General features: G+C 60.5%; 62 protein-coding genes and 1 tRNA gene (1 of these 63 only partly in view). 23 read left to right on the forward strand and 40 right to left on the reverse strand.

Annotated elements, in window-relative coordinates; genetic code table 11:
• Window positions 1-39: 39 nt before the first annotated feature.
• Entirely contained in the window at window positions 40-423 is a 384-nt protein-coding gene (locus tag AC1DXM_RS09945) for a hypothetical protein (RefSeq protein ID WP_477232873.1), read from the forward strand.
• 968 nt (window positions 424-1,391) lie between these two features.
• Here AC1DXM_RS09945 and AC1DXM_RS09950 read toward each other — a convergent pair.
• Window positions 1,392-2,045, reverse strand: a complete 654-nt coding sequence (locus AC1DXM_RS09950; RefSeq protein ID WP_477232874.1) for a recombinase family protein — start codon at window positions 2,043-2,045, stop codon at window positions 1,392-1,394.
• Between the two features lie 91 nt (window positions 2,046-2,136).
• Between AC1DXM_RS09950 and AC1DXM_RS09955 the strand changes: the two genes are divergently transcribed.
• From AC1DXM_RS09955 to AC1DXM_RS09965, 3 genes are all read left to right on the forward strand, one after another.
• Entirely contained in the window at window positions 2,137-3,567 is a 1,431-nt protein-coding gene (locus AC1DXM_RS09955) for an ADP-ribosylglycohydrolase family protein (RefSeq protein WP_477232875.1), read from the forward strand.
• Window positions 3,568-3,628: 61 nt separating this feature from the next.
• A complete protein-coding gene (locus AC1DXM_RS09960; RefSeq protein ID WP_477232876.1) occupies window positions 3,629-4,324 on the forward strand; it encodes a uracil-DNA glycosylase family protein in 696 nt (231 codons plus the stop codon).
• A gap of 357 nt (window positions 4,325-4,681) precedes the next feature.
• Window positions 4,682-6,091, forward strand: coding sequence for an exonuclease domain-containing protein (locus AC1DXM_RS09965; RefSeq protein WP_477232877.1), 1,410 nt, complete (start codon window positions 4,682-4,684; stop codon window positions 6,089-6,091).
• Between the two features lie 522 nt (window positions 6,092-6,613).
• Here AC1DXM_RS09965 and AC1DXM_RS09970 read toward each other — a convergent pair.
• From AC1DXM_RS09970 to AC1DXM_RS09985, 4 genes are all read right to left on the reverse strand, one after another.
• Window positions 6,614-7,402 (reverse strand): M15 family metallopeptidase, encoded by a 789-nt coding sequence (locus tag AC1DXM_RS09970; RefSeq protein ID WP_477232878.1) that lies wholly within the window; start codon window positions 7,400-7,402, stop codon window positions 6,614-6,616.
• Between the two features lie 121 nt (window positions 7,403-7,523).
• Complete coding sequence (locus tag AC1DXM_RS09975; RefSeq protein ID WP_477232879.1) at window positions 7,524-9,947, reverse strand: tetratricopeptide repeat protein; 2,424 nt, start codon at window positions 9,945-9,947, stop codon at window positions 7,524-7,526.
• 3 nt (window positions 9,948-9,950) lie between these two features.
• Window positions 9,951-10,742 carry a hypothetical protein gene (locus AC1DXM_RS09980; RefSeq protein ID WP_477232880.1) on the reverse strand — a complete coding sequence of 264 codons (792 nt, stop codon included), beginning with the start codon at window positions 10,740-10,742 and terminating at the stop codon, window positions 9,951-9,953.
• Window positions 10,739-11,053 carry a hypothetical protein gene (locus AC1DXM_RS09985; RefSeq protein WP_477232881.1) on the reverse strand — a complete coding sequence of 105 codons (315 nt, stop codon included), beginning with the start codon at window positions 11,051-11,053 and terminating at the stop codon, window positions 10,739-10,741. The genes AC1DXM_RS09980 and AC1DXM_RS09985 overlap by 4 nt, the downstream gene beginning before the upstream one ends.
• Before the next feature lie 349 nt (window positions 11,054-11,402).
• Between AC1DXM_RS09985 and AC1DXM_RS09990 the strand changes: the two genes are divergently transcribed.
• A complete protein-coding gene (locus tag AC1DXM_RS09990) occupies window positions 11,403-11,675 on the forward strand; it encodes a hypothetical protein (RefSeq protein ID WP_477232882.1) in 273 nt (90 codons plus the stop codon).
• A gap of 140 nt (window positions 11,676-11,815) precedes the next feature.
• Here the strand turns inward: AC1DXM_RS09990 and AC1DXM_RS09995 are convergent, their stop codons facing one another.
• Window positions 11,816-12,007 (reverse strand): hypothetical protein, encoded by a 192-nt coding sequence (locus tag AC1DXM_RS09995; RefSeq protein WP_477232883.1) that lies wholly within the window; start codon window positions 12,005-12,007, stop codon window positions 11,816-11,818.
• 289 nt (window positions 12,008-12,296) lie between these two features.
• Window positions 12,297-12,707: an XRE family transcriptional regulator gene (locus tag AC1DXM_RS10000; RefSeq protein ID WP_477232884.1), complete on the reverse strand. Its 411-nt coding sequence runs from the start codon at window positions 12,705-12,707 to the stop codon at window positions 12,297-12,299.
• A gap of 389 nt (window positions 12,708-13,096) precedes the next feature.
• Here AC1DXM_RS10000 and AC1DXM_RS10005 point away from each other — a divergent pair, with 389 nt between their 5' ends.
• Window positions 13,097-13,618, forward strand: a complete 522-nt coding sequence (locus tag AC1DXM_RS10005; RefSeq protein ID WP_477232885.1) for a hypothetical protein — start codon at window positions 13,097-13,099, stop codon at window positions 13,616-13,618.
• Here AC1DXM_RS10005 and AC1DXM_RS10010 read toward each other — a convergent pair.
• Window positions 13,611-14,699 carry a hypothetical protein gene (locus AC1DXM_RS10010; protein ID WP_477232886.1) on the reverse strand — a complete coding sequence of 363 codons (1,089 nt, stop codon included), beginning with the start codon at window positions 14,697-14,699 and terminating at the stop codon, window positions 13,611-13,613. The two genes, AC1DXM_RS10005 and AC1DXM_RS10010, sit on opposite strands and share 8 nt — an antisense overlap.
• Before the next feature lie 311 nt (window positions 14,700-15,010).
• Between AC1DXM_RS10010 and AC1DXM_RS10015 the strand changes: the two genes are divergently transcribed.
• Together AC1DXM_RS10015 and AC1DXM_RS10020 are read left to right on the forward strand one after the other, a co-directional pair.
• Complete coding sequence (locus AC1DXM_RS10015) at window positions 15,011-16,090, forward strand: DOMON domain-containing protein (protein WP_477232887.1); 1,080 nt, start codon at window positions 15,011-15,013, stop codon at window positions 16,088-16,090.
• 316 nt (window positions 16,091-16,406) lie between these two features.
• A tRNA-Pro gene (locus tag AC1DXM_RS10020) sits at window positions 16,407-16,483 on the forward strand.
• 82 nt (window positions 16,484-16,565) lie between these two features.
• Here AC1DXM_RS10020 and AC1DXM_RS10025 read toward each other — a convergent pair.
• Entirely contained in the window at window positions 16,566-16,952 is a 387-nt protein-coding gene (locus tag AC1DXM_RS10025) for a CatB-related O-acetyltransferase (RefSeq protein ID WP_477232888.1), read from the reverse strand.
• Between the two features lie 543 nt (window positions 16,953-17,495).
• Here AC1DXM_RS10025 and AC1DXM_RS10030 point away from each other — a divergent pair.
• Entirely contained in the window at window positions 17,496-18,332 is an 837-nt protein-coding gene (locus tag AC1DXM_RS10030) for an FkbM family methyltransferase (protein ID WP_477232889.1), read from the forward strand.
• Between the two features lie 7 nt (window positions 18,333-18,339).
• Here AC1DXM_RS10030 and AC1DXM_RS10035 read toward each other — a convergent pair whose 3' ends face one another.
• The 3 genes from AC1DXM_RS10035 to AC1DXM_RS10045 all read right to left on the reverse strand — a co-directional run bounded on the left by AC1DXM_RS10035 (window position 18,340) and on the right by AC1DXM_RS10045 (window position 20,032).
• The gene (locus AC1DXM_RS10035; RefSeq protein ID WP_477232890.1) at window positions 18,340-19,128 is read right to left on the reverse strand and encodes a hypothetical protein; all 789 of its coding nucleotides are present in this window, start codon (window positions 19,126-19,128) and stop codon (window positions 18,340-18,342) included.
• Between the two features lie 49 nt (window positions 19,129-19,177).
• Complete coding sequence (locus tag AC1DXM_RS10040) at window positions 19,178-19,636, reverse strand: YbaK/EbsC family protein (RefSeq protein WP_477232891.1); 459 nt, start codon at window positions 19,634-19,636, stop codon at window positions 19,178-19,180.
• Window positions 19,637-19,750: 114 nt separating this feature from the next.
• Complete coding sequence (locus AC1DXM_RS10045; RefSeq protein WP_112561791.1) at window positions 19,751-20,032, reverse strand: helix-turn-helix domain-containing protein; 282 nt, start codon at window positions 20,030-20,032, stop codon at window positions 19,751-19,753.
• A 296-nt stretch (window positions 20,033-20,328) separates the two neighbouring features.
• Here AC1DXM_RS10045 and AC1DXM_RS10050 point away from each other — a divergent pair, with 296 nt between their 5' ends.
• Together AC1DXM_RS10050 and AC1DXM_RS10055 are read left to right on the forward strand one after the other, a co-directional pair.
• Window positions 20,329-20,943 (forward strand): hypothetical protein, encoded by a 615-nt coding sequence (locus tag AC1DXM_RS10050; RefSeq protein ID WP_477232892.1) that lies wholly within the window; start codon window positions 20,329-20,331, stop codon window positions 20,941-20,943.
• A 170-nt stretch (window positions 20,944-21,113) separates the two neighbouring features.
• On the forward strand, window positions 21,114-21,320 hold the full coding sequence (locus AC1DXM_RS10055) for a hypothetical protein (RefSeq protein ID WP_477232893.1): 207 nt from the start codon (window positions 21,114-21,116) through the stop codon (window positions 21,318-21,320).
• A gap of 229 nt (window positions 21,321-21,549) precedes the next feature.
• On the opposite strand, the gene AC1DXM_RS10060 is transcribed toward AC1DXM_RS10055, so the two are convergent.
• Window positions 21,550-21,753, reverse strand: coding sequence for a hypothetical protein (locus tag AC1DXM_RS10060; protein ID WP_477232894.1), 204 nt, complete (start codon window positions 21,751-21,753; stop codon window positions 21,550-21,552).
• Between the two features lie 223 nt (window positions 21,754-21,976).
• On the opposite strand from AC1DXM_RS10060, the gene AC1DXM_RS10065 reads away from it, so the two are divergent.
• A complete protein-coding gene (locus AC1DXM_RS10065; protein WP_477232895.1) occupies window positions 21,977-22,099 on the forward strand; it encodes a hypothetical protein in 123 nt (40 codons plus the stop codon).
• Between the two features lie 123 nt (window positions 22,100-22,222).
• Here the strand turns inward: AC1DXM_RS10065 and AC1DXM_RS10070 are convergent, their stop codons facing one another.
• Complete coding sequence (locus tag AC1DXM_RS10070) at window positions 22,223-22,525, reverse strand: hypothetical protein (protein ID WP_477232896.1); 303 nt, start codon at window positions 22,523-22,525, stop codon at window positions 22,223-22,225.
• 88 nt (window positions 22,526-22,613) lie between these two features.
• On the reverse strand, window positions 22,614-23,156 hold the full coding sequence (locus tag AC1DXM_RS10075) for a MerR family transcriptional regulator (protein ID WP_477232897.1): 543 nt from the start codon (window positions 23,154-23,156) through the stop codon (window positions 22,614-22,616).
• On the opposite strand from AC1DXM_RS10075, the gene AC1DXM_RS10080 reads away from it, so the two are divergent.
• Window positions 23,155-23,292, forward strand: a complete 138-nt coding sequence (locus AC1DXM_RS10080; RefSeq protein ID WP_477232898.1) for a hypothetical protein — start codon at window positions 23,155-23,157, stop codon at window positions 23,290-23,292. The genes AC1DXM_RS10075 and AC1DXM_RS10080 overlap by 2 nt on opposite strands.
• Before the next feature lie 75 nt (window positions 23,293-23,367).
• On the opposite strand, the gene AC1DXM_RS10085 is transcribed toward AC1DXM_RS10080, so the two are convergent.
• The 5 genes from AC1DXM_RS10085 to AC1DXM_RS10105 form a co-directional block, all read right to left on the reverse strand.
• Window positions 23,368-23,691 carry an integration host factor subunit alpha gene (locus AC1DXM_RS10085; protein ID WP_006201891.1) on the reverse strand — a complete coding sequence of 108 codons (324 nt, stop codon included), beginning with the start codon at window positions 23,689-23,691 and terminating at the stop codon, window positions 23,368-23,370.
• A 102-nt stretch (window positions 23,692-23,793) separates the two neighbouring features.
• Window positions 23,794-24,765, reverse strand: a complete 972-nt coding sequence (locus AC1DXM_RS10090) for a beta-ketoacyl-ACP synthase III (RefSeq protein WP_477232899.1) — start codon at window positions 24,763-24,765, stop codon at window positions 23,794-23,796.
• A 10-nt stretch (window positions 24,766-24,775) separates the two neighbouring features.
• Window positions 24,776-25,846, reverse strand: coding sequence for a phosphate acyltransferase PlsX (plsX, locus tag AC1DXM_RS10095; protein WP_477232900.1), 1,071 nt, complete (start codon window positions 25,844-25,846; stop codon window positions 24,776-24,778).
• A 144-nt stretch (window positions 25,847-25,990) separates the two neighbouring features.
• A complete protein-coding gene (locus AC1DXM_RS10100; protein ID WP_477232901.1) occupies window positions 25,991-26,539 on the reverse strand; it encodes a YceD family protein in 549 nt (182 codons plus the stop codon).
• A gap of 23 nt (window positions 26,540-26,562) precedes the next feature.
• Window positions 26,563-27,105: a ubiquinol-cytochrome C chaperone family protein gene (locus AC1DXM_RS10105; RefSeq protein WP_477232902.1), complete on the reverse strand. Its 543-nt coding sequence runs from the start codon at window positions 27,103-27,105 to the stop codon at window positions 26,563-26,565.
• Window positions 27,106-27,220: 115 nt separating this feature from the next.
• On the opposite strand from AC1DXM_RS10105, the gene AC1DXM_RS10110 reads away from it, so the two are divergent.
• From AC1DXM_RS10110 to AC1DXM_RS10120, 3 genes are all read left to right on the forward strand, one after another.
• A complete protein-coding gene (locus AC1DXM_RS10110) occupies window positions 27,221-27,736 on the forward strand; it encodes an outer membrane protein assembly factor BamE (RefSeq protein ID WP_477232903.1) in 516 nt (171 codons plus the stop codon).
• A 268-nt stretch (window positions 27,737-28,004) separates the two neighbouring features.
• Complete coding sequence (locus AC1DXM_RS10115) at window positions 28,005-28,526, forward strand: hypothetical protein (protein WP_477232904.1); 522 nt, start codon at window positions 28,005-28,007, stop codon at window positions 28,524-28,526.
• Window positions 28,527-28,582: 56 nt separating this feature from the next.
• Window positions 28,583-29,050: a hypothetical protein gene (locus AC1DXM_RS10120; protein WP_477232905.1), complete on the forward strand. Its 468-nt coding sequence runs from the start codon at window positions 28,583-28,585 to the stop codon at window positions 29,048-29,050.
• 94 nt (window positions 29,051-29,144) lie between these two features.
• On the opposite strand, the gene AC1DXM_RS10125 is transcribed toward AC1DXM_RS10120, so the two are convergent.
• The 8 genes from AC1DXM_RS10125 to ribH all read right to left on the reverse strand — a co-directional run bounded on the left by AC1DXM_RS10125 (window position 29,145) and on the right by ribH (window position 37,972).
• The gene (locus AC1DXM_RS10125) at window positions 29,145-31,301 is read right to left on the reverse strand and encodes a sodium-translocating pyrophosphatase (protein ID WP_192253273.1); all 2,157 of its coding nucleotides are present in this window, start codon (window positions 31,299-31,301) and stop codon (window positions 29,145-29,147) included.
• Window positions 31,302-31,562: 261 nt separating this feature from the next.
• Window positions 31,563-32,315 carry an ABC transporter permease gene (locus AC1DXM_RS10130; RefSeq protein WP_192253270.1) on the reverse strand — a complete coding sequence of 251 codons (753 nt, stop codon included), beginning with the start codon at window positions 32,313-32,315 and terminating at the stop codon, window positions 31,563-31,565.
• On the reverse strand, window positions 32,312-33,250 hold the full coding sequence (locus AC1DXM_RS10135; protein ID WP_477232906.1) for an ABC transporter ATP-binding protein: 939 nt from the start codon (window positions 33,248-33,250) through the stop codon (window positions 32,312-32,314). Before AC1DXM_RS10135 ends, AC1DXM_RS10130 begins: the two co-directional genes overlap by 4 nt.
• Window positions 33,247-34,410 carry an ABC transporter permease gene (locus AC1DXM_RS10140; protein WP_192253264.1) on the reverse strand — a complete coding sequence of 388 codons (1,164 nt, stop codon included), beginning with the start codon at window positions 34,408-34,410 and terminating at the stop codon, window positions 33,247-33,249. The genes AC1DXM_RS10135 and AC1DXM_RS10140 overlap by 4 nt, the downstream gene beginning before the upstream one ends.
• 286 nt (window positions 34,411-34,696) lie before the next feature.
• Complete coding sequence (osmF, locus tag AC1DXM_RS10145; RefSeq protein WP_477232907.1) at window positions 34,697-35,608, reverse strand: glycine betaine ABC transporter substrate-binding protein OsmF; 912 nt, start codon at window positions 35,606-35,608, stop codon at window positions 34,697-34,699.
• 155 nt (window positions 35,609-35,763) lie between these two features.
• Window positions 35,764-36,993, reverse strand: coding sequence for an MFS transporter (locus tag AC1DXM_RS10150; protein WP_477232908.1), 1,230 nt, complete (start codon window positions 36,991-36,993; stop codon window positions 35,764-35,766).
• Complete coding sequence (nusB, locus tag AC1DXM_RS10155) at window positions 36,990-37,481, reverse strand: transcription antitermination factor NusB (protein WP_192253254.1); 492 nt, start codon at window positions 37,479-37,481, stop codon at window positions 36,990-36,992. Before nusB ends, AC1DXM_RS10150 begins: the two co-directional genes overlap by 4 nt.
• Entirely contained in the window at window positions 37,478-37,972 is a 495-nt protein-coding gene (gene ribH, locus AC1DXM_RS10160) for a 6,7-dimethyl-8-ribityllumazine synthase (RefSeq protein WP_203280035.1), read from the reverse strand. The genes nusB and ribH overlap by 4 nt, the downstream gene beginning before the upstream one ends.
• A gap of 223 nt (window positions 37,973-38,195) precedes the next feature.
• Here ribH and AC1DXM_RS10165 point away from each other — a divergent pair, with 223 nt between their 5' ends.
• Window positions 38,196-38,843: a glutathione S-transferase family protein gene (locus AC1DXM_RS10165; RefSeq protein ID WP_477232909.1), complete on the forward strand. Its 648-nt coding sequence runs from the start codon at window positions 38,196-38,198 to the stop codon at window positions 38,841-38,843.
• Between the two features lie 12 nt (window positions 38,844-38,855).
• Here AC1DXM_RS10165 and AC1DXM_RS10170 read toward each other — a convergent pair whose 3' ends face one another.
• The 5 genes from AC1DXM_RS10170 to glyA all read right to left on the reverse strand — a co-directional run bounded on the left by AC1DXM_RS10170 (window position 38,856) and on the right by glyA (window position 43,329).
• Complete coding sequence (locus AC1DXM_RS10170) at window positions 38,856-39,473, reverse strand: riboflavin synthase (RefSeq protein WP_477232910.1); 618 nt, start codon at window positions 39,471-39,473, stop codon at window positions 38,856-38,858.
• Window positions 39,473-40,603, reverse strand: coding sequence for a bifunctional diaminohydroxyphosphoribosylaminopyrimidine deaminase/5-amino-6-(5-phosphoribosylamino)uracil reductase RibD (gene ribD, locus AC1DXM_RS10175; RefSeq protein WP_477232911.1), 1,131 nt, complete (start codon window positions 40,601-40,603; stop codon window positions 39,473-39,475). Before ribD ends, AC1DXM_RS10170 begins: the two co-directional genes overlap by 1 nt.
• A gap of 2 nt (window positions 40,604-40,605) precedes the next feature.
• Window positions 40,606-41,100, reverse strand: a complete 495-nt coding sequence (gene nrdR / locus AC1DXM_RS10180) for a transcriptional regulator NrdR (protein ID WP_023669351.1) — start codon at window positions 41,098-41,100, stop codon at window positions 40,606-40,608.
• Window positions 41,101-41,347: 247 nt separating this feature from the next.
• Window positions 41,348-41,935 carry a hypothetical protein gene (locus AC1DXM_RS10185; RefSeq protein WP_477232912.1) on the reverse strand — a complete coding sequence of 196 codons (588 nt, stop codon included), beginning with the start codon at window positions 41,933-41,935 and terminating at the stop codon, window positions 41,348-41,350.
• A gap of 80 nt (window positions 41,936-42,015) precedes the next feature.
• On the reverse strand, window positions 42,016-43,329 hold the full coding sequence (glyA, locus tag AC1DXM_RS10190) for a serine hydroxymethyltransferase (RefSeq protein ID WP_112562976.1): 1,314 nt from the start codon (window positions 43,327-43,329) through the stop codon (window positions 42,016-42,018).
• Between the two features lie 196 nt (window positions 43,330-43,525).
• Here glyA and AC1DXM_RS10195 point away from each other — a divergent pair, with 196 nt between their 5' ends.
• Window positions 43,526-43,687 carry a helix-turn-helix domain-containing protein gene (locus tag AC1DXM_RS10195; protein WP_477232958.1) on the forward strand — a complete coding sequence of 54 codons (162 nt, stop codon included), beginning with the start codon at window positions 43,526-43,528 and terminating at the stop codon, window positions 43,685-43,687.
• 73 nt (window positions 43,688-43,760) lie between these two features.
• Here the strand turns inward: AC1DXM_RS10195 and AC1DXM_RS10200 are convergent, their stop codons facing one another.
• From AC1DXM_RS10200 to AC1DXM_RS10220, 5 genes are all read right to left on the reverse strand, one after another.
• On the reverse strand, window positions 43,761-45,014 hold the full coding sequence (locus tag AC1DXM_RS10200) for a L,D-transpeptidase family protein (protein WP_477232913.1): 1,254 nt from the start codon (window positions 45,012-45,014) through the stop codon (window positions 43,761-43,763).
• A gap of 341 nt (window positions 45,015-45,355) precedes the next feature.
• Window positions 45,356-45,733 carry a hypothetical protein gene (locus AC1DXM_RS10205; RefSeq protein ID WP_477232914.1) on the reverse strand — a complete coding sequence of 126 codons (378 nt, stop codon included), beginning with the start codon at window positions 45,731-45,733 and terminating at the stop codon, window positions 45,356-45,358.
• Between the two features lie 187 nt (window positions 45,734-45,920).
• On the reverse strand, window positions 45,921-46,436 hold the full coding sequence (gene ldtR / locus AC1DXM_RS10210; protein ID WP_023672997.1) for a transcriptional regulator LdtR: 516 nt from the start codon (window positions 46,434-46,436) through the stop codon (window positions 45,921-45,923).
• Window positions 46,437-46,639: 203 nt separating this feature from the next.
• On the reverse strand, window positions 46,640-47,062 hold the full coding sequence (locus tag AC1DXM_RS10215; protein ID WP_477232915.1) for a DUF6163 family protein: 423 nt from the start codon (window positions 47,060-47,062) through the stop codon (window positions 46,640-46,642).
• Entirely contained in the window at window positions 47,059-48,096 is a 1,038-nt protein-coding gene (locus AC1DXM_RS10220) for an enoyl-CoA hydratase/isomerase family protein (RefSeq protein WP_477232916.1), read from the reverse strand. Before AC1DXM_RS10220 ends, AC1DXM_RS10215 begins: the two co-directional genes overlap by 4 nt.
• 188 nt (window positions 48,097-48,284) lie before the next feature.
• Here AC1DXM_RS10220 and AC1DXM_RS10225 point away from each other — a divergent pair, with 188 nt between their 5' ends.
• Window positions 48,285-48,782 (forward strand): pyridoxamine 5'-phosphate oxidase family protein, encoded by a 498-nt coding sequence (locus tag AC1DXM_RS10225; RefSeq protein WP_477232917.1) that lies wholly within the window; start codon window positions 48,285-48,287, stop codon window positions 48,780-48,782.
• A 78-nt stretch (window positions 48,783-48,860) separates the two neighbouring features.
• A complete protein-coding gene (hemB, locus tag AC1DXM_RS10230) occupies window positions 48,861-49,892 on the forward strand; it encodes a porphobilinogen synthase (protein ID WP_477232918.1) in 1,032 nt (343 codons plus the stop codon).
• 30 nt (window positions 49,893-49,922) lie between these two features.
• On the opposite strand, the gene AC1DXM_RS10235 is transcribed toward hemB, so the two are convergent.
• Complete coding sequence (locus AC1DXM_RS10235) at window positions 49,923-50,579, reverse strand: glutathione S-transferase family protein (RefSeq protein ID WP_477232919.1); 657 nt, start codon at window positions 50,577-50,579, stop codon at window positions 49,923-49,925.
• A gap of 112 nt (window positions 50,580-50,691) precedes the next feature.
• Between AC1DXM_RS10235 and AC1DXM_RS10240 the strand changes: the two genes are divergently transcribed.
• The gene (locus AC1DXM_RS10240) at window positions 50,692-51,900 is read left to right on the forward strand and encodes a polyhydroxyalkanoate depolymerase (RefSeq protein WP_477232920.1); all 1,209 of its coding nucleotides are present in this window, start codon (window positions 50,692-50,694) and stop codon (window positions 51,898-51,900) included.
• Window positions 51,901-51,964: 64 nt separating this feature from the next.
• Here AC1DXM_RS10240 and AC1DXM_RS10245 read toward each other — a convergent pair whose 3' ends face one another.
• Entirely contained in the window at window positions 51,965-52,291 is a 327-nt protein-coding gene (locus AC1DXM_RS10245; RefSeq protein WP_023693250.1) for a DUF1330 domain-containing protein, read from the reverse strand.
• A gap of 176 nt (window positions 52,292-52,467) precedes the next feature.
• Between AC1DXM_RS10245 and AC1DXM_RS10250 the strand changes: the two genes are divergently transcribed.
• Window positions 52,468-53,163 carry a winged helix-turn-helix transcriptional regulator gene (locus AC1DXM_RS10250; RefSeq protein WP_477232921.1) on the forward strand — a complete coding sequence of 232 codons (696 nt, stop codon included), beginning with the start codon at window positions 52,468-52,470 and terminating at the stop codon, window positions 53,161-53,163.
• Window positions 53,164-53,590: 427 nt separating this feature from the next.
• Window positions 53,591-54,164 carry the 5' portion of a dihydrofolate reductase family protein gene (locus AC1DXM_RS10255; RefSeq protein WP_203280047.1) on the forward strand. The gene runs 71 nt beyond the window's last position, so only the first 574 of its 645 coding nucleotides appear in the window; it begins with the start codon at window positions 53,591-53,593; the stop codon falls past the right edge of the window.

The raw sequence follows: 54,164 nt of genomic DNA on the forward strand, positions 1-54,164 counted from the left end.
CTCTATCCTATGCTGCGGTGGGCTGGTAGTTAAACGCACATGCGCGAAGAGATGGTCAAAGCCCTAAAAACTCTTGACGCCAGGATGGCGTCCAATCCCTCCGCGATGCTCGCTTATCCGCCTATTAGCGTAGAAATTCGCGAGTGGATCAGTCGTGAGCCAGACCTGATTTCAAAACTTACGAAAACGGACGGACACACCCCTACTTACGTCTGCCTGGCGGCAGTTAATGCCATCGTTGAGGAAGGCCTGACTTCCGGCGAAAACCATATTTATCGAGGAGTATTGAGCTCACACGGCCAAGCGCTAGATGCGATTTTTAAAGTGATCGCATTGGAACGTTTGCGACTGGGCTTCCTCAGCATTAACGGCCTTCGCGATGAACGACGCCAGCTTGATATTGCAATCGCGGAAGCTGGCTGAGTCCACCTCAATAAAGGACCATTCCCGACGCTATGTCGCCTGGGCGGAGTTGCGTTCGAAATTCTTCGACCACCACCGCGCACATGCTCCCTTCGCTCAGGAGTCGCACCCGACGCATTGACGGTGACACTCACTAAGATGTTGAATTGCGGCACGGCATTGTCATTGCCGGCCTGTGCAGCCTGCACAAAGCTGTTGCCGTCGAGCGCGCCACCGGACGCCAGCGCCGGCACAGAACCGCTGTTGGTGGAGCGCGCGGTTTGCGGGCCGTGGCTCGGCTAACCGATGCTGGCGGGATTGCAGCAAATACCATCCGGGCCTCTGGGTTGGGCGCGCCAAGGGAAATCCAGGAGGGCCGTCGTGAGCCGGGGCGTGAATTCAATCACTCAATTGCCGAATTCCTGACCACGGCTCTATCCGCTCACTCGCATAGGGACCGGTGCTCTTTGGTCATCGAACGTGCTAGGTGGGTGCTCCTCTCCATGCGATGGCTTGGTTGGGCCTTCATAGGAGGAAGCGTCTATCCGTCTCCGGTGCGCTCTGCGGTGCAGTCGTTGAATAGCTATTTAGCCCTTGAGCATTATAGCGTTGACTGCGTTACAAGACTCTCGGCGAAACTCCTGTCAGGGGCGAGCTGTAGAAGCTATCGGTTCTCTGGCCGCTGTCTGTAGACGTTGGAGTGTGTCGGCGCGCGCTGGTGCTGTGTCTGCGTCTGTTTTGGGTGCTGTTCGCGCTGGTTGCGCTCGATTCGATTTTTATTTTTCGGGTTGCAGGGGTCAACTTAATGTAAACTTAGGGTAAACTAGTTATCTTTGGACGGATGATGACTTAACAAGATTGGTTGCCGGAGCGTCAACCTGGCGTGGTGGGATGTGGACTATGCTTGGCCATATGTTGACCTGTTGGTTGCCGGAGTTAAGTGTGCTGACAGGCAATGCCTTTTGCGACCCTTTGGCAAAGGCGGACGATCAGTTGCGACTGAACGACATGAAGAACTTTTCAACGTTTGACTGATTCCACTCCTTCCCTCTTATCGTCAAAATTGATCGGTCGTTCAAATAGTTCGCGATGGCTTTCGGACGACCCCTGCCCTCAGGGACGCACAGCAATGCCTCTTCGAAGGCGTGCCTCACTCTGTTTACGTGTTCCTCCTTGCTGAGGAAATCGGTGGCCTGCCACTCTTGGAAATGCCTAATCGGATTGAAACCTGCCAGGCTCTCTGGGGGCAGAGCAATCGGTTCCAGCCCCAGTTCGGTCAAGCCGCTGTTCCTGAGAATTTCGCGCATTCTTATAGTGCGTCGAAGCGGCTGAACTTCCCCGAAATCGACATAGACCAACCAGCAGCCGTGTTGTTTGCACAAGTCAATCACAGGGACCAATTTTTTGTCGATCATGACCGGGGCTTGTTTAGGATCGTTGTCGATACAAACGAATTCCCGAAAAAATGCTCCTCCCTGCTGCCTCACGTAACCACGGACGGTTTCAACCTGGTATTTGATCGTCCTACTCAGTTTTGCCGCCTGGTTCACATCGGTTGGCAGCTCACGAAATCCCGCCCAGTTGACGCGCCTCGTCCAGTAAAAGCCGATATACTCCTCCAAGGGATCTCTTTCCTTTTCCATGCGATCCTATTTCGGAAAAACCCGGTAGATGAGAAAACTCGCCTAACGGAAATGGTAATGGTCGGTTTCCTCGCTGGAAAGGAAATACGACATGAAAGGCTCGTTAAGGATTGACGAAGTCGCCACTGCCGAAGGGGCCATAGGCATCACTTTGGCGCCGGGTAAGCGCGGTCCGAGCATCTACGGTGGTGTGCACGAGCGTGATCTCGGCGCCGATCTCGATGAAGTCTCTCGGTGGGGGGCCGCAGCGGTCGTCAGCCTGATCGAAGAGCACGAGTTCAGGGAGTTGCAGATCGAACGGCTCGGGGAAGAGGTGCGCCGCCGCCATATGGAATGGCACCACCTGCCGATCCCCGACGTTGACGTGCCTGACGCTCGGTTTGAACAGGCATGGCCCGCACATTCGGCCGCGCTTCGAGGCCTGGTCAAACGCAGAAACAAGGTGCTCATCCATTGTCGGGGCGGGATCGGGCGGGCCGGCATGGTTTCGGCGCGATTGCTAGTCGAACTGGGTATGGATCCGGAGGAGGCACTCGCGACGGTGCGCCAGGCGCGACACCCGAGGGCCGCGGAGACGAAAGCCCAGGAACGATGGATTGCTGGCGGACGACCGACCGACGACGCCAAGCCATCTCGGGAACTTGAAAGAGTCCGCGACCGCGCGATTGGTGCTTTGCTAGGTCTCGCGGTAGGCGACGCGGTCGGAGCAGCGATCGAATTCAGCAGCAAGCCGGAGTTCGCCCTGATCGAAGACATGATCGGCGGCGGTCCGCATGGCCTTGAACCGGGCCAGTGGACAGACGACACCGCGATGGCGCTGGCGTTGGCAGAGAGCCTGGACACTAATCCAGAGCTCGACCCAGGCGATCTTATGGACCGCTTCGTCAACTGGTGGAAAGACGGAGTCTATTCCTGCACGGGATCCTGCTTCGACATCGGCATCGCTACGCGTCGCGCCCTCGACCGCTATCGTCGCACTGGTGATCCCTACGCTGGATCTCCGGATCCAAGGGCCTCCGGTAACGGGGCCCTTATGAGGCTCTCACCGGTGGCGATTCGTCATTGGCGCAGTCTTGAGGCGGCGCTCGATGTCGCCCGGCGGCAGACGCGCACCACCCATGGCTCGCCACCGACCATCGACGCGTCTTGTGCTCTCGCGTGCCTGCTGGTGAAGGCGATAGAAGGCCACCCGCTGACAGAGCTCCTCACCGGGCCTGAGGCAGATGCGGTGGAAGGCGGTTTTCGCGGCGTGCACCGGAATGAAATAAACGGTTCCGGCTTTGTCTCAGAGTCTTTGCAGGCAGCGCTCTGGGCGGTCAATCGCACCACAGATTTTCGCTCGGCAATTCTGATCGCTGCCAATCTTGGTAACGACGCCGACACCACTGCCGCGATCGCCGGCCAGCTTGCGGGCGCCGTCTACGGGGCGTCCGGAATACCCGAGGATTGGCTGACTAAGCTTGCCTGGCGAGATCGTCTCGAATCCAGGGCCGACCAGTTATTCGAGGCTAGCCTCACCTAGTTAGCCACAGACGCTTCGTTTCCCACCGAGCTGCCTGAAAACCACGACCCGGGGAAGATCGATGACCAACCGCAGAAAGATTGCCCAAATAAGGGAACTCGTTAGAAAAAGGCGTGAGCCCTCTGCTGGCTCCCCTCTGTCCGGCTACACAGTTCCGTATAGTAAAATCGGCGATTTCCATGGAAGCGTCTTCGACTTTGATGACCATGTTGTGCCTTGGTCAAAAACTGCTTCCAATCTGTCACCTAGGATCATGTTGATCGCTCAAGATTGGGCATCAGAGGATTTTCTGTCTGGTGAGTTCGACCAAGACCAATTTGAGTTTGGATATACGCCTAGCCTGCCTTCAAACCAAAATCTTTTCCGACTCCTAAGAGAACACTTGCATACCACGTTTGAGGAAACCTTTGCCACTGACGCATTCGTTTTTATAAAACCTGGCAAGATGACTGAAATAATCAATATTAGAGATATGCGCAGAAGTGCCCTAGAGTATGCACTGCCACAGATAGAGATAATTAAGCCGCGCGTGGTCCTCTGCATCGGCTCATCAGCTTACAATGCAATACGATTTTCACAGGGATGCAGATACGCATCCATAGCCAGTTCTTTAGGAGAGGCGCCGCTTAGGGTGGGTTCAATCCCCGTATTTGGCGTTCATCACACAGGAGGTTTGGCGACCCTCTTTTCAGGCGGACCAGAGGCTCAGGATCGCCAATGGGCCCGCTTAGCCGCGATGATCCAGAAACTGTGCTGACGTAACCCACTTGGAGAGGCACTTCCGTTTTTTTGGTCTTGGTGGCGCCAAAAGGCATCCGGATAGTTGGACCGCGGTATTCCTAGGACTTCATGTGTGGGGCAGTTTGCACGTGTGAGGATGTTGGTTGGTTCCTGGGGATTCGGATTGGCATGTCCTCGCAACAGGGGCCGCGCAGGAATCGGCCCCCGCATTGGCTTGGAGCGTTCAGGGCGCGATTCATCAGATAGGTGAGCAACCACGGACAACGAACCGCCACACCGGTCCAGACAGGAACCAATGCACCTCGCGTCCCGTGCATTCGCCCTTGCTCCTTATGCGAATTGTCTTGCATGATCTGCCTCAAATGGGCTGCTGATGGCTTTTATCTTCTACGACACCGAGACCACCGGCGCTGACCGATGCTTCGATCAGATACTGCAGTTCGCAGCGGTTCTGACCGATGATGATCTGAAAGTCATCGACACTTTCGAGATACGTTGCCGGTTGCTCCCACACATCGTCCCCTCGCCTGGCGCCATGGTGGTCACTGGCGTGCGTGTTGATCAGCTGTTCGATTTGCAGATCCCCTCGCACTACGAGATGTGCAGGCGAATTCATGAGGTCTTGACGGCTTGGTCTCCCGCGACCGTGGTCGGCTATAACTCGATCATTTTCGATGAGGAGCTGCTTCGGCGGGCCTTCTATTCGAGCCTGCTCCCGATCTATCTCACGAACACCGGCGGCAATTCGCGGTTGGACATCATGCCACTTGCGATTGCTGCACACACGTTCGCGCCGGAAGGGTTCAATTGGCCCATCAATGAAAAGGGACGGACAAGCTTCAAGCTTGATCGGCTGGCTCCTGCCAACGGCTTTGAGCACGGCAACGCCCACGACGCTTTGGCTGACGTTTATGCCACCATCCATATCGCCCGGCTGATAAAGGACCGTGCCCCGGTGGTTTGGGAATCCGCCATTGCATACCGGTCGAAGTCCACCGCCACCCAATACGTTGAGCTGAATCCCGTCTTCGTAGCGACGCGCCTGCGCTTCGGCCTGTGCTCCTCCTTCCTGGTGACCGCCATCGGAACCAATCCGGACAATTCGGGCGAAGTCTTCTTGTTGGATCTCAGACAAGATCCCGCAGCCCTCTCCACGATGACCGACGAGGAACTGGCGGCACATATCAAAACGAAGCCGAGGCCTGTGTCCTCCTTGAAGCTCAACGCATCGCCTTTGTTCTTGCCGATCGAAACGGTTGGCGAAAAAGCCCGTGGATATGATTTGGGGATGGAGGAGATCACTCGCCGATCGGAACTGGTGCGCAGTGACGAAGGTCTGCGCCGGCGGCTGATCTCAGCTGTTTTGCAGGCTCGCTCTCCTTTCCCAGAGAGTCCCCATCTCGAAGAGCAGATATACGGCAGCTTCTACTCCCGGTCGGACCAATCGCGGATTGAAGAGTTCCGCGACGTGGGATGGCCGCGTCGGCTTGAACTTTCGGGGCAGTTTGAAGACCGGCGCCTCAGGGGGCTTTCGCGGCGACTGATCTACATTGATGCGCCTCATGTTATGCCCGCTAATATGCGTGCCGACTATGCCCGCGCCATAGCCGCCAGAATTCATTCGAGGACCGAGACAACTGGCCGTTGGACAACGCTTGAAGAAGCGATCGCAGACGCCCTGGAAATGCTGGCGGATGGTCCTCCGGAACGCGAGGCAATCCTTCGGGAACACCTCGCTAGGCTGGTTGGCTGGCGCGATGATGCCAGGCTGATTTTGGGCTGACGAACACTGCGGTTGAAACCCAATCACTCTAAACACCGAGTCAGCCCCTGGCTCCCTTTGTTCTGGGCAGTTTAAGGAAAAGCCAAGACTCCGCAGGCAGGCCATTTGGATGATCGGTTGCGCCTATCAGTTCTTGCGATTGCTGGGCTGTCGCAAGGTTCGATGTCGGGTAAAATTGCTCGCCAAGCAAATCGAATCTCTTTGCGGCGCGCCACCTCCGTTCAAACTTTTCCCATTGAAGCGGCGAAGACCTCATAGGGCAGTTTGAGCGGCCTGGCAGCGATCGATGATTGAGTCTGTCGACGAGAACTGCCGCAACAATACGCTGGGCCACGGCCTCGTCGGCATTGAGCCGCGCCTACCGCTATCCTTCGTCGCACCCAGATGGACCTAAGTCTGCGCAAGTGCCCGCGGGGAGTAGCGGCCGACGCCTTCGCCTATCGGCGGCTGCACGATTTCGAAGGCGCAGATGCTTTTTATCTGAGACGACACGCAGTGTGGTTCAACAATGACGCGCTCAAGTCATGCCTTCTTCAGATGCATAACCTTCGACACGTTGTCGAAGGAACTGTGATACCCCCCAGCCCCCGCCAATGGCGGAAGCGATGCATAAACTTGGTCGCCGAAGTGCCTCAACTCCGTTAGGGCGATGCCCATCTTGCCATGTGCGATGATGGTCGATTCAGACGCCGGCGACACATCGAGATCAAACAGGGTCTCTAGATCAGAAAGTTTGGCGACGACTTCGCCGAAGAGGTTCTTCGCCTCGAGATCGCTTGACTTCCCATCGATTGTCACGCTCACAGGGCTCGAAAGGGCCTTGGGATGGTCAATGAACGTCTTCACCTCGAAATGCATCGGATCGCTGAAGGCCTTACCCCATCGAAATCCAAGATTTTCAAACACTGGTGCGACTGGTGCAACGGAGGCGCCGAGTGACCCGTCATCTGCATTGAGATCAATAGCAATGCCAAAAGCATGGTTGGACGGCTCCTTGCTGAGCCTGCCAGATATTGGCTTCTTCAGGCGGAAATTCAGCGAGCCCGCGCATGTCTTGATGTGATGCAATAGTCCAAGGCGCTCGATCTCAGCGAAGGTCGCTAGCACTTGAGCATGCGCTCGTTGATGAAATTCCAGATTACCCCCATGTGTCCCGGGTATTTTATCCAATTGCGGTATGTGAACCTTCTGGATTTGTCTGACGTCAAATCCGCCCGTGAAGGTGATGCCGTCACCTCGCACCCACGTAGAGTGCTTTGTCTTAAAAGTAACAAGTCCAAAGAGTGGATGGTTGTAACTAGAAGTTGGCATTTCACCCTCCAAAGCAGGATTGCGTTCAGTTAAGAATAATTCTTAAACAACAATGCTGACTTAGCCCCGACAACCGAGATAGAATCAGCGATGATATCAATCGACGCAATATTTATATCTATCAGGCTATCATCATCACTTCGAAGTAGTCTTCCTCCGCCTCCGACGAATAATTCCCGTAATACTTTGCTGACGGCAATACCGTAAGGGCCGTGGCTTCTTCATTTGCGTGACCGAATAGCAATCTCTGCTCTATCGCCGTGCTCGTTAAAAATGGAAATCGCGAATACAATTTGTTTTTTATCTTCTCAAATGGAGACGATAGTAGAATCCATTCTATCCCTTGCGCGTCAGCTGAAACAGAAATTTTCTCTGAGTAAAAGCTACGTTTGTAGAAGGCGATTTGTTCCCTTCTGGCGATCACCAGAAGATTTTTCGCATTAAAATATTCCGCGCCGACCAGCCATAACCTAAGGGTCAACCAGGGAATTGAACGATATTGTGTCGACAAGTGTGGATCGGCAGCGAATGCGAACGCTCCGACTGCATTCGTGAGTTCTGCCGGCATCACCCTGTCGAATTGGCGAAATGGAGACTCTGTCTGGTAGGGCTGCACTATATGATCGACTCTTATGGTCGATGCCAGGACCCCATCGATAAAGACGCCGAAGATGTCTGAATTCTCATCACCTGGAAATTTTAACACACGGTCTGGCGAGGGCGAGATTAAATTCGCTGATAGAAAGGACTTGTATCGCAACCTTAATATACTCTCATAATCTTCGCTCCGGTTCATCAAACGATATTCTGTATGCTCTAATATATCGAGGATCAATCTAGTGAAGAGTGGTGACTTGGCGATTATTTCGCGGGTCTCGCTCGAACTGATGAGCGCCTTGGCATCGCGCAAGTGGCGACGGGAGCCAATGTTCGCAAAGGTGTGGGCCGCGTCGACGGCGATTGGGTAAACAGTAGCGCGCGTGAAGGGCGGGGGGAAATCGGCCGCCACTGCTGCCTGGCCGATCGCCACCCCCGCGATTTTTGCTTCTACCTCATTGCCGACTGCCAGGAATTCGTCACGCGCAAGCTGCAGTGGCTTCAAAGCATCCAGAGGATGGCCAGCTGCGAGCGCGGCAAGGCCTTGCTCGCGTAACACGCCGGCCTTGCCGAAGCGCTCGCCGATACTCGCGAAGGTGGCTGCAGCTTTGTTAAGTAAGGGCAGTGCTTTCTCGGGTCGGCCGAGCCGAATCTCACAGGCAGCGCTCCATAGCCAGCAATTCGCGCGGCCCGACTCACTGCCCCAGTCCGCGTAGCTCTTGAACGCCTCAGCCAGCACCTTCGAGGCATGCTCGTATTGCTCGTCCTCGAACAGGGCGACCGCACGGTTCTTAAGGCAGTTAGCAAGCCCAAGGCTGTGCCCTATCGCCTCATAGATACCGGTAGCGAGATCGATGTGTTGGCGCGCCGCGTCAAAATCGGCGCGTGCTGAGAGCAACTGAGCATAAACGACGCGCGTATTGGCCTCGCCGAGGTAGCCCGCAGTGGCGGTAAAATCCGAGAGTGCCCGCTGGAAAAGTGGCTCGGCATCGTTCCATCGGCCTCGGTAGAACTCGGTCTCAGCCAACGCCTTCACGCAGTGGGCGGACGAGACGGTTAGTCCAAGCGCATCAAACATACTACGCGCACTGACGAACAGGTCGCGCGCCTGCTCCAACTGGTCCGCGCGTAGCGATGCGCGGCCGAGCGAGCGCAGTGCATCAGCTTTCCCGCGCGCAACGCCGGCCTTTTCGAACAGCGCCTTGGCGACCTCAAAGAGATCGTATGCCTCGGTGGTGCCGCCGCGGGACAGAACCGCAAGGCCGAGCCGCAGCCGCAGCTCAGCTTCATAGAGATCAACAGCTGGCTCATGTTCCATCAACCGACGGAGGATCTGCTCCTCGGCGCGGGCGTTGTTCCCGGCATGCGGCAGATAAAGCGCGAGCAGTTCGACATATCGACCAGCACGCTCTGTTAGAAAGCCCCTTCGCTGCTGCTCGCGCGCGCCGGAGATAAGACGCTCAAGCGCATCGAAGGCAAACAGCGGCTCAGACTTCCAAGTGATGCCATCGGCCAGCAGAAGCTCGGCGCCGCGCTCCGGCTCGGCGGCGAGCCGGTGAAAGACGGACTCTGCATGATCAAACACATTGCCGCCATTGCGCGCCAGCGAATCGAATGTATCTGCGAACAATAAGCAGTGCCTACGATAGGCCTGCGCGTCAGTCGTAGCGTCGTCTAACACCAGTTCGCGCACCGGCGTAAGCACGGCAAGAGCGCCGTCGCTCCAGCGCTCAATGAGACCCCATCCCATCGAGTCCCTGGCCTCGGCGGCAAGCTGAGCATCGATTTCCCCCTCGGCGACCAGCCGCTCTAGGATGGAGTTGTCAAACCAATGCGGAAACGAGAGGGTCTCCAGCACTTTGCGCGCTGGGCCGGGTAACCGCTCAAGCGTGCGCTGCAGTAGCACCCGTTGGCCGTTATCCTTTTCGGAAGGAGGTTCGGTCGGCATAGCTCACAACGTTCTGAGATGAGCGACGATGAGCCCCGGCGCGCCGTTGAAGGCCGCGACGATACCGCGCAGATATCCGGCGCGGCTCCCTTCGTCATCTCCCGGCAGGTGGCACTTGAGTGCGGCGATAATCTGCATCCACTCCTGCTCATCAGCCACGCCCTTAAGGGGCACCTCAATGAACCGTCCGGCTGGAGTTCGCCGTTTCACGGTGGTGGATGGCACTTGGCGACCACAGACGATGAGCCGCGCGTGCTCGATACCACATAGGCCCTCAACAAGGACGCGGTCGAACCAGCGATCGATCAGGGATGCGCTTGCGTCATAGCCGTCAAAGGCAAGGATCAGCGGACGCAACATCTCCGGCAGAGCACGCAGATCCTCGAGGAAGGCGCCGGTGAGACGGATGGCGGCGAGTAAGCGATCGTCCTCGCTTTCCTGCGCGATGGCCTGCACGTTTACATAGCTACCCTCAACCGAGACGTTACTGACACTGGCTTGGATCGGTCGCTGCTGCGCCTGCATCGCCCCGTCAAAACTAGGGAAATGCTGCCAGCCGAGGAGGGTGGCGATCTCGGCCAAAAGCTCGCGTGGGGCTGGCACGACACGGCGCTTATCAAGCGCAACAAGGATAACCCGAGCGCTCACCTCGGACTTGAAGCATTCGAGCAGGAATGTCTTGCCGTAGTGTTCGCCGCCCTCCACGAATACAGCGCTGAACGGACAGTCCGGCGCGGCGAGCGCCCGCAGCTTGCCGCGTGGCTCCACATAATTGGCGATCAGAAGCTGATTCAAGACTTAGGACCTGCACTATCGTCCTGGGACCCCTTCTCGACAGGATTCGGCGTCGTGCTGGCACTAATGTTTATGCCGCTGCCTTGAGCTCGGGTTTTCTCCACGAGAGAGTTGGTGCCAGTAGCCGCAACCGAGATGTCCTTGCCTTTGGCAGTGACCTCGCTGACGCGCGCTTCCTGTTTGCCCTGGAGTTCCGCAGACAGGTTACCGAATCGAAGGCTACCTCTGAGAAAGCGCCGGCCCATGATAAGCGCCCAAATAACGACGACCGCCAACGCGGCACCGATGACCCAAGCCAGTGTGCTGCTCATGTCGCTCCCCCTTTTGCTTCGCGCCCCACTTGAAAAGCTTTTAGATTTGGCGCCAACGTCACATAATGCCGCAAGTTTTAGTTATCGGCAAATGGAAATGAAGAAGAGCGAGCTCGGCATACGAGCAGTTACGGCTGCTCCCCGATAGGTGAACACCGAGAGAGGGGCGACAATGAAGAAAACGCTGGTTATGGCAATTGGCGTCATCTTGCTTGTTATCTTGCTTCGCCTAGTCATTGTCGATGCTCATAGGGTAGCGCCGGCGAGTGTAGATTTTGCACCGGCGGGAGATGACGAGCCATATCGACAGTGATGATGTGAAGCTAGATAAGCACGGGATATGTCAAACATGGCGACAAAGGACTTTTATGCCATCGACCTGGAAGACGCGGAAGCTATGGCGGTCCGGCTGCGCAAGCGTGGCTTTAGGGCGGAATTCACCAAAGTTGCCAATAGCGGCTATGTTGTCTCCGCAAGTGGCGGTTCGCAGGACGAACTCACCTCGGCAGCGCAAAGTGTTAAGCACCCGAAGGACCACGCGGAACACGACGACAACCCGGACGAGCCGAATGCGCCACCTGCTGGCTATGCGACAGACGCCGGTGACGACGAGCCGTATTAACGAGCGATATCACAGAGCGGGCGTGCAGACATCCGTTTCGACAAAGGCAAGTCCAATTGGAGGTTCAATCCCTAATGGTTGAATGTCTGCTATCGATTTCTAAATTCCGGAAGCCGCAAATCCGCTTTGGTCAGATTGGGTCATCTCTCGCCCATTCGGCGGCGCTTCTCGTTGAGCCGCTTCTCCGGCGGCCATGCAGTGATGATACGCTTGCCATCTGACAGCACATAGACCCGTTCGCCCAGGCGGTCGATCCTAACGGAGTAGATGGCTGTCTTCTTTGATCGCTTCTCAATCACCTTGGCGTAACCAGTCTTGATGTCGTGAACCATGTCAGAGAACTCACCGGGTCCGAGGACGATCCCATAGCGGATTAAGAGTTGCCGATGAAAATGCCAGTGCCGTTCTGGGATGGAAGCTCCGTCCCAACGCGGATTGAAGTAGGGCCCTTTAGACATCAGTTAGCGGCTCGATATCGGAAAATTTGCTGGAGTCGCTGAACTCGGCCCAACGTCGGGGCCGGGTCGGTGTCGCGGCTCGCCAGCCTGATGAACTCAATCCAGGCGATTTCATTTGGCGTTATCGCTATGTCCAAGATGACTTTGTCTCCGTCGGCGCCGGTCATTTGCCGAAGATCCCGCGGAGAACAGCCCTCGACCTGGACGTGAGGCTCGGATCTGAATAGTCGGACGCTTTGCGGATTTCCTCCAGCCAGGCCGTCTCGTTTTCGGTAACGAGGGTCCCGAAGATCTTGCGGATGGCCAACTCCGTCGTGTCTCCGCCGAGCTGCTCGACGGCCATCATAAAAAGGAGGGCCGGATCTACCTCGAGCGCCTTAGCCAGAGCCGGAACACGGTCAAGCGGCAGCTTGCTATTGCCGAGCTTGATGTTCGTGAGCATGTTGTGTTGCGAGAATCCGGCCTCACTGGCGATAGTCGACTGCGTCTTTTTTGCCTTCAATTCGAGAATTCGCCTTTCAACAAATTTCGCTAGGCGTGTATTGGCATATGGTCTTGTCTCGGTATTTCTCATGATATACTGCCTCGTCGTTCAAGTCTTCGATAATGTTCTATAGATTTTATAGCGACTTGAAGACGGCGAATTAGGAGGGGAACAAGGCAAAGCGCTGTAAGCGCAATTTCGCCGATATGGCTCGTGTTTTCGACGGCAAAGACCGAATGCCCGCCCTCATCGCGACACCAGTTGGCACTCTCCGTGACAATAGCTCGTCGAAGCGAGACACGCCCTGTTGCTTCCCGGGGGAATATTGGCATTCTGGCCATGCAATGGCTTGGGGGCGGAGAATGGGGCGTAGAGGAACCGCTAGCACGCGGTCGAAGGTTTCCAATTCAGCAGTCGCGGGATTCGGTCTGTCTGCCGGCCGTGACGTCTGGAATACGACGAAGCGAAACGGCGGGCTCTTGCTTTTCCTTGCCGTTGTTCTGGCCGCTGCGGTCCTGCCATTTTATGGTGTGCGGGGAATGGTCAGAGGACATGACCGAAGCCGCTGGGGGACAATCCTCAATACGGTGTTGGGCAACCTTGCGATCGCGACGGGCGGGGCGTTGATCGGTGGTGCAACAGTGGCGTTCGCAGGCCTGATATTCGGCCCAGCCACATGCACCCTGGCGACCACGGCTGCGGTTGCTCTGTCCCTGATTGGGTCGCTTGCTGGGCTGATGACGGGCCTTGCGGAAAGGCGGTCGCGGCTCGATTCGATTGCGGTAAGGAAGACCAATGAGCGCTTCTTGGACAGCGCTGGTGTGTGGGAGACAGGCGAAGAAGACGTTACCCACTACGACGCGGAGGGCAACGCATTACGGCTGGTTGAGGTCGGCTCTGAACGCCTTGTCTTTATGGCGGTCGGCCGCCGCGGGAAAAGAGCCTACATTCGGCTCGCGCCGTCAGGCGAGATGATTTCGTATTCCGGAATTGTCAGCTAGCGATCGCTTTAGGACGCGGTTTCAGGAGACGCAGTGTGAAGCGAGCTACTCTGAACACAAAATAGGCTGCGCCGAGCAGCCAAAGAAGCCCAGACGCGGTCCAAGCGACCATCGAAACCAAAAAGCCACCAGTGGCGACGCCAAGAGCTAGCAGACCGCGAAACCCCTTGGGGAATTTCTCCGACAGTTTCCCAGCTCGTCCAATCTCCCGAGTGGATTGGGCCGTCTCCAACGTCTGGATGGTTGCACGGTAGCCTTGGCTTTTCGCGATAGTGCCAAGGGATTTGGCACTATCCGCCAATTGATCAATCGCCTCCCTGCGGACAACCTTCTTGCCGGCTCGGATGAAGCCGTCCCAGTCCAGCTTGCGTGCAAGCCCCGAAAGGGAGCTCAACGCATCCGTGTCGATTGCCTTGCTGGCGATTTGCATAAGGTCGCCCTCGAGTCTGGGGCTAAGCTTTCTCATTTTTTTCGCAGTCTTCAGGATAGAAACGCCCACCTTCTCGGGTGCAACCATAGCGACTGATGGCGCAGCAACACCACCAGTCAGAATGCTCGCCGCGATTGTTGCGGCTGTCACCCCTGTAAGCACCACCCCAGTCCCCGCGAGTGTGACCACAACAGGATCATAGTCAGGATATGCGGTAGCCTGTTGGATAAGATCACGGATATCGCCAATCACCAGGAAATCAGAGACAGTAGCAGCTGCAAAGCCTGGCCAGCTTTCGGCCTTGCCGGTCGTCGCTCCGACCCAAACATCCTGGATAGTGGACTCGTTTGGTGTCGACTTGTCTATTTTTGCGACTACGTCTGCAGGAAGATAGATACCCTGATCTTCTGCTAAGGACTTGAGGCTTGTCGCCAGTTCGAAATCTGACTCTGAAAGCGCCTTATCGATCAGGCGTTCGTATTCGCTTTTCGGAACTTTTTTCAATCGATATTCAGCAGTGACGACCGGGTCATCTTGAAGCCAATAGGCCTTTGCCGATTCGAATGCGTCGGGCAATACCGCGTAGCCGGATGCTGCGATAATCAACGCGCCTAAGAACGCGAACGTGACCGCCCGAACGCCACCTGCCAAGAGAGCCCCCTTCTCTGCCCAGAATCGGTTTTATGTGGAAGCCACGCGATTGGATACCAATATCGTCACAATTCCAATACGGCACTGCTGTCCCGCCCACCTCGCTTAGATCGCCGTGGTGACTCGGACCGCGATTGAGGCGGATAGGTATTCGCCGCCTTCCTTTCAGGCCAGATCATGCGGCGGAACATCGCCGTCCTTGTTCCGGCTCATGAAACGCGCTCCACCCGCTGTGTTCCTTGATTTGAGAGCCTAACCGCATGGCAACCGTTACCCGCACTTACCTCCATGACCTAGTCTGGACGAAAATGATGGACGAGGTCGCCGCTGACCTCGGTAGTTCGGCCGGGACGATCGTCGCGATCTGCCGAGCAAACGATATACCAGTTCCGCCTCCCCACTATTGGCGAAAGATCGCCAATGGCAGTCCGCCGAAGCGCCGGGCGCTGCCGACAGATAGATTCAAGCGAAATCAGACCGTGCTCATAGGCGACCAAGTGGAACCGGTTATCAATTACCAGGGGCTTACGAGCTTGGACGCCGGCTCCGAAGAACTCCTCCGGGTCGCAGTTGCGGTCGAAGTAACCGATCCGGTAGCAGTTGCAATTCAGAAGGACTTGAGGCGTTCGTCGTCGGCTGGCGAAGTCCGGCAAAGATCAGGCTTCATACGAGTAGACATAGGCCTGGATAGCCTCCCTCGTGCTGCGAATCTCATTGCCAGCATAAAGGCTGCCATTTTGGAGCGGTCATGGAGTGTCTCTGTAGATGCCAAGCGTGGCGCGGTAGTTGATGGTGAGAATGTCGAGTTGGCCTTATCCGAACGATACGCGTCGATCCCGCATACGCCTACCACAGCAGATATCCGTGACTATCGGAGCTACGGTCGACCTATTCCCGAGCACGATCAAGTGCGGTCCGGACATTTGCAGCTGTCGATCACCAATGCGGCCTACCTCGGTGTCCGCCAAAAGTGGGCTGACGGCAAACGTCAACGGCTCGAGGATATCTTAACGAGCTTTGTCGACGGGATCGAGCGCGCTGCCACAGCCTTGAAGCAGTTGCGCATTGAGCGCGAGGAGCGAGCGCGTAGATGGGCGGAAGAGGAGAAGCGTCGAGAGGAGCGAGAGCGGCTGGAAGCGATTGATCGAGTTCGGGGCGCAACTTTCAGAGAACAGGCAACCGCACATCAACAGGCTCGTGAACTCCATGCTTATATCGAAGCTGTGAAGAGCCGGCTCGCTCGAGGATCCGAGCGCGACGCTCAAGTTTTGGAATGGATCACTTGGGCAGAGAACTACGTTGCGCAAAAGGACCCGCTCAATGGTGAGTTGCCTGTCCTTCTCAGCGAGGAAGACGCACTCAGAATGAGGTGGCAGTATCCCGACAGGTAAAAATTTCGGCCCCGGGATCGTGCCGTTGAGCGAGACACACAGGGATCCCATCAAGCTCAGCTTGGGGCTTTCCCGGGAGCAAGCCGGTGAGCCGGCCAGCCACCCCAACTCAGGGGAAGGCTGGCCGTATGCGGAAGGCCCGCTGCGCCTGGCGCGGACAATCCAAACGGACAAATCATGAACATCCGGTGTGATTTTCGGTGTGACTTTTGGTCTCGAAATCCACACCAGGACACCATTTGTTCTAATTTCGCCGATTTTGTTCCGACAAGGCTCTTGCGCTACACCCATTGAGATTATAGGGCTTTGCGCGGTCCGGAGTGTAGCGCAGCCCGGTAGCGCACTTGACTGGGGGTCAAGGGGTCGTCGGTTCGAATCCGGCCACTCCGACCAAACAACACAGGCGTTTAGCTGCTTCCCCCAAGTGGCCACGCGATTTCTCAGCCGCATTGCAGCCACTCGCAAAATACGTTTCTTACGGCGTCACGCCTGCGTGACGCTCCACGAAAGGCTCGATGGGGCCTGTAAGAAGAGCAGCCTCCTGCTTGATCTTCTCGTCGCTCCATTCCCACCACCGGATCGCCAGCAATTTCGCAATGACGTCCTCCGAAAACCGATAGCGGATAAGCCTGGCCGGAACCCCGCCGACGATCGCATATGGCGGCACATCCTTGGTGACAACGGCGCCGGCAGCAACGATGGCGCCATCGGCAATGTGGACGCCTGGCATGATCATCGCATGACGGCCGATCCAGACATCGTTGGCGATGGTAATGCCGACGGGTTTGCCACCGTGCGCATTGGGGTCGGTCGAGTCCATCATGCGGCTGTGGATCGGAAAAGTGGTTGCAGCCCAAGGCACGTGGCTTCCCCCGGAACATTCAAAGCTGACGTTGCCGGCGACCGAACAGAACGCTCCAATGGTCAACGGAGTGGCGTCAGACGCTCCAAGCACCTTCTTCCGGCTCACGCCATAGGTGTGACGTCCGAGGGTCACGCTTGAGGGCAGCTTGGATCGAAACGGGTTTTTCAGGTGTAGCCACCCGATCACAGTGGCCTCCCATCCCGCTGCCACAGGCTCACACGGGCTCCCGACAAACAATATCGAGCCCTTGCAGCCCATAGCCCATCGCGATGGCAAAGCCCATTCTCGCTGTAGGCGATGTAATCAAAAACGTCGGTAGATCGGACCATCCGTTCTTCTATCCGCCCAATGCCCGCGACCTCAAGAGGCTTGCCATGAGTCGCAGCCGCGCGGGCGCCAGCAGCGGGTCTAGACAGCAGTTTGCTACCGGCCTTGTCGCTCTCGGCCTCACCGATGGGCAGATCGGCACCATCAAAAAAGCTACCGCTGCAAAGGCTGGAGAGCCTTGCTATATGGCAGATAGGAGCCAATAAGGGCTGAATGAAATTTTTCCTGCCAGTCGAAAAAGCGGCGCATCACCTCCGCAGCAAACTGTTCGCAAAGCTGATGTCATTCCGCTGGTTTCGCTCTATCAGTCTACTGACGATGAAGGAAGACATCCTTCTCGTCACGAGGCAATTTGAGGACCACAAACTTACTTTTTCGCCGCACGAAACCATTGGTCGGGACTTGTTCCGAAAGGGGCACTATCAGCGCGAGTTGGCGAACAGGGTTCTGGAGCTGATCGGGACACCGCCCGGGAAGACTTTGCTGGAAATCGGCGCCAACATCGGCACGCATAGCGTCTATCTGATGCTCAGCGGGAAGTTCGATCGAGCAATCTGCATTGAGCCAGATCCACGCAATTTCAAGCTTTTGAAGCAAAACCTGGAGCTAAACGACCTTTCGAGTGCGGTGAGCGCCTTTCAATATGCCGCTGGCGACCGCGAAGGATCGATAGACCTCTACTTCGGCGATGAGAATTTCGGTGCCAGTACGGTCATCAAGCCAACGGAAACATCACGTTCTGTCCCGGTGCAGCTTCGGCGTGTCGACAGCATCATGGCTGAAGCTGGCGTCAGCCCCGATGACATCGGTCTGGTGTGGATGGATATCGAAGGCGCGGAGCCGGAAGCCTTAAGCTCGATGGCCGAATTGGTGCGGCGTCAGGTTCCCATCCTCATGGAATACAGCCCGCAGCGATATGACCCGGCCAAGACCCGCGAAATAGCCAAGTACCTGGCCAATGCCTACCGGCGCTGCATCGTCTTCGGCAGGTCCGAAAACGAGATGGATATTCGCAGCGTAACTGAGCAACGCGACATCCTGCTTCTGTAGAACCCGGTCACGGCGACCTCCTACGCTTCTGGCGCCATAAATCCAAAGGCGTCCGCCACAGCCGATATCGACCGGCTTTTGCAACCTGCTGGCCGACTGGCACCTCGCCACAAGCGTTAAAGAACGCATGAACACGCGGCTCAGCAAACTGCTTTTTGCCGCGGGTGTTGTAGTGTCGGATCGGCAGGCCGTGAGGGCTGATGGTTCGGCCGTTTTGAGAAAGGGCTACCCCGAGGCAGAACTGTTCTGGCGCCCACGTGTCGGTCACCTCATAAACGGCCTTGATAGCTGCGAAGGCGTCCACCATGGCACTGAGATTGTCGCGGTGGATTCCTACGATTCCACTGTTCCACATCGGTTCCCGGCCGCTCAGGATCTGGCCACCGATGCTGATGCTCTTGCCCGGCAGCGCGCTCTGATAGATGCGATGCGGCCCTTCGCACAGGCGCATAAAGGAATGGGTCGCAGAGATCGAGCGGAAGCCTTTCGACGGGTCCCCCACCGGGTACATGTCGGTGTCCATGAAAAGGAGCCGATTTGCTCGCTGCAAAAGCTCACGCATAGCACCGGCCTTGATGCCGAAATGGTAGCTTCCTCCGAAAGACCACTGCTCTTTCTGCTCAGCCGTTATGAGCATTGTCTCAACAGGATAAGCGCGAAAGAGTTCAGCCCTGTCAGTTGCGACGACTATTCTAGCGGTCGGGCAATGGTGCAAAAGCTTGAGGGCGCTGAGTAGCGCACCGCGATGGTAAAGCTCGTTCTCACCATAGGCGATGTAACCAAAAACGTCGTTCATTCCATCACGTATAGTGAGTCGCCCAATCTTCTACCAGCCGCTCAGCTCGCTACTGGCACACATCGACCCATTCGGCGTTGACGATCTCGGCCATGCGCTGCGGGCTGAGCCGTACGGCGGCGTTGGTGGCGCCGGCCGCGGGCACGACTTCATCGAAGGCACGCAGCGAGACGTCGGCATAGACCGGCAGCGGCGCCGGCAGGCCGAATGGACAGACGCCGCCGACAGGATGGCTTGTGGCGGCGACAACCTCGTTGGCGTCAAGCATGCGCGGCTTGCCGCCGAAGCGGTCCTTGAATTTGCGGTTGTCGAGCCTCGACGTGCCGCCGGCCACGATCAGCATGGTCTGCTCTCCGACGCGCAGGCAGATGGTCTTGGCGATCTGCGCCGGTTCCACGCCATGCGCTGCCGCTGCCAGCGCCACGGTTGCCGAACTGGCATCGGTGACTAAAACTTCGACATCGGGCGCACGGGCAGCCAGAAAGGCACGCACGGTCTCAAGGCTCATTCCGGTGTTTCTCCTCCATTCGATCCGGCGGGCAATCACCTACCACTCGAACATGAAAAAGCTCGCCAGGGCAAACCATGGCGAGCTTGTTGAGAGACGCTTTGGCGTCGTCGTTTATGAAACGGACCGATTTTCTACAGGCGCTGTTGGCGCCGGGGCATCGATCAGGGCCGTTTCCGGCAATTGCAATGCTGCGGCGATCCGGCGAAGTTTCGACGGATCGGTGTCCTTGCCGCTCTCTATGTCGGCAATCTCGCTGGTCGACAGACCGCAGGTCAGGGAAAGCTCTTCAATACTGTATCCCTTTGTTTCCCGGATGGCTTTAAGGCCTGGGTGCTCAAGCGCAACATCGGCCGCCAGCCTGGAGAAGGGTTCGTGTTTTGCATTTTGGGGCATTGGCAACTCCATGGGGCTAAAGAGTTTTGGATCAAATGATAGGGTGTTGCCTGAGAGCCGGGACAATGCCCGCTCAAAGGCGATTTGCCAAGGCCCAAACCGACCGTCACGGCATCGTGAACCGGCGTCAAAACCCGCTGGCGCCAAGCAGATATGGGATCTCTGCCCCGATCTCCCAATCAAGTTCTTTTGAAGGACCGCACGCCGAAGTGTTCAGCGGTTTAGGGCCGCTCGCGCGTTGGCATGATGTCGCTGGCAACCGCATCGGACCAGCTTTCCCCAAGAGGACCAGACCCATGACATTGAAGACATCAGCCATCGTGCTCGCCACGATCGCAGGCCTCGCAGGCACCAGCCTGGTCGAGGCGCAAGCCGCCGACGCCGTGCGCATTCGCGGCACCGTTGCCGCCTTTGCCGGATCGACGCTGACGGTGAAGACCCGTGAAGGCGCCACCGACGCCATCGCGCTGGCTGACGGCTGGAAGATTTCCGGCGTCGCCAGGGCCGAGGCCGGGGATATCAGGCAAGGCGATTTCCTCGGAATTGCCTCGGTTTCAAAGGCCGATGGCGGCAGCGGCGCGCTGGAGGTGGTGATCTTCCCGGCGGCGCTCAAAGGCACCGGCGAAGGCGACCGCCCGTGGGATCTCGAGCCCAACAGCCGGATGACCAACGGCACGGTCGCCGATGTCACCGAGATTGCGGGCCGCACGGTGACGCTCACCTACGACAACGGCCAGAAAAAACAGATCGCGATCCCGCAGACGACACCGGTGGTGACCTTCGCGCCGGCCACACCGGCCGCCCTTCAGCCCGGTGCCGTGGTGTTCGTCAACGCCGAGCATGGCAGCGACGGCACGCTGACCGCCGGCCGGGTCGTGGTCGGCAACAACGGCGTCGTTCCGCCGATGTGAAAGCGGTTGCGGCGCCTGCGAAGACGCCAGACACAGTCCAGAAACAAAATTCTACAGTCGGGAAAAACTGTCGAAAAATTCGGAGGCGATAGTCATGGCTGCGGGTTTCACGTCACCGATCTTGCTCGGTGGCGGTCAAATTCAGCCCGCGCAGAAAAGGAAACGAAGTCATGAAGAAGTCCCTCCTGTCGGCTCTCGGGCTGGCTTTCGCCCTCGCTGTCTCGCTGCCGATCATCGGCGCCAGCAGCGCGGACGCAGCTCCGGTGGCGAAAAAGCATCACCACCATCATCATCATCACCACAAGCACCACAAGAAGCATCACCGCCATCATCACCACCACCATCACCACAAGAAGGTGGAAGCCAAGAAGGCCTGAGCCGGCTGACTTGCCCGATGGGAAGGCTGGCCTAGGAGTCCTCGCCAAGGCCGCCTTCCCATTGGTTTTTGCCGCCGAGACGTGGCGAGATGAAGACAGGATTCGATGGCGCCCATGCGCCAGAAGGCGAGCAACCAACGAACGTATCAGGCGCAAGGCCGAGGAGCACAGCGGTTGCGAGGCATGCTGCAGGACACCGCGAGTGTCTCAATGCGTTGCCGAAAACCCGCTAGGATGGCGCCGCGAACGCGAGCACTATCGCGATCAAAATCAACAGCGGTCCCATCCATTTGAAATGCTTCGCGACCTGCAGCAACCACGGCTGCTGACCTGACCGAGCCTGAAAAGGACTTTGGAGCAGTCCAAAGCCAACGCCTGTCACCCACAGCCCAACGCAGAACATGATGAACTCGTCGATGTAATTTGCGACCACGCCCCGCCTCCTCCGCCGGTATCTTTGGATTGGCGTTATAGCCGCAGCCGGGCGGGGCAAAAAGCGTGGTGCCAAGATGGCGACAATGACTGCTGCCGCGACCTGACATGAGCCGGGGCGGACTCGGTCTTGGCCGGCCATTTTCGGCACACCACCTTTCGCCGGCGGCACGCATCCCACTGGCGACGGCGGCGCGGTTTGCAAGGGCGCCGGCCATTGCCTGGTGCTCTCGATCGAGTGCAAGGGTACCTATACCGACGCCACTGACAAGAATGGCACGGTCTATAGCAAGTGCAGCCAGACCGCGCAGGTTTCGCCGCAGGGCAAGATCAAGCTCGCCAAGTAATCGGCCCCTGATCGAGGAAATGGCGGCCGTCCGCGGGACGGTCGCCATTTTCTTTTGTGCGAGACCTCTTTGTTTTTACGCAATTCCGGACGGAAAATCGTTCACACTTTTCCTGGAATTGCTCTAGCGCCGGCTGAGCAACAGGCTGGCGACAAGGCCGACCACGACCAGACCCACGGCAGCCGCAGTCGCCGGATGATCGCGCGCCGTCTTTTCAATCGCCCTGCCCTGCTTCCTGATTGCGGGCATGGCATCGCTGATGCGGTCGGCAAGCTGCGCATAGTAGTCGGAGGCAGCATCGCGCCCGTCGTCATAGTAAGCGCCGCCGCGTTTGGCTACAGCTTTCCTCAAAGCAGCCAGTTCCTTGGAAAGGGTCGCGACCTGCCTTTCAAGATCGAGATCGGAGAGGGTCGAAAGCGATGCCATGATTGTTTTTCCTTCTTCAAGAGAAGGCCAAACGCACGGCTGCGGAACCGGTTCCGATTTTGCTTGCCTCTGGTAATTGCCTAGAGGTCTAGCGCACCTGATCGAGCAGACGCTTGCACTCCAAGAGGTCGAACAGCGCCTCCTGCAGCAAGGCGCGGTTGTCGCGCGACAGTTTCGACGCGCCGGGCTGGACCGGACCTTCCTCCTCGGTCTTGCCCAGGCCGAAAAAGCGGCGGCTGGGTTTTACCTTGGGCTGGCCGACCAGCATTTCGTCATCCATGCCGCGCGGCTGCGCCGCCGGCGTCAGCGGCACCTGATCGGCCTGCCTGCGCTGCGAGATCGCATCGACGGCAGCCATGTCGCCATTGCCGATCGCGACCAGGAAATGGTTGCCGTTCTCGCGCAGCAGCTTCTGCACGCCCTTGATCGTGTAGCCCTGGTCATAGAGCATGTGGCGGATGCCTTTGATCAGTTCTACATCCTGCGGCCGGTAATAGCGGCGGCCGCCGCCACGCTTCATCGGCTTGATCTGGTTGAAACGGGTTTCCCAGAAGCGCAGCACGTGTTGCGGCAGATCGAGATCCTCCGCGACCTCACTGATGGTGCGGAAAGCGTCGGGGCTCTTGTCCATGGGCGAAATCCTCACGCTGGACGGCGATCCGGCCCAGTTTGCCGAATCGGGTATTATTTCAGCGGTTTATGAAACAACATTCAAGCCCGGCGTCAAACCGGCGGCCGTTTTCAACCGAAGCTTTATGTATCCTTGACGCAATTCCCTAGGGAAGCGCTACGCGCTTTCCCAGGAAAACGCTTCACACTTTTCCTGGGATTGCGGCAGAAACCTATTTGCCGCCCTTGGCCTTGCTGTTCTGGTGCGAGCGCAAGATACGGCTCTTCAGCACGTTCGACGACTTGAAGGTCATCACCCGGCGCGGCAGGATCGGCACTTCCTCGCCGGTCTTTGGATTGCGTCCGATGCGTTCGTTCTTGGAACGGACATGGAAGGTGGCGAAGGACGACAGTTTCACCGTCTCGCCGCGCACGATGGCTTCGCAGATTTCGTCCAGCACTGCTTCGACCAGTTCGGCCGATTCAGTGCGCGACAAGCCGACCTTACGATAAACAGCTTCGGCAAGGTCGGCGCGCGTAAGTGTCTTTCCCCCCATGCGACCGTCCCATCAGTTCAAAAACATAAATCGATACAAGCAAAGGCAGAGCCTAAGTAATTGATCCGGCAAGGTCAAGGACCGAACCGGACCGTTCGGCACTTACCAGCGAACCAGAACCGCGCCCCAGGTGAAACCGCCGCCCATCGCTTCCAGCAGCACGAGGTCACCCTTCTTGATACGGCCGTCGGCGACGGCCACCGAAAGCGCCAGCGGCACGGAGGCTGCCGAGGTGTTACCGTGCAAATCGACGGTGACCACCACCTTTTGTTCTGCAATCCCGAGCTTCTTGGCCGAAGCGTCAATAATGCGTTTATTGGCCTGGTGCGGCACGAACCAGTCGAGGTCGGCGGCGGTGATGCCGGCCTGCGAAAACGTTGCCTCGATGACGTCGGTGATCATGCCGACGGCATGCTTGAACACTTCGCGGCCTTCCATCCTGAGATGGCCGACCGTGCCGGTGGTCGACGGGCCGCCATCGACGAAAAGCTTGTCCTTGTGGACGCCGTCGGAGCGCAGGCTCATCGCCAGCACGCCACGGTCGGCAATGCCGCCGGTGCCTTCATCCGCTTCCAGCACCAGCGCGCCGGCGCCGTCGCCGAACAGGACGCAGGTCGAGCGATCGCTCCAGTCGAGGATACGGGAAAAGGTTTCGGCGCCGATCACCAGCACGCGTTTGGCCAGGCCGCCTCTGATGTAGAGGTCGGCGGTGGTCACCGCATAGACGAAGCCCGAGCACACCGCCTGCATGTCGAAGGCAAAGCCGTGATGCATGCCGAGCCGGTTCTGGATCTCGACGGCGGTTGCCGGGAAGGTGTTGTTGGGTGTCGAGGTCGCCAGCACGATCAGGTCGATGTCGGCGGGCGTCAGCCCCGCGCTGTCGAGTGCTGCGCGCGCGGCCGCCTCGCCGAGCGACGCCGTCGTCTCGTCATCGGCGGCGATGTGGCGCTGGCGGATGCCGGTGCGCTGGGCAATCCACTCGTCGGAGGTCTCGACCATGCCTTCGAAATCGGCATTCTTCATGATGCGGCGGGGCAGCGAGGCACCGGTGCCCCGCACGACTGATCTGATCAAAGTGTCTTTCCTATTCCTTTGCGTCGACGGCGGCGTCGGCTTTCCTGTTTGCCTGGGCATGCGGATTGCGCGCATGGAACAGATCGAGATCGGCCTCGATGCGGTCGATCAGATTGTTGCGCACCATATCGTAGCCAAGCTCGATCGCTGCCGCAAAACCATCCGAATCGGCGCCGCCATGGCTTTTTACCACGATGCCGTTCAGACCCAGGAAGACACCGCCATTGGAGCGGCCCGGATCGAGCTTTTCACGCAAACGGTCAAATGCGCCCTTGGCGAAGACATAGCCGATCCTGGCCATCATTGTGCGGCTCATCGCGGCGCGCAGATAGCCTGAGATCTGGCGCACCGTGCCTTCCGCCGTCTTGAGCGCGATGTTGCCGGCAAATCCTTCGGTGACGACCACATCGACCGTGCCCTTGCCGATGTCGTCACCCTCGACGAAGCCGTGATAATTCATCGAAGCCATATTGGCCTCGCGCAGCATGCGCCCGGCTTCCTTGACCTCTTCCTGGCCCTTTATCTCCTCGACGCCGACATTGAGCAGGCCGACTTTCGGCCGGTCGATGCCGAACACCGAACGCGCCATGCCGGTGCCGAGAATGGCAAAATCGATCAGCTGATGCGCATCGGCGCCGATCGTGGCGCCGACGTCCAGCACCACGCTCTCGCCGCGCAGCGTCGGCCAGATCGCCGCGATCGCCGGGCGGTCGATGGTGGCCATGGTGCGCAGGCAGAATTTCGACATCGCCATCAGCGCGCCGGTATTGCCGGCCGAAATGCAGGCCTGCGCACTGCCAGATTTGACCGCTTCGACCGCCTTCCACATCGACGACTTCCAGCGGCCGTGGCGCAGCGCCTGGCTCGGCTTGTCGTCCATCCTGACCGCGATCTCGCAATGGTGGAACTCGCTGACCTCGGCCAGTTTGGGGAATTTGGCGAGCTCGGGGCGCACCACCTCCTCGCGGCCATAGATGATGAAGCGGATGTCGGGACGCCTGACAGCGACCGTCATGAGTGCCGGGATGACCACGTTTGGCCCGTGATCGCCACCCATGGCATCGATGGAAATCCTGATCACGCGGTCTTTATCTCACTAGCTTGGGCCAGGGCGCATGGCCCGCAAAAGACGAAACTCGCGAAATAAGGGGGGCTCGCGAAGGTTCGGGGAAAATAGCGGTTTTGGGCTGCCGCACAACCGACTTTTCTCGGATCGCATCGTGTTTTAGGATTTTCCAAGCAAGGATCGCAGCTTTTGCTGGAATTCGTTCTCGACCGACTCGTCGGGGCCAGCGGCCTCGAGCGAGGCGCCTGCCTTGCGTGGATACGGATCGATCGCCAGCCCGAAGAACTGTTCGGCGAGCGCGCCGACGTCGATTGTGTCGCCGGAGAAGGTTTCCGGGCTGTCAGGCCCCTCTGCATCGATCAGTATCTCGCCGCCGCCTTCGAACCCTTGGCGCCCGAGCTTGGATTGCTCGGGCAGGAACAGCGCCTCGACCTCCTCGTCGATATGGGCCGCGACCGGCTCGAGGGTGACGATGCAGGCCTGGGTGATATCGGCCTCGACGCGGCCGCTGACCTTGACGCCATTGCGCTTCCACGGCGCCACCAAAAGCTCAGCACGGTAGTTTTCGACCGAGAGCAGCTCATGCTCCGCTGCAAGGGCGGCGCGCTGCGCGGCGTCGGCATCGATCACCACCGGAAGGCCCTTGTGCGGCAGGCGACCGACGTTCGCCTTGAATGACACCGGGCTCGGTGTTTCCGCATGTTTCATCTCAGCCTCCCTGCCTTCCCTCATCATTGTACCTTGGCGACGGGAAACGCCACCGTGCCGGAGAGGATCGAATCGGACGGCTGTGCCTCAAGCTGCCTTGCGGCATCGATCACATAGGACGCCAGCGGCAGCGCCTGCGGCCAAGCGCCGGCGTCGGGCCTGACATTGCGCGCCAGGGCGGCAGCAAGCGCATCACCATCACTGCGTTCCAGCGCATCGTCATAGGCGGCGGTACGGCCGTAGAACATTTTCGCCAGCCTCTTCATGCGCTTCGGCACCCCGACATCGCCAACGCCCAGTTCCCGCAGCGAATGCTCGACATCGAGAAAGAACTCGTCGATCAGCACCTGTGCGACCTCTAGCGCGACACCCTCTTCGCCGCGCAGCCTGTGCTGAAACAGGAACATGTGCAGCGATAGCATCTCGAAACGGCCGAGCGGCGTGTCCGGCACATTCCAGTCGGAATAAAAAACAATCTGCCGCGCCGCTGCCACGATTTGTGCGTAAAGCGCCTCGGTGATAGCGCGGTTGGCGTTGCGTTCGCGGCCAAAAAGGCGCTGGAACATTGAGGGTGGTCTCCTGGGGACCGTTTGTTTGAATTGGCCTTGTTGCATCGGCAAGCAAGCTGGTTTACCGGTTTTGCCGCCCAGCGCAAGTTGCGGTCAGCTAATGGAGTTGTTGTTGCGCGCGCTGAAATTCAAGTCGACTTTGCTGCCCGGGGCTACCGCGGCGGTTTCGCTGGTGTTGGTGGCTTCCGCGCTGTCAGGCTGCAATTCATCCAAAATGTTCGGCGACCTTACCCCGGGCGAGACACTGACGCAGGGCTATGTGATCGACCAGCAGGCGGTAGACTCGGTGCCGGTGGGCTCCAGCCGCGAACAGGTGCTTCTGGCGCTCGGCACTCCGTCGACGACGGCAACTTTCGACAATGAGGCCTTCTATTACATTTCGCAGACGCGCAAGCGCTATGTCGCCTTCGACAAGCCCCACCTGGTCGACCAGAAAGTGCTGGCGGTCTATTTCGGCGACGACGGGCGTGTCACCCAGATCGCCAATTACGGCCTGAAGGACGGCAAGATCTTCGACTTCGTTTCGCGCACCACGCCGACCGGCGGCAAGGACCAGAACTTCCTCAGCCAGATCATCAACGGCGCTAGCAAGCTGGCGCCCGGCATTCCCGGCGGCGGCACGCCCTGATCATCAGCTTCTGCGTTCCCCCGAGGGAAAAGCAGCACCATCTCAGGCGACCAAAAACCCGTGGGAGCAATCCCACGGGTTTTTGTTTGGGCCGGCCATCGGTCAGCAATGCTTAAGCAACCTGTGCTAGTCGATCCTTGGCAACGACAACGCAGCGGCGCATGGAAAGATTTATAGAAATCATCGTCGGCGCGGCCAAAAGCTGCCTGCTGTTCCTGATCCTCATTTCCCCCCTGCTGATTTTGATCGCGTTTCCCCCCTGCTGATTTTGATCGCGGCAACCAGCCATATCAGGGGCGATGCGGCAGTCGGCCTTGCCTATCTGGTATTCGCTGCTGCTTACTACCTGTGGCCGGTCGCGCTGCTGTTGCTGGTGGGCACGATCGCTCTGACCTACCTTTGGGTGCGCGGCAAGGGCATTCAGCCTATTGGCGCATACGCGCCCTATGCCGGGATCTTCCTGTTCTGGGCTACCTCGGCCGCCCTGCAGCGCAGCATCGAGTTCCATCCTAGCCCGGAATGGAAACAGGACGGCATCACCGCAGTAGGTTTCTGGGAGGACGAATCCGACGGCAGTGGCGCCAGCCTTTTCCTGGGGACATTTCTAGTCGAGCGCTATGTCGTGTTGGAAAAGAACTCACCGATCGATCATCCGACCATCAAGGAAGCATTCGCGCGCAAGTCCGGAGCCGCTTGCGACATACAAGACCCCAATGTCGAACTGGGTCTCATGCAAAGCCGCGGCCACTTCGACGCATGCGTCGTCAACGATAGCGACGCACGGTCCTGAACGGGGCGATCGTCATACGAAAAGGCCCATATCTGCTGAAAGGTCAGAAGGGCTCGGTGGCCGTCGCCTATCGCTTGCAAGCCGGGAGAGCACCCGAGGAGATCGGCCGCTGGGAAATAGTTCGGCGCCCGAAGCCAGTGCGCACTCATAGCAACGACGTGGGCTATGTCTTCGATATCGCGGGCCCGACGGCGACCAAGCGGTACGACGCTTGGAAATTCACCCTTGGGCAATGGGTCGACCTCGCTCACCCTTGGGTTGCGAAAACCCGCATCGATTCCAATCTCCCCTTCGGCGTGAAGATGGCCAGCGAGGAAGGCAGAGCGCTCTACTCGCCAATCCTGCGACGCGATTTCAAGCAATACCCTTTTACTGGCACCGACCTGACCGCGGATCAGAAGCGGAAGTTCAGCGACATTGCCGCCGCTGCCTGCAGGTGGCAACTAAACATGGACAAGACGCGCTACATCTATGGCGAACCGAGAGCCGACTGCAAACAGACATATGCGGCCTGGTTCCGTTAGGCCGACAAGGAAGGCCGTCACCAACATCAATCCTCGGCGACAAAAAACCCGCGGGATCGCTCCCGCGGGTTTTTCCTGAAGCAGTGGCGTTGCCTTAGCCGTGCGCGAGCACGGCCAGCAGCAGCAGCGCGACGATGTTGGTGATCTTGATCGCCGGGTTGACCGCTGGACCGGCGGTATCCTTGTAGGGATCGCCGACGGTGTCGCCGGTAACCGAAGCCTTGTGCGCTTCGGAACCCTTGAGGTGCTTGACGCCGTCCTTGTCGACAAAACCGTCTTCGAACGATTTTTTCGCGTTGTCCCAGGCGCCGCCGCCCGAGGTCATCGAGATGGCGACGAACAGGCCGTTGACGATGACGCCGAGCAGCGAGGCGCCGAGCGCGGCAAAGGCGGATGCCTTCGAGCCCGAGATCAACAGCACACCGAAATAGACGACGAGCGGCGCCAGCACCGGCAGCAGCGACGGGATGATCATTTCCCGGATCGCCGCCTTGGTCAAAAGGTCGACGGCACGGGCATAGTTCGGCTTGGAGGTGCCGGCCATGATGCCCGGATCCTCGCGGAACTGCTTGCGCACCTCCTCGACGATAGCGCCCGCCGCGCGGCCGACGGCCGTCATGGCGATGCCGCCGAACAGGTAGGGGATCAGGCCGCCGAAGATCAGGCCGGCGACGACGTAGGGGTTGGAGAGGTCGAAGGAGATGTCGCCCATGCCCTTGAAGTATGGAAAGAGTGTCGAGCCGGCTTCGTTAGCTTTCTCGGCAAAGAACTTCAAATCGTTCGAATAGGCGGCAAACAGCACCAGCGCGCCGAGGCCGGCGGAGCCGATGGCATAGCCCTTGGTCACCGCCTTGGTGGTGTTGCCGACAGCGTCGAGCGCGTCGGTGGAGTGGCGTACTTCCTTGGGCAGGCCGGCCATTTCGGCAATGCCGCCGGCATTGTCGGTGACCGGGCCGAAAGCGTCGAGCGCGACAATCATGCCGGCAAGGCCGAGCATGGTGGTGACCGCGATCGCCGTGCCGTAGAGGCCGGCAAGCTGGTAGGTCGAGATGATGCCGCCGACGATGACGATGGCCGGCAGCGCGGTCGATTCCAGCGAGACCGCGAGGCCCTGGATGACGTTGGTGCCGTGACCGGTCACCGAAGCCTGGGCGATCGAGTTCACCGGGCGCTTGTTGGTCCCGGTGTAGTATTCGGTGATCACCACGATGAGGCCGGTCACCACGAGGCCGATCAGGCCGCAGATGAACAGGTTCTTGCCGGTGATGGCCATGCCGGCAACGGTGCCGATCTCGCCCCAGCCGAGGCATACCGAAGTGGCGACGGCGAGGCCGGCGATCGACAGCAGGCCGGTGACGATCAGGCCCTTGTAGAGCGCGCCCATGATCGAGCCGTTGGAACCTAGCTTGACGAAGAAGGTGCCGACGATCGAGGTCAGGATGCAGGCGCCGCAGATGGCCAGCGGATAAAGCATCGTAGCACCGAGAACCGCCGTGCCGCCGAAGAAGATGGCGCTGAGAACCATGGTGGCGACGACCGTCACCGCATAGGTTTCGAACAGGTCGGCGGCCATGCCGGCGCAGTCACCGACATTGTCGCCGACATTGTCGGCGATGGTGGCCGGGTTGCGCGGATCGTCTTCGGGAATACCGGCTTCGACCTTGCCGACGAGATCGCCGCCGACGTCGGCGCCCTTGGTGAAGATGCCGCCGCCGAGACGGGCGAAGATCGAGATCAGCGAAGCGCCGAAGCCGAGCGAGACCAGCGAGTCGATGACGATGCGGTCATTGGGCTGCAGGCCCATGGGGCCGGTCAGGATCAAGTAGTAGATCGAGACGCCGAGCAGCGCGAGGCCCGCCACCAGCATGCCGGTGATGGCGCCCGACTTGAAGGCGATGTCGAGGCCGGCGGCAAGGCTGTTGGACGCTGCCTGCGCGGTGCGCACATTGGCGCGCACCGAGACGTGCATGCCGATGAAGCCGGCAGCGCCCGAGAGCACGGCGCCGATCAGGAAGCCGACCGCTGCGGTGATCGAAAGCAGCCACCAGGCGAGAATGAGCACGACCACGCCGACAATGGCGATGGTGGTGTACTGGCGCGCCAGATAGGCCTGCGCGCCTTCGCGGATGGCGGCGGAGATTTCCTGCATGCGTGCGTTGCCCTGATCGGACGCGAGGACCGATCGTGTCGCCCAGATGGCGTAGAGCACTGAAAGCAAACCGCAGGCGATGACGGCGTATAGGATGGTCATTGCCGAATTTTCCTCGATTGGTGGCCCAAAAGAACCCCTCCCTGGGCCGTTGGTGCGGGGAGCGGATAAAGCCTAGGCGGAATCCGTCCTTCGCAGCGGTGTATGCGAAACAGGGCTCGGAACGTCAAGATATTGTTCGGTTTTTGCCCGGCTTTCCGCCAAAAGGTTTAGGCCAGAACATTCCCGCCGCTGATGCCTTGCTATTAGATCGATTGAAATGACGCCACGTCAATCAACCGTGGCGTGCGGCCTGGCCGCAAATCACTCGCCGGTCTCCTGCCCCATGCGGCGCGCGGTGTAGCGTTCGATGGCCGACAGGCCGTCATAGATCAGCACCGCAAGGGCAGCGACGATCAGGCCGCCTTGCAGGACGAAGGCGAGGTTGTTGGACAACAGGCCGGCGATGATCACCTCGCCCAGCGTCTTGGCGGCAACCGTCGAGCCGATCGTCGCGGTGGCCAGGCTGATCACCACCGACAGTCTGATACCACCCAGAATGATCGGAGCGCTGAGCGGCAGTTCGACCTTGATCAGCCTTTGCCAGCCGGTCATGCCGGCGCCGCGCGCAGCCTCCATGACATTGCCCGGCAGCGTCGTCAGCCCGGTCAGCGCGTTCTCGAAGATCGGCAGCAGGCCGTAGAGGAACAGTGCGATCAGCGTCGGCTTCTCGCCAAAACCGACGGCGGGCACAGCCAGCGCCAGCACCGCCACTGGCGGGAAGGTCTGGCCGATATTGACCAGGCTGCGCGACAGCGGCAGGAACTCGGCGCCGGCTGGCCTGGTGACCAGGATGGCAAGCGCAACCGCGACGATGGTGGCGGCTACGGTAGCGATCAGCACCGTCCTGAGATGCAGCAGTGTCAGCGTCAGCAGGCTGCCCTGATTGTAGATCGCCGGCGCATTGTTTTCGGTCAGCGGCTTCAGCAGCGGCTCGAACCAGCCGGGATTGGTGACGAAGGCTATGAGCAGCACCACCAGGGCAAGCCTGAGCAGTGAAGGCAGCCAGGCTTTCATGCCGGCCTCGCCGCGCGCTTGACCAGCCCGTCGACGGTGACGCGGCCGAGCGGCTTGCCGTCGTCACCCTTGACCGGCAGCGCCGGTCGGCCCGACCACAGAAGCTCCGCCAGCGCGTCGCGCTGGCTGGCGTCACCGGGGATCGCCTCGCCTTCGGCTGTCCCCTGCTCCACCGCATCGCGCACACGGCCAAGCGACAACAGCCGGAACGGCTTTTCGCTGGCGCCGACCAGGGTTTCAACGAAGGCACTGGCGGGCCTGGCCAGGATCTCTTCCGGCTTGGCGTACTGCACCAGCTTGCCGGCATCCATGACGGCGATCTTGTCGCCCATATGCACCGCCTCTTCCATGTCGTGGGTGACGAGGATGATGGTGGTGCCGAAGCGTTTCTGGATCGCTAGCAAATCTTCCTGCGCCTTGGTGCGAATGATCGGGTCGAGCGCGCCGAACGGCTCATCCATCAGAAGCACATTGGGTTCGGCAGCGAGCGCGCGGGCGACGCCGACGCGCTGCTGCTGGCCGCCGGACAGCTCGTGCGGATAGCGCGGGCCATAGGCCTTAGGGTCGAGCTGGTAGAGCGTCATCAGCTCGTCGACGCGGGCCTTGATGCGGTCCTTGTCCCAGCCTAGCAGCACTGGCACGGTGGCGATGTTCTGCGCCACCGTTCGGTGCGGGAACAGGCCGTGGCCCTGGATGGCGTAGCCGATGCTGCGGCGCAGCTCGTAGCCCGGCAGCGATCGGTTGTCGTTGCCGTCGAGCTTGATCACACCAGCGGTCGGCTCGACCAGCCGGTTGATCATCCGCAGCAGCGTCGTCTTGCCGGAGCCGGAGGTGCCGACGATGACGCAAACCGTGCGCGGCTCGATGACCATCGAGACGTCGTCGACCACGGTCGTGGCGTCGTAGCGCTTGGTAATGCCTTCGATCTCGATCATGCCGTTTCAACCCTGCGCTTGGTGGCGGTCATTTCGATCACTGCGTCGAGGATGATGGCCGCGGCGAAGGCCAGCGCCACCGTCGGCACGGCGCCGAGCAGCACCAAATCCATCGCCGTCTGGCCGACGCCCTGGAACACGAACACGCCGAAGCCGCCGCCGCCGATCAGCGCTGCAATGGTGGCAAGGCCGATGTTCTGCACCAGGACGATGCGGATGCCGGTGAGGATGACCGGAAAGGCCAGCGGGAACTCGACGCCGAACAGACGCTGGCGGTCGGTCATGCCCATGCCGCGCGCGGCATCGTTGGCGGCACGCGGCACGCCGGCGAGCCCAACCACCGTGTTGGCCACCACCGGCAGCAGCGAATAGAGGAACAGAGCGACGAAAGCCGGCGCGGTGCCGATGCCTCTGATACCGAGCGCCGCAGCACCTGGAACATGCGCGGCCACCCAGCCGAGCGGCGCGATCAGCAGGCCGAATAGCGCGATCGAGGGAATGGTCTGGACGATGTTGAGCACATTGAGCACGCCGGCCCGCAACCGTTCGACGCGATGGCACAGAATGCCGAGCGGCAAGCCGACGATCACCGCGGCCGCCAGCGAGCCCAGCGCCAGCGTGACGTGCTTGGAGCCTTCGGCCCAGAAACTGTCGGCGCGGTTGCCATATTCCTTGAGGATCGACAGGCTATCCCACCGCCCTGAGATCAACAGCAAGCCGATGGCGAGTGCGGCAATGACAAGCACGCCGACGCGGGCCAAGGGCGACAGGTTGAGCCTGGTCAGCACGTCGGCCAGAAGCAGCGTGAAGGCGAAGATCAGCAGCCAGAAGCCGGAGGCCGGCGAGATGCGGGCGAAGGTGTTGCCCGCCGGCGTGAGGAAGGTGCCGGCAACGCCGATCAGGATGGCAAGGGCAACAAGCGCCACCACGCTCGCCGCCAAGCGCAGGACCAGCGGGGTTTTCAGCAAGGCAATGATCGCGGCCACGACGACGATCGCCAGCAGCAGCGGCCCGATCGTCGGCGGCAGCGCTTCGAAGATCGAGCGCGCCTCGCCCGGCACGATGCGGTTGGCGCGGAAGGTGGCGAACGGGGCGAAGAACGCCGCATAGGCAACGATCGCCGCGATGACGACGCCGAGTTTGTCGAAACGAAGGGTCATGGATGCCCCTCATGAGAGGCGATTGGCGCAGGTCGGCGTGAGAGCCAATCTCCCCCCTTGCGGGGGAGATGGCCGGCAGGCCAGAGGGGGGTGTGAAGGATCGCCAGCTTTCGACCGTCGGTTCGTTCGGAAGCAACCCTATCAAAGTGCGCAGCTGTGATGGGTTGAGGTGTCAGCGGGACAGCACCCCCCTCTGTCCTGCCGGACATCTCCCCCGCAAGGGGGGAGATCAGCAGCTTCCAGAGTGGAGCGCCTTGCACCGGTGTCACTATGAGCTACGCGCTGACTACTTCAAGAACCCGTTCTTCTTCAGGAAGTCCTCGGCGACGCCCTTGACCGGCTCGCCGCCGATCTGGACGCGGCCGTTGAGATCCTGCAGCGTGACGAGGTCGAGCTTGGCGAAGACCGGCTTGAGCAGCGTCTCGATCTCGGGGTGCTCCTTCAGCACGGCTTCACGGATGATCGGCGCCGGCTGGTAGACCGGCTGCACGCCCTTGTCGTCGTCGAGCACGACCAGGCCGGACGGCGCGATGCCGCCATCGGTGCCGTAGACCATGGCGGCGTTGGCGCCGTTGGTCTGGTTGGCGGCCGCGCCAATGGTCGCCGCGGTGTCGCCGCCCGACAGCGTGATCAACTGGTCGGGCTTGAGCGTGAAGCCATATGTGGTCTGAAAGGCCGGTAGGGCTGCCGCCGAATTGACGAATTCGGCCGAGGCGGCCAAAACCACCTTGCCGCCACCCGCCACGTATTTGCCGAAGTCGGAGAGCGTCGCCAGCTTGTTGGTCTCGGCAACCTCCTTGCGCAACGCGATCGCCCAGGTGTTGTTGGCCGGCGACGGCGACAGCCAGACGATCTTGTTGGCGTCGTAGTCGAGCTTCTTGGCGATCTCATAGGCCTTTGCGGCATCCTTCCAGACCGGATCGTCGGCCTTCTCGAAGAAAAAGGCGGCGTTTCCGGTGTATTCGGGATAGATGTCGATCTCGCCGGCGGTGATCGCCTTGCGCACAACCGACGTTCCGCCGAGCTGGATGCGGTCGGTGGTCTTGATGTTGTTGGCGTTCAGAACCAGCTGGATGATGTTGCCGAGGACGCCGCCCTCGGTGTCGATCTTCGAGGAAACGACCACCTGGGCGTTGGCGGAAGCCGCTGTGATGCCGAGCGCCAATGCCGCACTGGCCAGAACCTTGACTGAAAACATTGTGAAATCCCTTGCTTTGAACCGGAATGCGGTGGCCGCATATGAGCATGGCTTCAACGCTCCGTCGGGGCACACGGTTTCATAACAACGGGCAAAGACGCAATAATTTTGTGCCGTCGCCGCGATTTCGGCCGGCGCCATGCTGACAGGCCGTGTCAAGCAAGACGATCTCGGGCGCCGGCTTTGCGCAATCCGGTCAGCCTGAGCGCACCCAGCGCCACGAAGCACAGTGCGACGACCGGGAAGACGAGCCAATTCAGCATCTCCCAGCCCCAGGCATTGTAGACCGCGCCCGACATCAGCGAGGCGAAAGCGACGGAGCCGAACAGGACGAAATCGTGGAAGCCCTGCACCTTGCTTTTTTCGGAGGGGTGGTAGCTGTCGGCGACCATTGAAGTGGCGCCGATGAAGGCGAAATTCCAGCCGAGACCAAGCAGGATCAGCGCCGTCCAGAACTGCCACAGATGCAGGCCAGACAACGCCACCGCGGCGCAACCGACGAGCAGCACCAGGCCGGTGGCGACGACGCGTTCGGCGCCGAAGCGATGGATCAACGAGCCGGTGAAGAAACTCGGCGCAAACATCGCCATCACGTGCCAGGAAATGCCGAGCGTGGCGTCATCCGTTGACAGGCCGCAGCCGACCATGGCCAACGGCGCGCCGGTCATGACGAAGCTCATCAGCGCGTAGCTGCCGACGGCGCAGAACAGCGCCGCGACGAAGCGCGGTCGGGTGACGATGTCGGATAGCGGCCGAGCGTCGCTGTACGCAACTTCGGCGTGGCCGGCGGCCTTGGCCGGGATGCGAAGGAACGACAGGATAATGGCGCCGACCGCAGCCAGCACCGGGATAGCCACGAAGGATCCGGCAAACATCACGGGCGCCAGCAATTCGCGGGTGAAGATGACGATCTGCGGCCCGAGTATGGCGGTGATGACGCCGCCGGCCAGCACGAAGGAAATGGCGCGCGCCTTGAATTCGGGCGGTGCGTTATCGGCGGCGGCGAAGCGGAATTGCTGGACGAAGGCGCCGCCGACGCCGATCACCAGCAGCGCGAAAGCGAACAGCCAGAAGCTGGCCTGGAACAGCGCCAACGTGGCGATCAGCCCGCCGAGTGCGGTGACGACCGTTCCGCTCATGAAGCCGCCGCGCTGGCCGAGACCGCGAATGATGGCGGCGGCCGGCAACGCGCCGAGCGCCACGCCGACATTGAAACCGGTGATCGGCGCCGTCGCCAGCGACTTGTCGGCAGCCAGCAGATATTGGCCGGCCAACCCGCCCATCGAAATGGCGATCGGCGCTGCCGAACCGATGATTGCCTGCGATGTCGCCAGGATCATCGCGGTGCGGCGCGCGTCCCTTGCGGTCCCGGCGGCGACAGTCATACGGCGTCCTTGCCGCGCCCCTCGCCGCGCACCCGGCGCGATACGCGATCGAGCACGGCATTGGTCAGCTTCGGCTCGTCTTCCTCGTAGAAGGCCTTGGCGATGTCGACATATTCCGAAACGATGACGGCCACCGGCACGTCGTCGCGCTTCATCAGTTCGTAGACGCCGGCGCGCAGGATGGCGCGCAGCGTCGAATCGAGCCTTGATAGCGGCCAGTCCTCGGTCAGCGCCTGGCGGATGATCGGATCGATGGTCTTCTGGTTCTCGACGACGCCGGTCAGGATGGCGCGAAACCATTGCGCGTCGGCCTCGCGGTAAAGCGCGCCGTCGACTTCCTTGCCAAGCCGGAACGCCTCGTATTCCGCCGTGATCTCGAAGACGCCGCTGCCGGCCACGTCCATCTGGTAAAGCGCCTGCACGGCGGCCAGACGGGCAGCGCCACGCTTGTTGGCATGGCGCGGACCGGGCGAAGCGGGTTCGCTCACGATTGCGCTCCCAGTTGCTCTTTGAGCGCGATCATGGTGAGTGCCGCGCGCGCGGCAAAGCCGCCCTTGTCGCCTTCCGTGCGCTTGGCGCGCGTCCAGGCCTGCGCATCATTCTCGGTCGTCAGGATGCCGTTGCCGATCGGTATCGCTTCCTGCACCGACAGATCCATCAGCGCACGGCTCGATTCATTGGCGACGATATCGAAGTGATAGGTGTCGCCACGGATGATGGTGCCGAGCGCGACAAAGCCGTCATAGTCCTTGCCGCCCTCGCCCATGCCGTCGAGCGCAAAAGTGATCACGGCCGGAATTTCCAGCGAACCGGGAACGGTGACGACGTCATAGGTCGCGCCGGCTTCGTCGAGTGCGTTTGTCGCGCCGTCGAGCAGTGCGTCGGCAAGATCGTCATGGAAACGTGCCTCGATGATCAGAAGGTGGGCCTTCTTCTTCGGGCGGATGAACGCTTTGCCGTGTTGGGATGTGCCAGCCATAAATGTCTCCGGGGGTCGCCGGTGACTTAGGCCGAAGCGGCCGCATTCGCAAGCTTTGTCCGAAGGGCCAGACCAATTTCCGTGCTACCTCGACCTCGGGAGCGGGCATTCGCGGACTGCGCCCGGCAATGAAATAGTTCAGGACCGATGTCGACTTTCGGGAGGCACATTCGTCTTGTGATAGGAGGCGGAAGAAATTCGCCCAGGCAAGGAAACGAATGCGATGACAATCACCATCACGGCCTTTGAGCGATCGCCCGATGGCGGCAAGGGACTGGCGCGCGATACGCGCGTTCGCTGGGCGCTCGAAGAGGTGGGGCAGCCTTATGAAGTTCGTCTTGTGTCCTTCGCAGGGATGAAGGCGCCTGACCATCTGGCCATCCATCCCTTCGGCCAGATCCCCACCTATGAGGAAGGTTCCCTCCGCCTGTTCGAGACCGGCTCGATCGTCTTTCATCTTGCCGAGCAGCATGCGGGGCTGCTGCCTGGGGATCGCGATGCGCGGGCGCGCGCCATCACGTGGATGTTTGCCGCCCTCAACACTGTCGAGCCGCCGATCCTCGAACTGACGACGGCAAGGATATTCGAAGCCGACAAGCCCTGGAGCGAGGAGCGCTTGCCGCTGGTAAAGGACCGTGTACGCGCTCAGCTGGACAAACTCTCGGCTTACCTGGGCGACGCCGACTGGCTCGACGGTGCGTTCAGCGCTGGCGATCTGTTGATGGTATCGGTGCTGCTGCGGCTGAGAATGTCAGGCATTCTGGACGAATATCAAAACCTGGCGTCCTATGTCGCGCGCGGAGAAGCCCGGCCCGCTTATATCAGGGCTTTCGCTGCGCAATTTGCAATCAACGCCCCATCAGCCAGCTGAAGCCCCTGAACGCTACAAACCCTCTTTCGCCGCCTCGACCAGGCGCGCGGCATAGCGGGCCATGGTGTCGATCTCGAGGTTGACGCGGTCGCCGACCTGGCGCTCGCCCCAGGTGGTGACGGTCAGCGAATGATGGATCAACAGCACGTCGAAGCGGGTGCCTTCTACCTTGTTGACGGTGAGCGAGGTGCCGTCGAGCGCGACCGAGCCTTTGGGCGCTATGAACTTCGCCAGTTCGCGCGGCGCCTCCAGGGTAAAGCGCACCGCATCGCCCTCATCCTTGCGCTCGACGATTTCGGCCATGCCGTCGACATGGCCGGAGACGATGTGGCCGCCGAGTTCGTCGCCAATCTTCAGCGCCCGCTCCAGATTGATCCGGGTACCGGATTTCCAGCCCATCGCCGTCGTCAGCCGAAGCGCCTCTTCCCAGGCCTCGACCTCGAACCAGCGCGCATTCGAGCCGCTGTCGGGCAGCGCCGTCACCGTCAGGCAGACTCCACCGCAGGAGATCGAGGCGCCGATGGCGATGCCTTGTGGGTCGTATGCGGTGTCGATGCGCAGGCCCACCCCTTCCCTAAGCGGCCGCACCGAGGCGACGGTGCCGACATCCGTAACAATTCCGGTAAACATCAGAGATCCCTGATCCATTCCGCATAGGCGTCTTCGCCGAAGCGCATCTCGCGCAACTTGCGGAATCCTGCCGGGATATGGTTGGCGTCGATTGGCGATGCAATGCCGTCCTCGCCAATCGCTTCCGGCCCCTGGAACAGCACGATGCGGTCGACCAGTCCCTCGGCGAGAAAGGCGCTGGCCACTTTGGCGCCGCCTTCGACCAGAACACTGGCCATGCCGAGCGCGCCGAGATCCTCGAGCAGTTCCGGCAGAGCCACCCCGCCTTCATGGGTCTCGGTGCCGATGAAGCGCACGCCGGCACGCTCGAGCACCGACCGCCGCAACGGGTCGGCCTCCAGGCAGGCGGCGATATAGAGCGGCACCCGGTCGACGCCGGAGACCAGCTTCGAGGCTTCCGGCAGCCTGATCTGGCGGTCGAGCACGATGCGCGCCGGGGAGCGGTTCTCCAGCCCCGGCAGCCGCACGGTAAGCGCCGGATTATCCTCCAGCGCCGTGCCGATGCCGACCAGTATGGCATCGGCCTCGGCCCGCATCAGATAGACTTCGCGGCGTGCAATATCGCCGGTGATCGTAACCTGGCCGGCGCCAAGCCTGCCGATCTTGCCGTCGCTGGAAAGCGCAAGCTTCAGAATCACTTCCGGACGCTTTTTCAGCGATCGAGTGAGATAGCCCGCCATCTGCTCGGCGGCTTGTGCGGCCAGCACCTTTTCGACCACTTCGATACCGGCGGCGCGCAGGATGGCGTAACCCTTGCCGGATACGCGCGGATCGGGATCGCTGGCAGCGCCGACAACCCGCGCAACGCCGGCATTGACCAGCGCATTGGCGCAAGGCGGGGTGCGGCCATGATGGGCGCAGGGCTCGAGCGTGACGTAAGCCGTGGCGCCACGCGCGAGCTCGCCCGCCTCAGCCAGCGCCTCGGTCTCGGCATGTGGCCGGCCACCAACAGCGGTGACGCCGGTGCCGACAATCATCGGCCCGGCGCCCTCGTCGCGCACGATGATCGTGCCGACCGAAGGGTTGGTCGAGGTGCGGCCGGCATTTCTGCGCGACAGCCGCAGCGCCGCCGCCATGAAACGGCGATCGAGGGCCTGCTGATCGGCCTTCCCTGACGTTTGGCTTGCCATGCTCAGCCGGCGTCCTCTTCGCTCTTCAGCTCGTCGCCCTTGAGCTCGTCACCTTTGAGTTCTCCCAGCACGTCATGGAAATCCTTGGCCTCGCGGAAATTGCGATAGACCGAGGCAAAGCGGACGTAGGCGACGTCGTCGAGCGACTTCAGCGCCTCCATGACCAGGCGGCCGACTTCGCCTGAGGCGATCTCCGTCTCGCCGGAGCTTTCGAGCTGGCGCACGATGCCGGTGACGGCACGGTCGATGCGCTCGGGATCGACATTACGCTTGCGCACCGCAATCTCCACCGAGCGCAGAAGCTTGTCGCGATCGAACGGCACTTTGCGGCCGGACTTCTTCACCACAACGAGGTCGCGCAGCTGGACGCGCTCGAAGGTGGTGAAGCGGCCACCGCAATCGGGGCAGACGCGCCGTCGGCGGATCGCCGCGCCGTCCTCGGCGGGGCGCGAATCCTTCACCTGCGTATCTTCGGACTGGCAATAGGGACAGCGCATGGAGAGCCTTCGGGTTGGCGATTCTGGCTAGATCAGGATGACGTTTGGTTGAATGACCGAATCGGTATCCTGATCTATCTCTTTGTTGAGCATGATCTTTTCCGAAAACCGGTTCCCACTTTTCGGGATCATGCTTTAGACGAGAGGCTTAGAGGTTTTTGCCGGGACGGGCAAAGGTTCGGCAAAGGCCGCTCGCTCCCTCAGAGATAGCGAGGCGCGAGGAAAATTGCCAGCCGCGCCAGATACGTCAGGGCGCGACGTCCTTGGTCGGGAAGCCGCAGGACGCTCCGAGGTTCCGGTAAGCCTTGGTAAAGCCATCCATCGGGATGCTGGCGACAGTTTGCTTGCCGAACGTCACATCGAGCGAGATGACCTGGCGCATGGCACGCAGCAACGCGAGGCTGGTCTTGGCCTGGTTGTCGACCGTCCAGCTCGAGCGGCCGGCGGCATCGTTGGAATAGACCGTCGCGGAAACCTTGACGCCGGGGTCGCCGAAGGTCGCCGCGATCTTCTTGCCCGTCGGCAGCTCCTTGTTGGCGACGGTGATCATGATGGCCGGATAGGCGTCGGGCGGCAGGGCGTCGCCGGTCGAGATCGAAAGCGTCAGCGTGCCCGCATTGCCGCTGCCATCGAGAAAGGCGGTAGAGGCGGCGCAGGTCTTGTGCGAATCCTGGCCGGTATCGAGCGCATCGATAATGGTGGTCCACCTGCCAAAGGTGGTGGTCGCCGGCATATCCGTGCTCGGTTGCGTCTGCTCCTGGGCAACCGCGTCCGACACAGTGAAAGCGGCAAGCGAGCCGAAGAGGGCCAGAATGGCAGGATGGAAGATGCGCATCAATCAAATCTCCAGTAGGCCGCGCCGCCCGAACAGGAGCGGCGCAGAGCGCGGGATAAAAGACGACGCGCGGCGTGCGGTCAACCGAGATAGGGATAGAGCGGGAACCGATCGGTGAGCGCCACGACCTTGGCCTTCACCGCCGCCTCCACAGCCGCATTGCCCTCGTCTGAATTGGCAACCTTCAGTCCGTCCAGAACTTCGGCGATCAGCTTGCCGATCTCGCGGAATTCGGCCTGGCCGAAGCCGCGCGTGGTGCCGGCCGGCGTACCAAGGCGAACACCCGAGGTGACGAAAGGCTTTTCCGGATCGAACGGGATGCCGTTCTTGTTGCAGGTGATGTTGGCGCGGCCGAGCGCCGCCTCGGCGCGCTTGCCGGTGGCGTTCTTGGGCCTGAGGTCGACCAGCATCAGATGGTTGTCAGTGCCGCCGGAAACGATGTCGAGGCCGGTTTCCTGGAGGCTCGACGCCAGCGCCTTCGCGTTGGCGGCGACGCTCTCGGCATACACCTTGAAGCTCGGCTTCAGCGCCTCGCCGAAAGCAACCGCCTTGGCGGCGATGACATGCATCAGCGGGCCACCCTGCAGGCCGGGGAACACCGCCGAGTTCATCTTCTTGGCGATGTCCTCGTCATTGCACAGGATCATGCCGCCGCGCGGGCCGCGCAGCGACTTGTGCGTGGTGGTCGTGACGACATGGGCATGCGGCAGCGGCGACGGGTGCACGCCGCCGGCGACGAGGCCCGCGATATGGGCCATGTCGACCATCAGATAGGCGCCGACCGCGTCGGCGATCTCGCGAAAGCGCTTCCAGTCCCAGATGCGCGAATAGGCAGTGCCGCCGGCCAGGATCAGCTTCGGCTTGGTCTCATGCGCGGTCTTCTCGATGGCGTCCATGTCGAGCAGATGGTCGTCCTTGCGCACGCCGTAGGAGACGACCTTGAACCATTTGCCGCTCATGTTGACGGGCGAGCCGTGGGTCAGGTGGCCGCCGGAATTCAAATCGAGACCCATGAAGGTGTCGCCGGGCTGAAGCAGTGCCAGGAAGACCGCCTGGTTCATCTGACTGCCGGAATTCGGCTGGACATTGGCGAAGTTGCAGCCGAACAGCTTTTTGGCGCGCTCGATGGCGAGTTCTTCCGCGACATCGACGAACTGGCAGCCGCCATAGTAGCGCTTGCCCGGATAACCCTCGGCATATTTGTTGGTCATGATCGACCCTTGCGCCTCGAGCACCGCGCGCGAAACGATGTTTTCCGACGCGATCAGCTCGATCTCATGGCGCTGGCGGCCGAGCTCGTTGCGGATGGCGCCGAAAATATCCGGATCGGCATCGGCAAGCGTGGTTTCGAAGAAGGACTCGAATTTGTTCGACGCTGCCGCTGCAGTTGCCATGGCCTGAAAATCCTCCGGTTCGGGGCAATTTACCTATGCATATCGCTGCCCCAAAACCGCTGCTCAGTTCTGGGCGACACGCATTGCCGCGCCATTAACACAGTTGTTTTGGCCTCGCCACGTTTGCGGCGCGAAATTTGCTGGCCGGATTGCGGCAGAGCGACCCTGAACCCCGCTATTTCCGCTCCTGCCGCCCCTGGCGCTTGTCGCCGAGGGCAAGACCGACTGGGAAATCTCGGTGATCCTGGGCATCGCCCAGGCGACGGTGCGCTTCCATGTCGACAATGCACGGCGCAAGCTGAGCGCCGTCAACCGCACCCAAGCGGTGGCGAGGCTGGTGAACCAGCGGCTCATATAGGCCGAGACCAGCCAGAGCGGCGCAACAAAAAAGGCCGCCTTTCAGGCGGCCTTTTGTTAATTATATCAAATATTTATAGCGCAGATGTGATCTGCAGTTCGCTGGCGCCATCGAGTGCGTAGACATCGTCGCGGAACTGCACAACGCCCGGACCCGTCGACCACGCCGACAGATAGAGGAAGTGCACCGGCACCGGGTTGACGACCTGCACAGGCGTGTTCTCACCGGTCTTGATGGTCGCCTCGAAATGCTGGCGGTCCCAACCGGGGGTGTCGCGCAGGATCCAGGTGACGAGGTCGCGCACATTCTGGACGCGCACGCAGCCCGAGGAATCGAAACGCATCATCTTGCCGAACAGGCTCTGCTGCGGCGTGTCATGCATGTAGACGCCGTCCGGGCTCGGGAAGTTGATCTTGACCGAGGCCATGGCGTTGCCGGAGCCCGGATCCTGGCGGAAGCGGTATTTTGCGGCATCGTCCGTCGACCAGTCGACATTCATTGGATCAACTTCGCTGCCATCCGGCGCGAACAAGCGGATATGGCTGTCCGTGAGGTAGCTGGGGTTCTTCCGCATCAGCGGAATGATGTCCTTGCGCACGATCGAGACCGGCGCGTTCCAGTAGGGATTGACGATGATCTCGTTGATCTTGGAATTGACCACCGGCGTCTGGCGGTCGATCTTGCCGACGATTGCGGTGTGACGCAACACGACGCGGTCGTTCTCGACCGCCTCGATCTGTGCCGCCGGAATGTCGACCAGCACATAACGGCTGCCCAGCGTGCCGGCCTTTTCGCGCAGGCGCTGGAGATTGGTCTCCAGCTGACCGAGCCGGATCTGCGCTGAAACGTTCATCGCGGCATAGGTGTATTTGCCCATGGAGCCGTCGGCCGGCAGGCCGTGGCGGGTCTGGAAGCGCTTGACCGCCGCGTCGACATAGGAATCGAACGACGTCGAAATGCCGGCGCTCTGCGCCAGATCGCCCGAAATTATCAGCCGCTTGCGCAGCGGAACGACATCCGGATCGTCGACGCCAAGTTGCAGCTTCTTGGTCGCCGGAACCTCTTGCCAACCGCCTTGGGCGACAATGTTCTGGTACTGTGCCACCGCCTGTTCGGTGAAAGCGACCGTCTGCAGGCTAAAGATCGGCAGCGTCGAGGCGACCTTGCCGCCTTCTGAGGCGCGGGCGTCGAACTGGTCGTCCCAATTGCCGCGGGCCGAGGATTTCAGGATATCGTCGATGACGTCCTGCGCGCTGGCGGCATTGGCGACCATGGCTACGGCGAGCGCGGAGGCTCCGGAAAGGAAAAAGCGGCGGCTTGTTCTCATCGACGTTCCAGACATTCTTGTAGCGTTTTGGCCTGTAGCGTTCGGCTACTTGCACGATCAGTGGGCGATATCGCCCGCACTCTAAAGTTGGCACTGTTAACAATTAGCCAACCATGACCTGCATCACTTGGCCGTGAAAAGCGGACCGCGATGCGAGATTGCGGGGCGCGCGAACAGCTTTCGCCGCAGCACCACCCGCACCCTCGCTTCCACCGCGAATATGGCGGCAACGTGGCTTTCAGCCCAATTTGGACCCGACGACGATCTGAAATGGAGTGACCGGTGCTTTTCGGCACCGTTCCCTGACTGTTCCCTCTAAGCCCGAGTCTCGCTGGTCCGGCTCAGTTCTTTTCGTTGCCTGCCAGCTCCGAACAACGCTGCAGCACCTGGTTTTCCGGATAGCGCAGCTGCTTGTTGTCATCGAGCTTGAGCAGCAGCGTTCGTCTTTTGTCGACGCTCTGCTCATCGTCCGAGCAGGTCATGTCGAGAATGATGGCGTCCAGGCCTTTCAGTTTCTGGACTTTTTGGACGGTGCAAGCGACTTCCCACATGTCCGCCGATTTGTCGGTGAACGTCACGATGGAGTCATTGTTGTCGCACGGGCTCGAGCCTTCACTGGCGAAGGCGCCCTGCCACCACTCCTGCGCAAACGCCATTTGCGGCGCGGTGAAGAGCATCATTGCGACCGGATAGATTTTGAGATTGTTGCCTAAACGCATGTTGTCCCCTCCGGGCGGTGAGATTAGGCATTGCGGAGGCGAAAGCAAACCGCAGCAAGGCGCGGCGTGGTCAAATGGTGATCACAGCCATGATCGCAAAAAGGACCGACGCCCCCCGGCGCCGGTCCTTCATTTGCTTTCCCCCGGCCGCGCTTCTTCTGGCGCGGCTCGCGATCCGATGTCCGGATTACATCCGATAGGCGATGGTGTCGTTCCAGAAGCGGTCGAGGCGCTGCAGCGCGCGGTTCATCTGCTTGAACTCTTCGCTGTTGATGCCGCCGACCTGTTCGATAGAGCCGACATGGCGCTCATAGAGACCGGCGACGACCTCGGCCACTTCATTGCCCTTCGGCGTCAGCGAGACGCGAACCGAACGGCGGTCGATGCGCGAGCGCTGATGGTTGATGAAGCCGAGATCGACGAGCTTCTTCAGGTTGTAGGAGACGTTCGACCCGAGATAGTAGCCACGCGAACGCAGCTCGCCGGCGGTCAGCTCGGAATTGCCGATGTTGAACAAAAGCAGCGCCTGGATGGCATTGATGTCGGAACGGCCGTTGCGGTCGAACTCGTCCTTGATCACGTCAAGCAGACGGCGATGCAGACGCTCCACCAGCTGCAGCGATTCCATGTAAAGCGAACGGATAGCCTCGCGGCGATCGTCGGATACGTTGGCGGTCTTCGCCGCCGGACGCGAATTGATCATTGTCTTTGCCTCTCGTTTGTCGCCCTGGTGATTTTTTGTTTTTCACCTTGATCGCGACACTATCGAATACTCATAAAATTCGACTTAAACGCTAGGGCTAACAAGAGCTTACCGGTAATAGGTTTCGGAAGACGCTTAACGAACGGTCACCCGAGCAAGGATAATTAACCTAAAGATTTAGCCAATGGCGGCGGGGCGGCGCTTCAGGCGCGCGCGGGGCGCTTCTGCATCCAGATCACGACGCGAAAGACGATGTAAAGCAGCGCCACCGCGAAGTGCGAAAACAGGATCAGCGGCCGGTGGCCGAACAGATCGGGAAAGCCGGCATACATGATGATCTCGGTGACAGCGCAGATGAACCAGATCACCGGGCCCCAGGACGCCAGCATCCACAGGCCGGCGGCCGCGAAGGGAAAGAACACGGCCAGCATCACCGCCGCGACCTGCCAATGCACAGGCATCAGGTCGAAGCGCCACAGCGCACCGGGATAAAAGCCGATCAGCCGGATCCAGTACAGGATGCCGAACAAAAGGCAGTAGCCGGCTATGACGCGCTGGAACCAGGCGAAGATGATTTCGACGCCCGAGGGCTGCAGCACGATGCGCCGTGACGTGACCTCGCTCACAGTTCGAGCTCCTGTTCGAGCGGCGCGAAATAGGCGTCGACCGAAGCCGCGTCGACTTCGGCGAGGCTTGCCGGCCGCCACTGCGGCGTTGAGCCCTTGTCGACGATGACGGCGCGGATACCCTCATAGAAGTCGTGGCCGGCCAGCATGCGGTTGAGGATGCGGAACTCCATCTTCATGCAGGCCTCCATCGACAAAGTCAGCCCGGCGCTGATCTGGCGCCAGGCGACATTGAGACTGGTCGGCGAACGCGAGCGGATCGTTGCCAGCGTTTTGGCGGCAAATTCGTCGGCGCCGGCCTCCCGTTCCAGGCTGGTGATGATATCAGCTAGCGAAGGTTGGGCAAAATGGCGGGCGATCGCTTCCAGCACCGGCTGGGCGGTCTCGCGCTTGGCTGGCACGAAGAAGCCGCGCAGCACCGATTCCGGATCGCCATTGGTGCAGAGCCGGTCGAGGAACGCAGATTGGTCGGCGGCCTTGATGGTGTGGGTGGCCAGGCCCGACCACAGCGCATCGCCATGGCGGATACGGTTGCCGGTCAGTGCCAGGTACATGCCGAAGCTGCCGCCGAGGTCCGGCAGCAGATGGCTGCCGCCGACATCGGGGAAAAAGCCGATGCCGACCTCAGGCATGGCGAACTGGGCATTCTCGGTCAGCACCCGGTGCGAGCCGTGGAACGAGATTCCGACGCCGCCGCCCATGACGATGCCGTCGATCAGCGCGACATAAGGCTTTTTGAAGCTGTTGATGCGGGCATTGAGCCGGTATTCGTCGGCGAAGAACTCGACCGGCGGCTTTCCGGCGCGGGCCTCATAGACATGCATGATGTCACCGCCGGCTGAAAACGCCCTGCCCTCGGCCTTGACGACGACGACATCGACGCCGGCATCCTGCTCAAAAGCGTTCAGCGCCTTGTCCAGCGCCTTGATCATGCGATGCGTCAGCGCATTAAGCGCCTGCGGTCGCGTCAGCGTGACGACGCCTGCCTTGCCCAACCGTTCGAAGCGGATCTCGTCGCCGCCGCCAAAATCCATCGTCAGAGATTCCCTCCCCGCGCCTGCGGGACTGAAGTGCTAAAGGTGGCGCATGGGTGCGTCAACCGGCCGAGGTGGTTTGGATTTTCGCGGTGAGACCCAATCACGTTTTGCCCTAGGTTAAAAATGCGCGCAAAATTGCCGGCGAAAAACCATCTCAGCCTGTCTTGTGATCCAAGGACAAACGCATGACGCTTGAAACCGCAGCGCCGGGCTGGGAAATGCCGAAAAAGTTCGACCCGGACGATGTCCTCAGCCGCCCGCTGATGGCCAATCTGGCAACGGTTACCGCGGACGGCGCGCCGCGCAACGCGCCGATGTGGTTTATCTGGGAGGACGATGCGATCTGGCTGCTCGGCTCAACCGAGGCAAGTGCTGTCAAACACCTCGAGCGCGACCCGCGCTGCGCGGTGGAGATCGTCCATTTCGACAATGAGGCCGGCATCCTGCTGCATCTCGGCCTGCGCGGCGCGGCCACCGTCAAGCCGATGTCGCCCGACCGCTTCAAACGACTGCTGCACAAATATCTCGGCCCGGAGCCGACCTGGAACCGCTGGTTCATCGACACCGTGGCCGATATCGACCATCCGAACGGGCGCCTGATCCGGCTCGCACCGGAGAGCATCTTCACCAACAATGTGTCATTCTTCAAAACCGGACCCGAACTGGCGTGGCCACCGAAGTGATGACGGCTGGCACAATCGTGTCGCATTGGTCAGCGGCAAGGGCTCGTGGTAAAAGCCGCCCGATCCGGAGTTATGGCGATGAACAAATTCACCCCCGCAAAGCCCGCCGGCGCGCGCAGCGTCGATGAGATCACCGGCAGCCGCCGCTTGCGGCGCATGCGCAAGGCCGACTGGTCGCGCCGCCTGGTGCAGGAGAACCGGCTGTCGGTCGACGACCTGATCTGGCCGATCTTTGTCATCGACGGCAAGAACGCGCGCGAGCCGATCGCCGCCATGCCCGGCGTCTTCCGCCTGTCGCTCGACCTCGCCGTCAAGGAGGCTGAGCGCGCCGCAAAGCTCGGCATTCCGGCGATCGCCACCTTCCCCAATGTCGAGCTTGGGCTTCGCGACCAGGCGGGATCGCACATTCTCGACCCTGAAAACATCATCAACCGCGCCACCCGCGCCATCAAGGACGCAGTGCCGGAGATCGGCATCATCACCGATGCCGCGCTCGATCCGTTCACCAGCCACGGCCATGACGGCATCTTGCGCGACGGCATCATCGTCAATGACGAGACGGTGGAACAGGTGGCGGCGGCGGCCGTCATCCAGGCGGCGGCGGGCGCCGACATCATTGCCCCCTCCGACATGATGGACGGCCGCATCGGCGCCATCCGCGACGCGCTCGACGCCAATGGTTTTCAGGATGTGGCGATCATGTCCTATGCGACGAAGTTCGCCTCCGCCTTCTACGGCCCCTATCGCGAGGCGGTCGGCACGGCCGGCCTGCTCAAGGGCGACAAGAAGACCTACTATATCGACCACGCCAATTCCGACGAAGCGGTGCGCGAAGCCGAGCAGGACATCGCCGAGGGCGCCGACATGCTGATGGTCAAGCCTGGCCTGCCCTATCTCGACATCATCCGCCGGCTGAAGGACGAGTTCCAGATGCCGACCTTCGCCTACCAGGTGTCGGGCGAATATTCGATGATCAAGGCGGCCGCCGCCAATGGCTGGATCGACGGCGAGAAAGCGATGCTGGAATCGCTGCTCGCCTTCAAGCGCGCCGGCTGCGACGGCATTCTGACTTACTTCGCGCCCGAGGTGGCGGCGATGCTGAAGGGATAGGGCAGCCGCGGCCGCCCTGCTCCAGCGTTCTCAAAACTCCACGTCGAGTTCGATAATGTCCTCGGGCTCGGCAAGCGCGTCCTGCGTCCACTCCTGCATCAGCGACCAGTCGAGGATCACCTCGCAATAGCCCGCGTGTGGCGCTTCGAGCTCTACCGCGTAGGTGCGGAAACGGGTGCAGACCGGCGCATACATCGCGTCGGCCACGGTCGGCGCGGAACCGAACATGAACGGCCCGCCATAGGCTGCCAGGCATTCGGACCAGATCGTCTTGATCCGCTCCACGTCCGGGCGCGCGCCGGAAAAGATCTTGAAGCTCTTGTGCCGGGCTTTCAGGCTCATCGGCAGCGCCGAGCGCAAATTGTGGAAGCCTGAATGCATCTCGCCTGATACCGCACGGCAATGCGCGCGCGCCACGCGGTCGGCAGGTAGCAGACCGGCATCCGGCATGGTCTCGGCCAGATATTCGGCGATCGCCAGCGTGTCCCACACCGTCACCCCGTCATGGGTCAGCCGCGGCACCAGCACCGATGGCGACAGGAGCAGCAACTCCTGCCGTTGTTCGGGGTCATCGATGTCGATGCGCTTCTCCTCGAACTCCAGCCCGGCCATGCGGCAGAGTAGCCAGCCACGCAAAGACCAGGAAGAATAGTTCTTCGACGAGATCGTCAACGTCGCCTTGGTCATGCCGTCGGCCCTCCGAGCCCCTTTGCCGGCAACAATCCTCTCGCAATGCACAAAATTTTGCACTAGATTTTTTGCACTGCCACATAGCGGCTTCGGAACGGGATGCATCTCGATGCTGTACCAGGCCTACCAGCTTCAGGACGACCTCATCGCCCCGTCGCGTTTTTTCGCCGATCTTTTGCGCTCGGCGATGAGCAGCATGGTTTCAGGCGACAGCGTAAAGCAGCGCCTTGCCGCCGGGTTGGAGATGATCGGCCGCTTCAAGCTCACCCATAAGCGACCGGATTTCGACATCAGATCCGTCAGGGTCGGCAATCGCGACGTGCCGGTCACCGTCGAGACAGCACTCGAGCTGCCGTTCGGGACGCTGCTGCGCTTCGCCAAAGACATGGATACGCGCCAGCCCAAGGTGATGGTGATCGCCCCCTTGTCGGGTCATTTCTCGACGCTGCTGCGCGGTACGGTGGAGACGCTGCTGGCAGACCACGAGGTCTACATTACCGACTGGGCCAATGCCCGTGACGTACCGCTCGTCGCCGGCCGCTTCGGCGTGGACGACCATGTCGGCTACATCATCCGCTTTCTCGAAGCGATTGGCCCGGGCGCGCACATACTGGCGGTCTGCCAGCCCTGCGTCCAGGCGCTTGCCGCCGTCGCCGTGATGTCCGAGGACAAGCACCCTGCGACACCGCGCTCGATGACGCTGATGGCGGGGCCGATCGATCCGCGCGAGAGTCCGACCAAGGTCAACGAGTTCGCCGTCAGCAAGTCGCTGGCGTGGTTCCAGAGTTCCGTCATTTCGCGCGTGCCGTGGCGCCATGCCGGCGGCGGACGCCGCGTCTATCCGGGCTTTCTGCAGCTTGCCGCGTTCATGGCCATGAACATGGACCGCCACAACAAGGCCCACCAAAAACTGCATGACCATCTGGCAGCCGGCGAGACCGCCGAGGCCGAGAAGATAAAAACCTTCTACGACGAGTATCTGGCGGTGCTCGACCTCACCGAAGAATTCTATCTCGAAACCATTGACCGCGTGTTCCAAAAGGCGGAGCTCGCCACCGGTACGTTCACGTTCCGCGGCAGCCCGGTCGATCCGGGCGCGATCCGCAACACGGCGCTGCTGACCGTCGAGGGCGGGCGCGACGACATCTGCGCCCTCGGTCAGACCTCGGCCGCGCATGAATTGTGCCGGTCGCTGCGTCCGCATCTGAAGCGCCATCATTTGCAGGCCAATGTCGGCCATTACGGCGTCTTCAACGGCAAGCGCTGGGAGCGCGAAATCTATCCGGCCGTGCGCAATCTCATCCTGTCGATGGAATAGGTTTTGCCCACAGGGACGCTGAAGAGATAGCCGGAACCCGAACGTACCGGGTTCCGGCTTTTCCTCACGCCTTCGGCAGATAAGGGATCGTTCCGGCCAGGTCGGTATCGTCGATCAGCTGGAAGCGGCTGTCGCTGCCCTTCTGGCGCTCCGCCACAAACGGGGCGTATTGCGGATCGTTGGTGAAGGCTTCGGCTGCCTTTGCCGACGGAAACGCCATGATGGCGATCAGGCTGGTGTCGAGCGGCTTGCCCTCGAGCGTCTTCACATTGCCGCTGCGGGCCAGGTACTTGCCGCCATGCTTGTGCACGAGGTCGTGCACCGAAGCGGCATAGGCCGGCACCCATTTGTCGTCCTTCACCTTGATGTCTGCGATCACGTAAGCGGTCATTGCTTTACTCCTTATGGATCGGCGCCGGACTGCCCGGCGACGTGACCGCTGCCTCGCATGACGGCGCCGGGCCCCTCCAGTCACCAAACTGTACCAGGGGGACCAGTACAGCTTCTGTACTGGCTGATCTCAGGTTTTCTGAATAAGGTTCGGCAACTTCTTTTGGAGATCGCCACATGACACAAGCCGGATATAAGCAGTTCTGCCCGCTCTCGATGGCGGCGGAGCTGTTGTGCACACGCTGGACCATGGTGCTGCTGCGCGAACTGGTGGCGGGCTCGACCCGTTTCAATGATTTGCGCCGCGGCGTGCCGAAAATGTCGCCAACCCTTCTGTCGCAACGGCTGAAGGACCTCGAAGCGGGCGGCATTGTCGAGCGCACCGAGATCGAATCCGAAAAGGGTGTGTTCGAATACCGGCTGACCGAGGCGGGTCGGGATTTGCGCCCGGTGGTCGAAGCGATGGGCTTCTGGGGTCAGAAATGGGTCGAGGCCAGGCTGTCGCTCAGGAATCTCGATCCGTCGCTGCTGATGTGGGACATGCGCCGCAATCTGAACCCCTCCCCGCTGCCCGACGGACGCACCGTGATACAATTCCTGTATCATGACCTGCCGGCGTCAAAACGCTCATGGTGGTTGATCGTCGAAAAGCACGGCGATGTCGATCTGTGCTGGTACGATCCGGGCTTTGACGTCGATCTCTATGTCTCGACGGACCTCTGCACCATGACGTCGATCTGGATGGGGCTGACCACGGTTCACAAGGAACGCGACAAGATCAGCCTGACCGGCGATCTCGACGTCGCCGGCAAAATGCAGACCTGGCTTGGCCTCAGCCCGTTTGCGGTGATGCCGAAGCGTGCGGCGGCTTGAGGCAGTTTGCCGTCACAGGCGCCGCAAATTTGCTGACCTTATCCCGCCAGCGCTCTATACTCGTAAATGCTGGGGCGACGCCGCGTCGGGACCTTGTCTGTCAGGTCAACCACGCGGATCCATTTACAGGCGTTGCCTCGCAAGGTGACCTTCCGGCCGATCACTTTTTCGGCTGCTCCAAACGGTGTACTGGCCTGGGTCTCCTGACTCTCCTGAACGATCTCTCCGTCCATCCTCTCGACGCGATATGCCTTCATCTCGTGCGCTCCCGACTCAGGGCCTCCCGAAGGGTAACGCGGCGGCTTTTTCCGTCAACTATTAGAATATTCTAAATCTCTGTGATTTTAAAAAAACCACTTGCAATTCGCAATCGGTTTGCTACAAAACAACTACTTGCAAATTACAACCGGTTACCTCGGAGGCTTTCATGTCCAAACTGCGTGTCAATGCATTCACCCTGTCGCTCGACGGTTTCGGCGCCGGTCCTGACCAGACCCTGCAAAACCCGCTGGGCGTTGGTGGCGAGGAACTACACAAATGGATGACCGGCACCCGCACCTTCCACGAAATGGTCGGCAAGGATGGCGGCACCACCGATGTGGACGATCGGTTTACCGTCCGCAGCTTCGACAATGTCGGCGCCTGGATCCTCGGCCGCAACATGTTCGGGCCAATCCGCGGCGATTGGCCGGACGACAGCTGGAAGGGCTGGTGGGGCACCAATCCGCCCTACCATGTGCCGGTCTTCGTGCTGACGCATTACAAGCGCGATCCGATCGAAATGGAAGGCGGCACCACTTTCCACTTCGTCACCGGCGGCATCCATGAGGCACTCGACCAGGCGAAAGCCGCTGCCGGTGGCAAGGATGTCCGCGTCGGCGGCGGCGTCTCCACCATCCGGCAGTATCTCCAGGAGAAGCTCATCGACGAGTTGCATCTGGCGGTGTCGCCGGTGCTGCTGGGCAAGGGTGAGAATCTGTTTGCAGGCCTGGATATGCTCA

It is taken from the genome of Mesorhizobium sp. P3_A2 (assembly GCF_056403115.1).

Bases quoted from the DNA above. Each gene is read 5' to 3' on its own strand.
- AC1DXM_RS09945 (WP_477232873.1), top strand. From the start codon at position 40: ATGCGCGAAGAGATGGTCAAAGCCCTAAAAACTCTTGACGCCAGGATG.
- AC1DXM_RS09950 (WP_477232874.1), bottom strand. From the start codon at position 2,045: ATGGAAAAGGAAAGAGATCCCTTGGAGGAGTATATCGGCTTTTACTGG.
- AC1DXM_RS09955 (WP_477232875.1), top strand. From the start codon at position 2,137: ATGAAAGGCTCGTTAAGGATTGACGAAGTCGCCACTGCCGAAGGGGCC.
- AC1DXM_RS09960 (WP_477232876.1), top strand. From the start codon at position 3,629: ATGACCAACCGCAGAAAGATTGCCCAAATAAGGGAACTCGTTAGAAAA.
- AC1DXM_RS09965 (WP_477232877.1), top strand. From the start codon at position 4,682: ATGGCTTTTATCTTCTACGACACCGAGACCACCGGCGCTGACCGATGC.
- AC1DXM_RS09970 (WP_477232878.1), bottom strand. From the start codon at position 7,402: ATGCCAACTTCTAGTTACAACCATCCACTCTTTGGACTTGTTACTTTT.
- AC1DXM_RS09975 (WP_477232879.1), bottom strand. From the start codon at position 9,947: ATGCCGACCGAACCTCCTTCCGAAAAGGATAACGGCCAACGGGTGCTA.
- AC1DXM_RS09985 (WP_477232881.1), bottom strand. From the start codon at position 11,053: ATGAGCAGCACACTGGCTTGGGTCATCGGTGCCGCGTTGGCGGTCGTC.
- AC1DXM_RS09990 (WP_477232882.1), top strand. From the start codon at position 11,403: ATGGCGACAAAGGACTTTTATGCCATCGACCTGGAAGACGCGGAAGCT.
- AC1DXM_RS09995 (WP_477232883.1), bottom strand. From the start codon at position 12,007: ATGGTTCACGACATCAAGACTGGTTACGCCAAGGTGATTGAGAAGCGA.
- AC1DXM_RS10000 (WP_477232884.1), bottom strand. From the start codon at position 12,707: ATGAGAAATACCGAGACAAGACCATATGCCAATACACGCCTAGCGAAA.
- AC1DXM_RS10015 (WP_477232887.1), top strand. From the start codon at position 15,011: ATGGACGAGGTCGCCGCTGACCTCGGTAGTTCGGCCGGGACGATCGTC.
- AC1DXM_RS10030 (WP_477232889.1), top strand. From the start codon at position 17,496: ATGAAATTTTTCCTGCCAGTCGAAAAAGCGGCGCATCACCTCCGCAGC.
- AC1DXM_RS10035 (WP_477232890.1), bottom strand. From the start codon at position 19,128: ATGAACGACGTTTTTGGTTACATCGCCTATGGTGAGAACGAGCTTTAC.
- AC1DXM_RS10040 (WP_477232891.1), bottom strand. From the start codon at position 19,636: ATGAGCCTTGAGACCGTGCGTGCCTTTCTGGCTGCCCGTGCGCCCGAT.
- AC1DXM_RS10045 (WP_112561791.1), bottom strand. From the start codon at position 20,032: ATGCCCCAAAATGCAAAACACGAACCCTTCTCCAGGCTGGCGGCCGAT.
- AC1DXM_RS10050 (WP_477232892.1), top strand. From the start codon at position 20,329: ATGACATTGAAGACATCAGCCATCGTGCTCGCCACGATCGCAGGCCTC.
- AC1DXM_RS10055 (WP_477232893.1), top strand. From the start codon at position 21,114: ATGAAGAAGTCCCTCCTGTCGGCTCTCGGGCTGGCTTTCGCCCTCGCT.
- AC1DXM_RS10070 (WP_477232896.1), bottom strand. From the start codon at position 22,525: ATGGCATCGCTTTCGACCCTCTCCGATCTCGATCTTGAAAGGCAGGTC.
- AC1DXM_RS10080 (WP_477232898.1), top strand. From the start codon at position 23,155: ATGGGCGAAATCCTCACGCTGGACGGCGATCCGGCCCAGTTTGCCGAA.
- AC1DXM_RS10075 (WP_477232897.1), bottom strand. From the start codon at position 23,156: ATGGACAAGAGCCCCGACGCTTTCCGCACCATCAGTGAGGTCGCGGAG.
- AC1DXM_RS10085 (WP_006201891.1), bottom strand. From the start codon at position 23,691: ATGGGGGGAAAGACACTTACGCGCGCCGACCTTGCCGAAGCTGTTTAT.
- AC1DXM_RS10100 (WP_477232901.1), bottom strand. From the start codon at position 26,539: ATGAAACATGCGGAAACACCGAGCCCGGTGTCATTCAAGGCGAACGTC.
- AC1DXM_RS10105 (WP_477232902.1), bottom strand. From the start codon at position 27,105: ATGTTCCAGCGCCTTTTTGGCCGCGAACGCAACGCCAACCGCGCTATC.
- AC1DXM_RS10125 (WP_192253273.1), bottom strand. From the start codon at position 31,301: ATGACCATCCTATACGCCGTCATCGCCTGCGGTTTGCTTTCAGTGCTC.
- AC1DXM_RS10130 (WP_192253270.1), bottom strand. From the start codon at position 32,315: ATGAAAGCCTGGCTGCCTTCACTGCTCAGGCTTGCCCTGGTGGTGCTG.
- AC1DXM_RS10135 (WP_477232906.1), bottom strand. From the start codon at position 33,250: ATGATCGAGATCGAAGGCATTACCAAGCGCTACGACGCCACGACCGTG.
- AC1DXM_RS10140 (WP_192253264.1), bottom strand. From the start codon at position 34,410: ATGACCCTTCGTTTCGACAAACTCGGCGTCGTCATCGCGGCGATCGTT.
- osmF (WP_477232907.1), bottom strand. From the start codon at position 35,608: ATGTTTTCAGTCAAGGTTCTGGCCAGTGCGGCATTGGCGCTCGGCATC.
- AC1DXM_RS10150 (WP_477232908.1), bottom strand. From the start codon at position 36,993: ATGACTGTCGCCGCCGGGACCGCAAGGGACGCGCGCCGCACCGCGATG.
- ribH (WP_203280035.1), bottom strand. From the start codon at position 37,972: ATGGCTGGCACATCCCAACACGGCAAAGCGTTCATCCGCCCGAAGAAG.
- AC1DXM_RS10165 (WP_477232909.1), top strand. From the start codon at position 38,196: ATGACAATCACCATCACGGCCTTTGAGCGATCGCCCGATGGCGGCAAG.
- AC1DXM_RS10170 (WP_477232910.1), bottom strand. From the start codon at position 39,473: ATGTTTACCGGAATTGTTACGGATGTCGGCACCGTCGCCTCGGTGCGG.
- ribD (WP_477232911.1), bottom strand. From the start codon at position 40,603: ATGGCAAGCCAAACGTCAGGGAAGGCCGATCAGCAGGCCCTCGATCGC.
- nrdR (WP_023669351.1), bottom strand. From the start codon at position 41,100: ATGCGCTGTCCCTATTGCCAGTCCGAAGATACGCAGGTGAAGGATTCG.
- AC1DXM_RS10185 (WP_477232912.1), bottom strand. From the start codon at position 41,935: ATGCGCATCTTCCATCCTGCCATTCTGGCCCTCTTCGGCTCGCTTGCC.
- glyA (WP_112562976.1), bottom strand. From the start codon at position 43,329: ATGGCAACTGCAGCGGCAGCGTCGAACAAATTCGAGTCCTTCTTCGAA.
- AC1DXM_RS10200 (WP_477232913.1), bottom strand. From the start codon at position 45,014: ATGAGAACAAGCCGCCGCTTTTTCCTTTCCGGAGCCTCCGCGCTCGCC.
- AC1DXM_RS10205 (WP_477232914.1), bottom strand. From the start codon at position 45,733: ATGCGTTTAGGCAACAATCTCAAAATCTATCCGGTCGCAATGATGCTC.
- ldtR (WP_023672997.1), bottom strand. From the start codon at position 46,436: ATGATCAATTCGCGTCCGGCGGCGAAGACCGCCAACGTATCCGACGAT.
- AC1DXM_RS10220 (WP_477232916.1), bottom strand. From the start codon at position 48,096: ATGGATTTTGGCGGCGGCGACGAGATCCGCTTCGAACGGTTGGGCAAG.
- AC1DXM_RS10225 (WP_477232917.1), top strand. From the start codon at position 48,285: ATGACGCTTGAAACCGCAGCGCCGGGCTGGGAAATGCCGAAAAAGTTC.
- hemB (WP_477232918.1), top strand. From the start codon at position 48,861: ATGAACAAATTCACCCCCGCAAAGCCCGCCGGCGCGCGCAGCGTCGAT.
- AC1DXM_RS10235 (WP_477232919.1), bottom strand. From the start codon at position 50,579: ATGACCAAGGCGACGTTGACGATCTCGTCGAAGAACTATTCTTCCTGG.
- AC1DXM_RS10240 (WP_477232920.1), top strand. From the start codon at position 50,692: ATGCTGTACCAGGCCTACCAGCTTCAGGACGACCTCATCGCCCCGTCG.
- AC1DXM_RS10245 (WP_023693250.1), bottom strand. From the start codon at position 52,291: ATGACCGCTTACGTGATCGCAGACATCAAGGTGAAGGACGACAAATGG.
- AC1DXM_RS10250 (WP_477232921.1), top strand. From the start codon at position 52,468: ATGACACAAGCCGGATATAAGCAGTTCTGCCCGCTCTCGATGGCGGCG.